Below are 56,432 nucleotides of genomic sequence, written 5' to 3' on the forward strand. Positions count from 1 at the left end.
GCCGGCGGCCTCCTGCTCGCCGGCAGCGGCCGCTCCACCCTGCGCGTCCTGCTCGGCACCGGCTTCCTGATGAGCGCCCTGCAATTCTGCTCCGGCCTGGCCCCGAACATCCTCGGCTTCGCCGCCCTGATCCTGCCCATCGCCGCCGGCGCCGTCGTCTTCGACACCGTCGTCTCCACCCGCATCCAGCTCGACACCCGCGAGGAGATGCGCGGCCGCGTCCTGGCCACGGTCGGCATCGTCTCGTCCCTGTCCGGCATCGTCGGCGCCCCCGCCATCGGCTGGCTCTGCGACTCGATGGGCGCGCGCGGCGCCCTCCTCCTGGCCGGCGCGGTCACCACGGTCGCGGCGGTGGCCGGCGGGATCGCCCTGATCCGCTTGAAGGGGCGGACCCTCAACCTGGCGTTCCTGCTGGGCCGCCCCGCCGAACAGCCCGCCTGACCTCCCCGACGATGCCGCCCAGCCGATCCCGGCCGGGCGGCATCGCCGTATCCGGACGGTGTGACCGTGAACTGTGACCTGTGGCCGCCCTTCCCAGCAGGCGCGGTCGTGGCCGGCCCGATTCGATAGCGTGAAAGCGCACCTCACCCACCACCCACCGAGGGGAACAAGTGGAGCTCCTGCACTCCGGCAAGGTCCGGGACGTCTACGCCGACGGCGACGACCTGATCCTGGTCACCTCCGACCGGATCTCGATCTACGACGTCATCCTGCCCACGCCGATCCCGGACAAGGGCAAGATCCTCACCCAGCTCTCCCTCTGGTGGTTCGACCAGCTCTCCGATGTCATCCCGAACCACGTCATCTCGGCCACCGACGTGCCGGCGGAGTGGAGTGGGCGGGCCATCCGGTGCGAGCGCCTGGAAATGGTCATGGTCGAGTGCATCGCGCGCGGCTACCTGGCCGGGTCGGGGCTCAGGGACTACGAGCGCGACCGGACGATCTCCGGCAACGTGCTGCCGGAGGGGCTGGTCGAGTCGTCCCGGCTGCCGGAGCCGATCTTCACGCCGAGCACGAAGGAGCCGGTCGGCGGCGGCCACGACGAGCCGCTCACGTTCGAGCAGACGGTCGACCGGGTGGGCAAGGAGCTGGCCGAGGAGCTGCGCCGCGTCACGCTCGAGGTGTACCGCCGCGGGTCGGAGATCGCCGCCGCCAAGGGCATCGTCATCGCCGACACCAAGATCGAGGTCGGGTACGCGAACGGGACGCTGAAACTCGGCGACGAGGTGCTCACGCCGGACTCATCCCGGTTCTGGGGCGCCGACGAGTGGAAACCGGGCAGCGTGCCGCGTTACCTGGACAAGCAGTTCCTGCGGGACTGGTCGGGGCAGCTCACCGACTGGAACCGGACGGCGCCGGGCCCGGAGATCCCGGACGAGGTGGTCGAGGCCACCCGCAACCGGTACGTCGAGGTCTACGAGCGCCTCACCGGCGACCGCTGGCGCTGACGAGAACGGCCCGGTGGCGAACCGGGCCGCTTCTCACCGATTCACGCCCACTGGACCGTGGTCTCGTGGGGCAGGCGGGGCAGCCGGTCGCGCCACGCGTTCTCGCCCGGGTGACCCAGGTTGACGACGACCAGCGACCGGTAGCGCCCGCCGGGGAAGAACTCGGCGTCCACGCCCGCCTTGTCGAAGCCGGTCATCGGGCCGGCGGCCAGGCCGACCGCCCGCGCCGCGAGGATGAAGTAGCCGATCTGGAGCCCGGCGCTCAGGTTGCCGGCCGCCAGACGCAGAGCCTCGTTCGCCTCGTAGACGTCCTTCAGCCCCGGGTTGTGCGGAAACACCTCTGGCACGAACTCGTGGAACGACGTGTCCAGCGCCAGCACGGCCACCGCGGGGGCGCTCAGCGACTTGGGCCGGTTGCCCTCGGCGAGATGCGGGACGAGGCGTGCCTTGCCTTCCGCGCTGCGCACGAACAGCACCCGCAGCGGTTGCGTGTTCGCCGCGGTCGGCGGCCATTTGGCGAGATCCCAGAGGTTCGACAGTTCCTCGTCAGTCACCGGCGTCGCCGCGAACGCGCTCGCCGTCCGCGCCTCACTGAACAGCAGCGCCCGCGCGTCAGCGGTCAGGCCAGCTCTCGAAAAAGTATCCACTTCTGAAAAACTAGTGACTTGCGATCAGAAAGTCGCAGTGAAGATCATCACCAAGAACCGAAAATCCGGGTCGCAGCGGGGTGGTGGGTACAGACCGCTGCTCCCGCCGAGGGCCCGGCGCGTCTCGCTGGCCGCTGGCGCGTCCAGAACGCGAGCCCCAAGGACCTTTTGCTGGCCGGTGGCGCGTGCCAGGCGGGAGCTCTACCGCGCGGGGTGCGTGAGCGGCTACGCCCGAAAAGCCGGAATCCCGGGCGGGTGGCGCTGGCTGGTGGGGTGTCTGAAACGTGAGCCTGCCGGGGGTGCGTGAGTGGTTGTGCCCGGGAAGCTGGCGGGTCCGGATCACGACGTCTACGGGGCGACGTGCGTGAGCGGCTGCGCCCGAAAATGAAGATCCCAGTCTTGTGGCGTGCCTACGTAGGCGATTCACCGAGACAGGGGCGCTCTACGGCAGGTGCTCGTTCGCCCAGAGGGCGATCTGATCCAGGGCCGGCATCAGGGCGCGCCCGGCCTCGGTGAGGGTGTAGGAGACGGAGACCGGTGGCCCCTCGTCGACGGCCCGGATGATCAGGCCGGCCGACACCAGGCTGGACAGGCGGTTCGAGAGGACCGAGTCGCTGATGCCGTCGATGGCCCGGGACAGCTCCCGGAAACCGACCGGGCCGTCGTGGAGTTTGCCCAGCACCGCGGCATTCCACCGGCGGCCGAGGAACTCGAAGGCCCGGGACAGCGCGGCATCGCGAACGCGGCACGACAGCTGCTGTTCCTCGTTCACCGCTGTCATGCGGGTAAAGCTACACGGGCGAGCGTTGCGCGGTGCTCTGTTGCTGCTCCGGCCAGTTGATCGGCATCTTGCAGGCGCCGCAGGAGAGCTGCTCGCCGCATGTCGGGCACCAGTCGTTGGTGCGACGGAGATACCACCCGAGGGCGACCCCGGCGAAGAGGCTGAGCAGCCCGACCACCGCCGAGACCGTGACGGCGCCGGTCATCGCAGCGGGTTCCGGCGCACCAGGCGTAGAGCGCGCTGGTCGAGGGCCGGGTCGGCATCGGCCCGCGACGTGACGTAGGGCGCCGTGAAGGTGTCGACCCCGGTGCCCCGATGGTTCTCCGGACGGTACGTGACCGTGACCGCGCGGGGAGAGGCCGCCTCGATGACACCGGCGCGCCAGCCGTCCCGATAGACCCACACCGGATCCGCTGGCCGATAGCTCTCGGCCGGGGCCACCTCTGCCGGGTCACGGTAGGGCGGAGTCACGGTGGGCGTGGACGCCGTCAGGTTCGGCATGGGGATTGCCTCCAAGGTGTCGAGGCGGTGCTCCGGTGTTCATGAGCAACACTGCAACCGGCTGAGCAGGCGAAGTTTTCGGCACGCTCCGTCAGCGGTTGGTACGTGTCTGTCAGCTATCATGCTCGTCATCAAGTGCGTTCGCAAGGCCGGATGCACGTGCATCCGCAATGAACGGATGATCGTGAGGGCGCGATCCCACCGGTTCCGCGAGAAGGATCTCCGCTCTAGGATGCGTAGGGCTGCGCCGGCAGTCACAGAGCAGCGACAAGGAGTCAGGTGAGCGCGGGTTCGCAGGAGGAGGCGCCGGGAGGCGGCCCGACCGTGCTGCGCATCCTGCTCGGCTCCCAGCTTCGTAAGCTGCGGGAGTCGAGGGGGATCACCCGGGAGGCCGCGGGTTACGAGATCCGTGCGTCCGGGTCGAAGATCAGCCGGATGGAGCTGGGCCGCGTCAGTTTCAAGGAACGTGACGTCGCGGACCTGCTGACCATGTACGGCGTGAGCGACTCGGCCGAGCGGGACGCGTTGATCAATCTCGCCCGCCAGGCCAACAATCCCGGCTGGTGGCAGCATTTCAGCGACGTCCTTCCCGGCTGGTTCCAGGCGTACCTCGGTCTCGAGGCCGCGGCGTCGCTGATCCGGACGTACGAGATCCAGTTCGTTCCCGGTCTGCTCCAGACGCCCGACTACGCCCGTGCCGTGATCATGTTGGGTCATGCCGGCGCCAGCGCCGACGAGATCAACCGGCGGGTCGACGTTCGTCTCCAGCGGCAGCAGATCCTCACCCGTTCGGGTGGCCCGCAACTGTGGGCGGTGATCGACGAGGCGGTGCTGCGGCGCCCGATCGGTGGCGTCGAGGTGATGCGCGCCCAGATCGAGGCGCTCATCGAGGCGTCGAAACTGCCCGGCGTCCGGTTGCAGATCATCCCGTTCCAGGCGGGCGGCCACGCGGCGGCCGGCGGCCCGTTCGCGATCCTGCGGTTCCCCGAGCCGGAGCTGCCCGACGTGGTCTATGTCGAACAGCTGACCAGCGCCATCTACCTGGACAAGCGCGAGGACGTGGACCACTACGCCATGGCGATGGAGCGCGTCTGCATCGACGCGGAACCGCCGAACCACACGCCGGACATCCTCGGCAAGCTGCTGAACGAGGTCGGCCGCCCGGCCTGATCAGCGCGAAGGGGCCGGCCGCGACGTCGCGCGGCCGGACCCGTGACGACTGCCTGAGGGTCAGGCGATGAGGTTGTCGAAGTCTCCGTCGCGGACGCCGCCGAGGAACGCCTCGATCTCGGCCCGGGTGTAGATCAGTGCCGCACCCTCGGGATCGCGGGAGTTACGCACGGCAACATCGCCACCCGGCAGGACGGCGCACTCCACGCAGTTGCCACTTGGGTTGCTGCGCCGGCTCTTCTGCCAGGTCACGCCCTGCAGCTCGCCGGCAGGCATGCCGTTGACCACATAGGTCATTCCAAGCTCCCTAGATTTGCCCCGGATCGCCCATCGATCCGGGAATCGGTGGTCTCTGCGTGCCTAAACTGGGCGCTGATGCAAATGCACGTGCATCTGGCCTTGCGTAGTCACGAGATTCTGAGCATGATAACGCACGTACTGGTTCCTAGGGGTGTCACTCAGGGTGACATCTTTAGGTGACGGGTCGGCTGCGGAGCGACGTCTGCGGCCTCGACGCGAGGCTCCCTGGCGGGGGCGTCCGAGCGAGAGGTGACGAGTATGTCGATACCCAACATCGGCCCGGAGCACCCCGATTCGAGTGAGCCCGGCGCGGCCGACAGCACGCGCCGGGCGAACCCGTTGGTCTACCGGGACGAACCGTTCGCGGACGATGTGTTCGCGGCGTCGACCCGGGCCAGCGCGGTCACCCACCGTTTCGGATTGAGCCGGCCCGGCGGGACCATCCTGCGGCGGCCGCCAGCTGAGGAGGATGAGTCCGACGCGCGTGACTGACCTCGTCCGTTGCCACCGCCGGCAGCGATCCGCCGGGCTGCCACGGCCCCGGGCGCCGCGCGTCCGCGACCACCGGCTGCGGCCCAGTGGCCCAGCCTGGCCGGTGTACGAGTTCGCCGAATCGGACTACTGCTACGGCATCGGCCCCATCCGGATCCGCCTGCTCAGAGTCAACTGGGCCCAGCCCATCCCGCACGAAGGAGACGTCTGGCTCGGCGTCCACGCCATCGTCGTCGACCGCGCCGGCCACGAAGGTCCCATCCGGGAACTACTCGTCCGCGCCGACAGCGTGCCGGTCCCACCGGCGTGCAAGCGCCCCCGCCTGAGGGCGTTGCGCAGCACGCCCGTTTGACACCGGGTGGGCGGCGCGGTTCCCCGTGCTGGGCCGCCCACCCGGCTGTGTTTGATTGCTTCGCTTCGCTCCGCGGCAAAACGCCTTGTAACCGGTGTCGAGGCAGGTGATTTCCCGCCGCCAGCACACCCCGCTGACGTCGGCAAATCACTTGCCTCGACACCGGCGGCGTTTTGCGGGGGACGTTTAGTGCACCGCCGTCCTGCTCGGCGTGACTGCTCCGTGGCCAGGGCGAGTCCTGTGGAAGTGGATCTTCCCAGCGGCTCCCAGCGCTGTTTCGAGGCTGTTGGAACAGCCCGCAGAGCCAGCTGGATCTTTGCGGCTGGCTCTCAGTGCTGTTTGGGGGCTGTTGGAGCAGCTCCCAGGGCCAGTTGGTCTCGTGCCTTCGGAGACAGCCCCACGGCCAGTTGGATCTTTGCGGCTGGCGGTCAGTGCCTGTTTCAAAGGCCTTGAAACAGCAGCTGGAGCTTTGTGACCGGCTGGGCTGCGGGACAGGCCTGAGTGGGCCCGGGATGAGGGGGCCTGGGTGGTGGGGCGGTCCGCTTCGCGCCGGGAGGGCTCGCGCCGGAGGGCTCGTGCCGGAGGGCGGCAGGGCGTGAGGCGGTGAGGGGCGGGAAGGAGTGCGGACGGGAGGCGGTGAGGGGCGGGAAGGAGTGCGGGCGTGAGGCGGTGAAGGGTGGGAAGGAGTGCGGGTGGGAAGGGTGCGGGTGGGAGGGTCAGGGCTTGCGGGCCACGCCTGACCAGTAGTAGGCCGCCTCCGGGTTGTCGACCTTGCCGTCCGGGCGCCAAGCCGAGACCGGGACCAGGCCGGGTTCGAGGAGTTCCCAGTCGCCGAAGAAGCGTTCGACCGCCTCGCGGTTGCGGGCCACCAGGGTCATGCCGGCGCCGGTGGCGGCGGCGACCGCGGCGTCGACCTCGGCCGGGTTGAAGTCGGCGGTCGGGTGGGTGATGGCGAGGCAGCTGCCGGAGGGCAGGGCGTCGCGCAGCTCGGCGACCGTGGTCCACGGGTCGTCGGTGTCGGCGAGCAGCATCAGGATGGCGATCAGGGTGAGGCCGACCGGCTGGGTCAGGTCGAGGGTGTCGCGCAGGGCCGGGTCGTCGAGGATGGAGCGCGGCTTGCGGATGTCGGCGGCGATGTACTCACTGCGGCCGGCGGGGTTGCTGATCATCAGGGCGCGGGCGTGGACCAGCACGATCGGGTCGTTGTCGACGTAGACGACGCGGGTCGACGGGGCGATCTCCTGGGCGATCTCGTGCAGGTTGGGCCGGGTCGGGATGCCGGTGCCGATGTCCAGGAACTGGCGGATGCCCTCCTTGGAGACCAGGTCGCGAGCCACCCGGTGGACGAATCTCCGGTTTTCGCCGGCCATGTACTTCATGCCGGGGATGGCCTGGATCATCGCCTCGCCGACGGCGCGGTCGACGGCGAAGTTGTCCTTGCCGCCGAGCCAGTAGTCGTAGATGCGGGCGGAGTGCGGCACGTTGATGTTGACCCCGGGCGGAGCCACCTCGGTGGGTGCGGAACTGTCCTCTGTCACGACCGCCTCCTTGCGACACGACCCGTCTAGCCCGAGCGCCATCAGCCTAGCCCGAACGATCGACCGGCTTCACCCCCGTGACGGCGGATTTCAGGCGGCCGAGGCGTACCCCCGGGAGGCGGCCGAGACGACGCGATCACGCCCGGCGTGCTTGGCAGAATACAGATGACCGTCCGCAGTGGACAGCAGGGTCGGCTGGGTGGGCGCCGGGACGTCGGTGGCGGCGGCGACACCGATGCTGACGGTGACCGGAAGGCCGTGTGTGAGGTCGCGCCAGTCGTGCTCCCGGATCGCCCGGCGGATGCCGTCGAGCAGGGCGAACGCCGGGGCCGGGAGGGTGGCGGGGAGCACGACGAGGAATTCCTCGCCACCGATGCGTGCGGTGAAACCCTCCGGGCAGGCGGCCGCCACCCCGTCCGCGATCAGGGCGGCCACCTTGGTCAGCACCTGGTCGCCGACGCTGTGCGAGAGCCGGTCGTTGACCTGTTTGAAATGGTCGAGGTCGACCAGCGCGATGGTGAGTGCGGGGTCCGACTCGATCAGAGCGGGCAGCACCTCGTCGACGTGGCGGCGGTTGTGCAGCCCGGTGAGCGGGTCGCGGCGGGCCTGCTCGCGGAACCGTTCGGCCTCCTGCCGGGCCTCGATCGTCTCGAACATCGCCTGCCGGGTACGGGTGCGCGCTTCCCGCTGGAGGGAGTGCAGATTCTGGTACGCCGTGAAGAACGTCTTGTGCACCGCGAACGCCTCGGCGAACTCGCCCCGGGCGGCGTGCAGCTCGGCCTGCTCCTGGTGCACCCGGACGAGGACTTCGACGAGGTCGCGGTCGGTGCAGAGCTTGCGGCTCTCGTCGAGGCTCGCTTGGGCTCGGTGGTACGCCCGCAGGCCGCGCTGTGCCTGGGCGAGGGTCAGCAGGTACTCCGGGAGGGCGTCGGCGTCCTCGTGCCGGCCCTCGGCGTGCCGTTCGATGCACAGCCGCATGGTGGCCTCGGCTTCGGCGAACCGCCCGTTGCCGATCTGGATGGCGCCGATCGTGTCGAGGAACGCCGGTTCGAGGGGGGTGCCGCGTTCGTCGGCCAGCCGCTGGAGGCGGGCCGCGACCTCTTCGGCGCGCTGCTGGTGGCCGGTGTCGTACTCCGCGTAGGCGTGGTTGTTGAGCAGGCAGAGCAGGGCCGGTGACCCGCTGAGGACGGCGAGCTCCTCGGCCTGTGCGTAGCGGATCCGGGCGGCGTCCATCGAGCCGGCCGCCCACAGCGCGTCGGCGAGTTTGGTGCGGTGCCAGATGTGCATGTGGGTGGTGGACTCGTCGTCGAGCAGCTCGACCGAGAGCAGCGCGTGCTCCAGGGCCTGTTCGAAGTCGCCGAGGTGCTGGTGGATGGAGGCCCAGATCAGGTGGGTGCGGGCGAGCAGGACCCGGGCGTCGTTGCCGACTGCCCACTCGTGGACCTGCCAGATCTGTTCGGCGGCCGCGGCGACGTCGCCCGAGCGCATCCGCATGTTGGCCTGGCAGAGCCGGGCCCGGGCGATCAGGAGTGGATCGCCGAGAACCCGGGCGGCCTCCTCGATGGAGACCGCCCGGGTCAATTCGGCCTGTGCGTCCCAGGAACGCTCGTCCTCGATGGTGAGCAGGGCGGCCGAGAGCACCTCGGCGTCGACCGACTGCACCATCCGGAGCCTCCTCTGTTCTGCCGACGTGAACCATCGGCCGGGGAACGTTACTACTGAGGAAACCCGAGATTAGCGCTGTGTGAGCGGATCATTCCAAGGAGTGCGGAGTGATCTGCCCTACTTCGTGGCGGCGGGGACCTTCGCCGGGGTGCCGACATCGACCGTCGAGCGCAGCTTGGCCGGTTTCATGGCGACCGCGGCCACCACGCCGATCACCGCGACGCCCATGGAGATCAGGAAGATGTGCCCGGTGGCGTCCCCGTACGCGGACCGGACCACGTGCTGGATCGACTCCGGCAGGCTGCTCAGGTTGAGCGAGCTGGTGCCCGAGCCGCCGCCCGCCGGTACGCCCATCGCGGTGAGCTGCTCGTTGATCGAGTCGGTGACCCGCCGGGCGAGGACCGCGCCGAGCACCGAGACGCCGATCGTGCCGCCCAGTGACCGGAAGAACGCGACGGTCGAGCTGGCCGCGCCGATGTCCTTGAGCGAGACGGTGTTCTGTACGGCCAGGACCAGGTTCTGCATGGACATGCCGACGCCGACGCCGACCAGGGCCATGGCCGAGCCGATGTACCACAGCGGGGTGTCGTGGTCGAGCACGGAGAGCCCGGCGAACCCGATGACCAGGATGATCGTGCCGGCCACCACGTACGGCTTGATCTTGCCGCTCTTGGTCATGGCCTTGCCGGCGATGGTCGAGGAGACCAGGATGCCGAACATCATCGGGATCATCAGCAGGCCGGCCTCGGTCGGGCTGTAGCCGCGGCCGATCTGGAAGTACTGGCCGAGGAAGACGGCGCCGCCGAACATCGCCATGCCGACCGCGAGGCTGCCGAGGATGGCCAGGGCCGTGGTGCGCTGGCGGACGATCGGCAGTGGCACCACCGGCTCGGCGACGCGCGACTCGACCCAGGTGGCGATGCCGAGCAGGGCCAGGCCGCCGCCGACCATGGCGAAGGTCTGCCAGGAGAGCCAGGCGAACGAGTCGTCGACGAAGGACACCCAGATCAGGATGATGCTGACGCCGGCGGCGATCAGGCCGGCGCCGGCGTAGTCGACCTTCACGTTCTCCCGCCGGATGACCGGCAGATGCAGGGTCTTCTGGAGGACCAGCAGGGCGATCACGGCGAACGGCGCGCCGATGAAGAAGCACCAGCGCCAGCCGAGCGCGTCGGTGTCCACGATCAGGCCACCGAGCAGCGGGCCGGCGACGGTGGAGAGGGCCATCACGCCGCCCAGGTAGCCGTTGTAGCGGCCGCGCTCCCGCGGCGGGATCATCGTGGCGATGGCGACCTGGACCAGGGCCTGCACGCCGCCCATGCCGAGGCCCTGGAAGGCCCGGGCGGCGATCAGCTGTTCCGTGGTCTGGGTGAAGCCGGCCGCCACCGAGCCGATCACGAACAACACGATGGAGAGCTGGACCAGCAGCTTCTTGCTGTAGAGGTCGGAGAGCTTGCCCCAGATCGGGGTGGATGCCGTGGCGGTCAGCAGGGTGGCGGTGACCACCCAGGTGTACTGGGTCTGGCTGCCGTTCAGGTCGCCGATGATCTTCGGTAGGGCGGTGGAGACGATGGTGGAACTGGCCATCGCGACGAAGAGCACGAGCAGGAGGCCGGACAGGGCTTCCATGATCTCGCGGTGCGTCATCGGGCTCTGCTCCACCCGGTCGAGAGTGGGTGCGCTCAAAAGACGGCCTCCAGAATCAAGTCAAGCAAGCGGCCTCCCCGGAATGCTTGTTGCATACAACTGTCGGCCGAAGATTGCCTAGTGTGCAAGTTTGCTCGTTGGGAACTGAATCACACGCCGGTACGCTCAGGCCATGAGTGAGGCGGGTCTTCGGGAGCGGAAGAAGGAGGCCACCCGGCAGGCCCTGTACGAGGCGGCCCTGCGGCTGGCGCTGGAGCACGGGCCGGAGCGGATCACGGTCGAGGCGATCGCCGACGAGGCGGGTGTCTCCCGGCGGACCTTCTCCAACTACTTCGCCAACAAGGAGGAGGCGCTCTTCTACGGCGATCTGCGGCGGATGCGGAACCTGGCCGGGCTGGTCCGGGCCCGTCCGGCCGGCGAGCCGCCGTGGGCCGCGCTGACCGCCGCCGCCGGCGAGTTCTACGGCGACCGGGGCGATCCCGATCCCGAGTGGATCTCCCGGAGCCGTCTGGTCCGCAGGCACCCGTCGCTGGCGGCCGCCCAGGTGCGGACCTTCGCCGAGCTGGAGCGCGAGCTGGCCGCCGAGGTCGCGGTCCGGATCAAGGACCCGGACCCCTCAGGGGTACGGGCGACGCTGCTCGCCGCCACCTTCCTGGCCGCCCTGCGCATCTCCATGAACGTGTGGCTGGAGGACCCCGCGGCGACGTCGTTCTGGGCGCTGGCCCGGGAGGCGCTGGCCGACGCGGGCCGGGGATTCGCCGCTCAGCGGTAGACGGCGCTCCGTTCGTACCGTCGAAGGGGTCCTCAGGCCGAACGCGTGCCGAGGCCGCCGATGACGAGGGTGAGTTGCCGCCGCCAGGCGTGCGGATCGGCCGAGTGCTGTGCCACCCCGGCGTTCGCCATCATCAGCAGGCCCAGGTCGTCCCGGGTGAAATCGGACCGCAGCCGGCCCGCCCGCTGGGCCCGGAGCAGCACGTCGACGGCCCGCCGCTGGGCCGCGATCCGCAACCCGGCCAGCCGCTCGTCGTCGTCGAAGGCCGTGGTGACCAGCAACTCGGCGAGCCCCCGGTCGGTGGCCTGCAACTCGCAGACCCGGGTCAGGTAGCCGACGAACGCCGCCCACGGGTCCGGATGCTCGAGCGCCTGCTCGGCCAGGTGGACCGCGGCGGTCATGTGGCTGGCGAAGACCTCGGCGATCAGGTGGCGGCGGCTCGGGAACCGCCGGTAGAGGGTGGCGTTGCCGACGCCGGCCCGCCGGGCGATCTCGTCGAGCGACGCGTCTAGGCCCTGCTCGGCGAAGACCTCGCGCGCCGCGGCGAGCAGGGCTGCACGGTTACGGCGGGCGTCCGCACGCAGCCGGGTGGCCATGGGCCACAGGATACGACGTACGGCGTGAATCACGGAGATCCGATGTTACGGTGCCGCTATGTCACCCAGTGAGATCGATGTCCCGGCTGCTGACGGCGTCGCCGAGGCGTATTTCGTGACGCCGGACGGCACCGGGCCGTACCCAGCGGTGCTGATGTTCATGGATGCCTTCGGTCTGCGGCCGCGGCTGCTGGAGATGGCGCGGCGGATCGCCGGCCGGGGGTACGCGGTCCTCGTCCCCAACCTCTTCTACCGCGACGCGAGCGGGCCCCTGGTCACCCCGGACGAACTGACCGACGGCGCGAAGCGGGGCGCCGCGTTCGGCCGCCTGATGCCGATGATCCGTGCCCTCACCCCGGAGCGGATCACCGCCGACGCCACCGCCTACCTGGACTTCCTCGCTCGCCAGGAGAGAGTGGCGGACGGGCCGGCCGGGCTGGTCGGCTACTGCATGGGCGGGCGCAACGCGGTGCTCGTGGCGGCGGCGCTTCCGGACCGGATCGCGGCGCTGGGCAGCTTCCACGCCGGCGGGGTGGTGACCGACGGGCCGGACAGCCCGCACACGGGTGTCGCCGCGATCACCGCCGAGGTCTACTTCGCACACGCCGACAACGACGGTTCGATGACGCCCGAGCAGATCAAGACGCTGGAGGGCGCGCTCGACGCGGCGGGCGTCACCTACACCTCGGAGCTGTACGAGGGCGCGCCGCACGGCTTCACCATGTCGGACACCTCGATGCACCACCCGGAGGGCGAACGGCGGCATTGGGAGGCGCTCTTCGCCCTGCTGGACCGCGCCCTGCCGGTCAGGTGACGCAGAACTCGTTGGCCTCCGGGTCGGCCATCGTCAGCCACGAGTGCGGGCCCTGCCGGCCGGCCCAGAGGAAGGTGGCACCGCGCTCGACCAGCCGGTCGCGGACCGCGTCCCGCTGCTCGGCGCCGACGAAGACGTCCAGGTGCACCCGGTTCTTCACGGTCTTGGCGGCGGCGTCGAACTGGAAGAGGACCCGCTGATCGGTCTTCGGGTGGCGGATCGCGGCGCCGGTCCGCCAGACCAGCCTCCCGCGGTGGTGGGTGGTCTCCTCGTCGGTGGCGAAGCCCTTGGCGACCATCTCCTTGATGAACGCCTCGTCCTGGGGCTCCACGTTCCAGCCGAGGGTCTCGGCCCACCAATCGGCGAGCGTGTGGGGTTCGGTGCAGTCCACGACGATCTGGAAGTCGTATGCCATGGACCGCACGCTACCCACGGTTCAGGACAGAAAACGGCCTAATTGGCGTACAGGCCGGGGAAGAAACGATCGATCGCGGTCACGTCGTACACGTGCCGGACCTCGTTGATGCTCTGGTCCGCGACGCCGAGGAACTCGACCAGGCGGGCGGTGCCGAACGGCGCCGCGAGGTCGTAGATCAGCGCCGACCCGTCCACCGCGTCGGTCCGGCCCACCAGCGAGACGCCGTCCGCGAAGGCGGCGATCCGGTGCAGGACCTGGAGCATCTCCTCGTCGTCGACCGGGGCGTCGAGATTCCACTCCGCCTCGACGTCGGGGGCGAGCAGCTTCCTCGCCCCGGGCACGTCGCCACTGGTCCACGAACGGACCCAGACATCCACTACGTCCATCGTGTTCAGCCGTTCAGGATCGCGTCGGCGGTGTGCGGGGTGACGGGCAGGGCCTCGGGGGCGGGTGCGAGACCCAGCAGGGCGGCGGTGGCCTGCGCGGTGCGCCCGGCGGCGAGACCGTCACCGTACGGGCGCCCGCCGGCCGTCAGGGTGTCGCCGGTGACCAGCACGTCGCCGGCGGGGATCCCCTCGTCCAGCAGGTTCATGGCGGCCAGCGGGGTCGCCGTCAGGTGCAGGGCGGCGACCTGGGCAAGCAGGCGGTGGTCGCTCTCCCCCGGGAACGGCGACTCCAGGTCACCCGAGCGCAGGCCGGCCCCCAGGTGGACGACCGGGACACGGCGCCAGAACGCGGCCAGCGCGCCGGCCAGGCTGGTGACGGTGTCGCCCTGCACGATCACGGCGGCCGGGGTGCGTACCGACCACAGCTCGTCCAGTTCGCGGATCATCGCGGTGAGCTGCTCGGCCCGGCCGTCGGTGGACGGTTCGGCCGGGAGCGTGATGTCCGGCTCGAGACCGAACTCGGCGAGCGCGCCGGTGACCGTCGTGGCGTGTGGGCCGCCGGTCAGCAGGACCGGCTCGAGCAGGCCGGCCTCGCGCATGGCGAGAGCGACCGGGGCGAGCCGGACGGCCTCCGACCGGGTGCCGCCGACCAGGTGGGCTTCACGACGAGACATGCGGAGCCTTTTCTCGAGGGGGTCCCGGACTCCTCCGCGATGATCACCATGGAGCCGCGTTCTCGGAGGCAATAGGACGTTATGTCGCTACGCAGCGTGACTCAAGGGTGGTGAGCGGAACGGAGGAGAAGACCGGCCAAACAGTCGAACTCAGACATCTCAGACCGCACTGATCAGCGGAAACGGGGTGTTTTCCGGCGGATGGGCAGAGTGATCAAGCGACTTCGGAGAGTAGTGGCAATGCCGCGTTCAGTCGAGGAGGCTCGGGTTGTCGCGCAGCATGGCCGCCAGGCGCCGGGCCGCCAGCTCGGTCTCCTCGGGACGCTCCACCTGCAGCGGGATCGGCTCGGGCAGCGGCTCCGGGAAACCCGGCTGTGGCTCGGCGTGCGGGGCGGAGAAGGCCGTGGGGTGCGGCGGCTCCGGGTAGGCGTGTGCGGCCGGCGCCGCGTACGCGTGCGGGGTCGCCTGGGATGGCACATGCGGAGGTGGCGTCGGGGCGAAGGGATGCGGCGTGGTGTTGCCCAGGTCGGCGTAGCCGGCCGGATCCTGGCCGAAGATCTGCTCGTGGCGGCTGGTGACGAAGGGCTGCTCGGCCGTGGTCGGCTCGTCGTAGGCGGCCGGCTCCTGGTAGGCGGGTTCCGGGTACTCGAAGTCGGTGGGGCCGAAGCGGTCCTGGTCGTCGCGGCTGGCCCGGGGAACGGGCGGCGGCTGCTCGGCCGGCTCCTCGACCTCGATCTCGAAATCGGCGTGCCGCGGTGCGGACTCGGTGGCCCGGGCCGCGACCCGATTGTCGGCGTTCACCTGGACCGTGCCGTCGGCGAACGAGAATTGGAGCAGCATCGGGTCGCCCGCGCCCTCGACGCCGACCGTGACGCCGAGCTGAGGGTTCCGGGCCACCACGGCCGCGATCGCCTCGACCAGCTCGGTCACCGCCGGCGGAGTGCCGGTCTCGCCGGCGGCGCGGCGCCTCAGCTCGTCCCGCCGGGCGAGCTTGTCGAGCGCGTCGTCCAGTCCGCCTCGCACGTCACCGTCCTCTTTCGCTGCGCGGTCGCCCGGTTTCCACTCTGCTCCTTGCCGGGCCGGTTTGGGAACCGTCCCGCTCGGGGATCGATGCGGAATCCGTGACCGGGCGACCGGTCACACCCTACGACTTCATCCGGATCGCCTTGTCGAGTGCCTGGTCCAGCACGACGAGAAGGGCATCCCGCACGGATGCGCGGAACCGTGCGTCGAAGGATATGACCGGCACGTCCTCGCGAACCGCGAGGGCCCACCGAACCTCGTCGATGCTGTAGGACATCTGCCCGTTGAAGGTGTTGATGCCGACAACGAACGGGAGGCCCTGGCGCTCGAAGTAGTCGACTGCCGGATAACAGTCGTCTATTCGGTTGGTATCTACCACAACCAGTGCGCCAAGGGCACCCCGGACCAGGTCGTCCCACATGAAGGCGAAACGGGTCTGCCCCGGCGTACCGAAGATGTAGAGCTTGAGCGTCTGGTCGATGGTGAGGACGCCGAAGTCCATCGCGACCGTGGTGCCGGTCTTCATGGTCGCCTGGCCGGGGTCGTCGATGCCGACGGACTCCGACGTCATCTCGGCCTCGGTGGTGAGCGGCGAGATCTCGGAGATGGCGCCGACGGTGGTCGTCTTGCCGACCCCGAAGCCGCCGGCCACGATGATCTTGACCGGAACCGGCGCCTTCTTGGGCGCCGGCGCGCCGGGTATGCGCGCGGTACCGACGACGCGGTTAGCTGATGGATCGAAGTCCACGGATCACTCGCATGATGGTCTCGGGGTCGGGTGTGTCGTTGTCCAGCACGTGGACGTCGAGCTGGCCGGTGGCACGCAGGTCGCCGACCAGGATTCGGGTCACGCCCAGGTGCAGGTGGAGTCGAGCGGAGATCTCGGCCACCGAGATCGGGCTCTCCTCGCAGAGAGCCACGATCGCCCTGGTTTCCGGAGAGAGCCGGGACGCCGGCGCACCCGGCACCAGCGTCACCTGGGTCTCCATACCGATGTCGGGATCGCCTCCATCGGTCCGCCCGGACGTGATGACGAACGGGCGCAGCGTATTGGTCGACGCCTCGACCGGCGGGTGCTCCCCGGTGGGGGTGTAGCCGCCGGTCGAGTGCTGGGAACCGGATTGCAGGAAGGGCCGGACTCCGGGTCGCGCCGGAGGTACCGGGTCGTCGGAATCCGGGGGGATCACTGCTGGACTGCGTTCTTCAACTCGGCGATGAGACGCGGGCTCAGCGCGCCACCGGCACGGGTCGCGAAGAGCGTCATCTCGTACGCCAGGGTGCCGAGGTTCGCGGAACGGTCGGCGATGACACCCAGCACCGAACCGGCGCTGATCGCGGTCACCAGCAGGTACCCGTCGGCCATGTCGATGATGACCCGGTTCAGGGCGCCCAGACGGTACCAACTGGCCGCACCGCCGGCGAGGCTGGTGAGCCCGGAGACCACGGCCGCGAGGCGCTCGGCGTTGGGCCGGTCCTTGATCGCGGACATGGCCATCAGGAGGCCGTCCGAGGAGACCGCGATGGCCTCGATCACGCCCGCGGTACCGGAGGTGAACGAGTCCAGCAGCCAGTTGAAGGTTTTGGCTTCGGCGCTGAGCTGACTTTGCGCGGTGGAGTAGGGGGAAGTCATCGCGGTTGTCCCTCGTGTTGTGGCTGACTTTCATTCAGTGCGAGTGCGACCCCGTACTCGAACTGATCCATCAGGGCTCGGGCGGCCTCGGGGTCGAGCGTGGCCGGGGCCGGCGGGGTGATCGGTTGACGCATCTCGTCGAGCGGCAGGGTGGCGCCCGGCACACGACGGGTCAGCTGCGGGCCACCGTTGGAGGACGGCGGCGCCGGCGGAACGATCGGCGCGGGCGGCGGCTCCCACGCGGGAGCGGGCTCCTCCCAGGCCGGAGCGGGGGTCTCCCACGCCGGAGTGCCGAGGTCGGGAGCCGGCATCGAGACGCCGGTGTCGCTGATGTCACCGTGGGCCCGGCTGACGCCCGCCTCGAAGGCGTCGAACATGGCCCGGGCGGCCAGCGCGTCGTCCTGCGTGGTGGGTACGGCCATCCGCTGCACGGTGGTGTCCTCCGGCGCCGGGAGCTGGCTGCCGGGAACCCGGCGGCGCAGCGGGGCGGCGGCGGTCTCCTCGCGCTGCACCGGCGGAGCGGCGACCGGCTCCGGGGTGTACGGCGCGGGGCTGATCGGGGCGGGGCTGACCGGCGCCGGCACGGGCGGTGCCGGGATGGCCGCCGCCGGGGCCCAGGCGGTCTCCTGCGGCATCGGGGTGTGCCAGCCACCCTGTCCGGCGGGCAGTTCCGGCCGCGAGTGCGGGACGCGGCCGGCCACCGGGGTGCCCATGTCGTAGGCGGGCGCCGGCTCCTGGTACGCCGGGCGCGGCGAGTACACCGGCTCGGCGTCGTAGACCGGCTGGTCCGCGTACGGGTCGGCGGCCGGGGCCGATTCGAGGGCCGGCGCGGACTGCCCGCCGAAGGCGTTCCAGGACTGGCCGGCCTCGACGATCTGCGTGGCCCGGCCCAGCACCACCGGGTCGAACGGCTGCTGGCTGCCCGGCACCGAACGGACCGCGCCACCGGCGATCGCGACCTCGGTGGTGTTGCCCCGCAGGGCGGGCGAGTAGGCGGGCGCCGCGGCGGCCGGCTCGGGGGCCCGGATCTGCGGCGGCACCGGGGCCGCCGGGATGGCCGACGGGAAGCTCGGCGCCGGGATCGCGCTGAGGTTCTCCACCCGGGTGACCAGGTGCGACGGGTTCAGGTCGATCCAGGCGGTCAGGCCGCCGTCCGGGGTGTCGGTGAGGGTCACCTCGATGCCGTGCCGGCGGGCGAGCCGGCCGACCACGAACAGACCGAGCACCTCGGTGGGGGCCAGGTCGAGACGCTCACGGCGGGTCAGTCGCGCGTTCTCCTCGGCCAGACGCTCGGGCGCGAGGCCCAGGCCGTGGTCGATGATCGCGAGGCGGGCGCCGCCGCGCAGCTCGTCGGCGGTGACCGTGACGTTGGTGTGCGGCGGGGAGAACGCGGTGGCGTTCTCCAGCAGCTCGGCCAGCAGCAGCGTCAGGTCGGCCAGGATGGCCGGGACCACCACGATGTCCTCGGGGATGTCCACCTCGACACGGGTGTAGTCCTCGATCTCACCGAGGGCGAGACGGACCACGTCGGAGAGGGACAGCGGGGCCATGTGCTCGTTCGCGCCGGCGCCACCGGAGAGCACGACCAGCGCGGACGCGTTCCGGCGCAGACGGCTGGACATGTGGTCCAGGCGGTACAGCTCGCGGAGCCGGTCGCTGTCGGTCTCCTTGCGCTCCAGGGAGTCGATCAGGCTCAGCTGACGGCCGACCAGGTTCTGGGTACGACGGCCGACGTGGCCGAACATCTGGGCGACGTTACGGCGACCGAGAACCTGGCGCTCCACCAGCCGGGCGGCGGTGGTCTGTACGCGGTCGAACGCGCGGGCCAGGTCACCGATCTCGTCCTGGGCCTCGACGTCGACCGGGTCGAGTCGAATCGGCCGGACCTGGGCCTCGGCCTCGTCGTCGGCCACGCGCTCCAGTTCGGACTCGGCGGCGCGGGCGATCCGGTCGGCCGAGACGGTCAGACGGCGCAGCGGCCGGGCGACCGCGCGGGCCATGATGATCGACAGTGTGGCGACCAGGATCAGCAGCAGGAAGGTGCCGCCACCGAGGAGCACCGACTGGCGGATGGCGCTGTCCCGGTTGTCGGTCGCCGTGGTGTCCACGTCCTGGGCCACGCGCTTCTCGACGAAGCTACCCAGAACGACGACCGTCTGGAGGGACGGGAAGACCATCCTGATGTTCAGCTTCTGCAGCGCGCCCGTCGGGTTCGTCTGCAGGCCCTTGACGAAGCTGGAGCCCATACGGGCGGCGAACGCCTGCTGGTTGGCGAGGTAGAGCTTGTACTGCGGGTCGGTGAAGTAGATCCGCGACGAGCGGATGATCGATTCCACCTGGGCGAAGGTCGCGTTGAACTGGCTCAGCAGGAACGCGGCGTCCCGCGGGTTGCTGGTGGCCGCGACCGCCGCCGAGGCCATCCAGCAGGCCGCTTGGTTGATCAGGTCGTCGGAGCGCATGGAGCGGTCCAGCGCGAAGATCTGCCGGCCGAGACCGGTGGTCAGGTCAGCCTTGTCGGACAGGCCCAGACCGTCGATCAGCGGGTCGACCGCGCTGGTGAAATCCGCGACGACCTTGGAGACGTCGATCGCTTGGTTCAGCACGTTCTGCCGGGTGTTGCTGAGCCGGGTGGCGGCGGTGACGGCGCGGCGCAGGGCCGCCGGGGCGTCGTCGTCGGCGAGCCCGGCCACCGCGTCGGCGGCCTCCGCGCTCTGCACCACCAGGGTCCGGCGGTCGACCAGACCGAGTAGGTAGCCGACCGAGAGCAGGCGTTCTTCCTGGATCTCGATGAGCGCCGAACTGACCTGGGTGGCCCGCTGGATGGTGTCCGAGATCTCACCGGCGACGCGAGCCGCGTCGATGCGCTCGTAGATCACCGGAACACTCAGGCCGAGGACGCCGAGTAGGGGTACGAGGATCAGCAGGGCGAGTTTGCCCAGGATGCGGAACTTACCGAAGAGCACCGGAACGCTCCCGCCCAGTAGCACTGCCGCCGTAGCCGGGGGCCTGGTCGTACGGGCTGACCGCGGACGACCCGGGGCCGTCGCTGTCGGCACGCACCGAGAAGTCCCGGCTGCTGTCGAGGGAGTCGCGGACCTGGGCGGCCCGGCTCCGGGTCCAGAAGGTGGCGACCACCAGCAGCGCGATGGAGACGCCGAGCAGCGCCCACGCCTCGATCTGACGGATCTGGAGGTCGTCGTCGCGCTCCTCGAGCAGCGTCGACAGCTCCTTGAGGGTCACCGTGGTCAGCGCGTTCAGCGCGGTGGCGAGCGTGCTCTGCGCGGTCACCAGGGTCGACACGTTCGGGTCGCCACCGTAGTTGGTGCCACGGTTGGCGGCCTCGACGCCACGACGGAACGAGTCGAGGTTGCTCACCAGGTTGCCGGCGAGCGTGGAGCTCTCGGTGTCCTCGGCGGCGGCCTGGAGGTGGTCGGTCAGCTCCTCGACGCTCTCCTCGACGGCCTCGACGGCGACGCCGAGCTGCACCTGGAGGGCGGCCCGCTGCCGCTGGTTGGAGGCGGCGGCCAGCATGTTGGCCGAGTCGCTCATCCGGCTCACGTTGGTGACCGCCTCGGGCATGTCCACCGTGATGGTCTCCTGGATGAACCAGATGTCGGACTGCTGGTCCATGTTGAGCTTGGAGTTCTCGCGGACCTCGCTGTACAGCTCGAGGGCCAGCTCGCCGACCTCGACGTGGGCGTCGTAGATGGTCTGCGCGCTGCCGGCGATGCCGGGCAGGCGGCCGATCTTCTCCTTCAGGCCGGCCCAGCGGCTGGCGGTGTCCAGCTCCTCGCCGAGACGCGCGTCCGCCTCCTGCACGCGGGCGACGGCGGCGGTCAGCGACTGGGGCTCGGTGGAGACGCCCTGCAGAGCCTGCGACTGCGACTCGGCGAGGGCGCTGACCAGCGGCGCCAGGGTCGCGAGGTACTCGACGCCGTGCTGCTTGAGCTGCGTCTCGTCCCGCTGAGTGTTTACCTCGTCCAGGACACGCAGGAACAGGGCTGCGGTCGGCAACACGACGAGAACCGTCAGCACCACCGCGAGGGCGGAGCGTAAACGCGTTCGCCGGCTGTTCACCGAGACTGACATTGCTTTAGTCCTCCGCCATGCACACGCGATGGGCCGATGGGGGGCTACGGAGAGTAGCCATGCGGGCGCACCGATCCGGGTCAATCTATCCGAGAAATCCTCAGAAAACCCCTTTCCAAGGGTCAGAGTTCGCTCGGCTGATCGGGGGATACGCGGCACTGCCGACTTGGCTGTACGAACGCCCGGGCCGGGGCCGGATCGAGAAAGGCCCAGTCCACGCTGCTTCCGGAACAAGTGCGAAGCGCCGCCGGAGATCGTATCCGCACCTCAGGCGGGACGTGAATATGAGTTCTACTTCGGATTTGTTACATCTGGGTAGCGACTCATTCACGGAGCGTGGCTGAACGATCGCTCAGCGGAGAAATGGTGCGCAGAGTGACGGATCAGATACTGCGCGGCGGGCCTCTCCGTCCCGTTTTCGGCACGGAGAGACCCGAATGACTCAAATCCTGGCCAGTGCTTTACGGAGCGGGTCGAGCCCCAGCGAACCGAGGTTCAGAGCGTCCCGGTGGAACGTCTTGAGGTCGAAATCACTACCTTTGCGGCGCTTCGCCTCGTCGCGGGCCTCGAACCAGATCCGTTCGCCGACCTTGTACGACGGCGCCTGCCCCGGCCACCCCAGATAGCGCTTCCACTCGAACCGGAGGACCTCCTCCGGCATCCGGGTGTGCGCCCGCAGGAACTCCCAGCCGAGTTCCGGCGTCCACCGGTCACCCGGGTGGAAGCCGAACGGGTTGTCCCGGGGGATCGGAAGCTCCAGGTGCATGCCGATGTCGACGATCACCCGGGCGGCACGCAGCGCCTGCCCGTCGAGCATGCCGAGCCGGTCGCCCGGATCGGTGAGGTAGCCCAGCTCGTCCATCAGGCGCTCGGCGTACAGGGCCCAGCCCTCGCCGTGGCCGGAACACCAGCAGAGCAGCCGCTGGTACCGGTTGAGCTGGTCGGCGCGCAGCAGCGTCTGGCTGACCTGGAGGTGATGGCCGGGCACACCCTCGTGGAAGACGGTGGTGACCTCGCGCCAGGTGGAGAAGACCTCCTGGCCCTCCGGCACCGCCCACCACATCCGGCCGGGCCGGGAGAAGTCCTCGCTCGGGCCGGTGTAGTAGATGCCGCCGTCGCTGGTCGGCGTGAGACAGCACTCCAGCTTCTGGGCGGGCCCCTCGATGTCGAAGTGCACACCGTTCAGCTCGGTGATCGCCCGGTCGGAGAGGGCCTGCATCCAGTCCCGGAAGGCCTCCTTGCCCCGGATGTTGCGGGCCGGGTCGGCGTCGAGCACGGCGACCGCCTCGTCCACCGTCGCCCCGGCGCCGGCGATCGCCGCCGACACGGCGCGCATCTCCCGCTCCAGCCGGTCCAGCTCGGCGAAACCCCAGTGGTACGTCTCCAGCTGGTCCACCTTGGCGCCGAGGAAGTACTGCGAGGCCAGCGCGTACCGCTCGGGGCCGGCCGCCTCCTTCTCCCGGCCGTGCGGGGCCAGCTCGTCGCGGAGGAAGTCACCGAAGGCGGCGGTCGCCGCGGTCGCCGTGGACGCGCCCCGCTCCAGCTCCTTGGCGAGCGCGCCGGACGCGCCCAGCCGCCGGGCCAGCCCGTGGAAGAAGTCGTCGCGGGCCGGATCGGTCCACGCCTCGCACTGCTCGGCCACCGCCAGCAGCTGCGCCCGGGCGCTGACCCGGCCGGCGTCGGCGCCCTCGAGCAGGGTCCGGCGGTACTGCTCCAGGGCGTGCGGGAAGGCGTTGAGCCGGGCCGTGATGGCGGCGACCGCCTGCTCGCCCTCGGTGGGCATCACGTCGAGGACCATCCGCAGCTCGTGCAGCGAGCTGGTGATGACACTGATGTCGGTGCTCACGTAGCCCGCGTCGTACTGCGCCAGCTGCAGGCCCAGCCGCTCCAGCATGGCGTCCTTGGCGACCTGCTCGGATTCGTGTTCCGGTTGGGTCACGTCGAGATCGTTGATGGTCCGGCGGAGCAGCTCGGCCTGGGCCTCGAAGCCCTCCGGGGAGAGGTCGTCGGTCTTGTCCTCGTAACCGGTTATGCCGGTGGCGGTGGCGCCGGTCGGGTTGAGCGCGGCCCATTCGTCGACGTATCGGTTCGCGAGTTCGTCAATTCGTCCCACGCGCCGACCCTACGGGATCTCAACCGTGTGATCCGGTCCACTCCAGCAGGCGTTCGGCCGTCCAGGTGTTCACCACCCGGTCGGCCGGCACCCCGCACAGCGCCGCCCGCTCGCAGCCGAAGTCCAGCCAGTCCAGCTGGCCGGGCGCGTGCGCGTCGGTGTCGATGCTGAACACGCAGCCCGCCTCCACCGCGACGGTGAGCATCCGCTTCGGCGGGTCGAGCCGGTCCGGCCGGGAGTTGATCTCGATGGCCTTGCCGTGGTCGAGGCAGGCGGCCAGCACCTTCTCCAGGTCGAAGTCGCTGGGCGGCCGGGTCCGGGCCCGGCGGTGCGCGGCGTCGCCCTCGCCGGCGGCCGACACCTTGCGCCCGGTCATGTGCCCGAGGACGTCGAGATGCGGGTTGCCGATCGCGGTCACCATCCGCCGTGTCATCCGGGACGCGTCGTCCCGCAGTTTGCTGTGCACCGAGCCGACCACCACGTCGAGCCGGGCCAGCAGCTCCTCCTCCTGGTCCAGGCCGCCGTCCTCGAGGATGTCCACCTCGATGCCGGTGAGGATGCGGAACCCCTCGGGCAGCGCCTCGTTCAGCATCGCCACGTGGTCGAGCTGACGCCGCAGCCGGTCCGCGGTCAGCCCCCGGGCCACGGTGAGCCGCGGCGAGTGGTCGGTCAGGACGAAGTACTCGTGGCCGAGGTCGGCGGCGGCCAGCGCCATCTCCTCGATCGGTGAGCCGCCGTCCGACCAGTCCGAGTGCACGTGACAGTCACCGCGCAGCGCGGCCCGCAGCGCGGCGGCCGCGGCCGGTGTCTCGACGCCCTCGGTGGCGGTCAGCCGGCGCAGGTAGACCGGCTCCTCCCCGGCCAGGGACTCGGCCACGCAGCGCGCGGTCACGTCGCCGATGCCGGGCAGCTTCGCCAGGGTGCCCGCCTCGACCCGGGCGGCCAGGTCGTCCGGCGGGGTCTTGGACACGGTCGCGGCCGCCGACCGGAAGGCGCGCACCCGGTACGTCGCCTCGTTCGCCCGCTCCAGCAGGAACGCGATGCGCCGCAGATCGGCGACCGGATCACGAGAAGCCATAACCGCAGCCTAGGACCTCTTGCGGATCTTGCCGGACGGATATCGAGGTCGGTATCTTCCGACGGCCGCCCGGACGGGCGCATCACGGGGAGGGAACCACCGTCATGTCCACTACGCTGCGCGCCGCCGTCTCGGTCGCGATGCTCGTCGGCTTCTACGTGCTGGGCCTGCTCCAGCTGGCCCTGGTCGGCTGGCTGCTCTACGAGATCTGGACCCACATGCACGGCGCCGGCGCCGCCAAGCTCAGCTGGCTGCTGCTCGCGGCGGTCGGCGCGGTGGTCGCCGGTCTGTGGCGGGCGATCCGGGCCAAGCCGGACGAGCCGACCGGCATGCTGATCACCCCGGAGCAGGCGCCCGAGCTGTGGGCGACGGTCCGCGAGCTGGCCGCCGCGGCCGGCACCCGCGCCCCCGACGAGATCCGCCTCGAGCCGATGGTCAACGCGGCGGTCAGCGAGGACGCCCGGCTGCTTGGCCTGATCGGCGGCACCCGGCGCCTCTACCTGGGCATGCCGCTGTTGCAGACCTTCACCGTCGACCAGCTGCGCGCGGTCCTCGGGCACGAGCTCGGCCACTACTCCGGCTCGCACACCCGGCTCGGCGAGATCGCGTACCGGGGCCGGCTCGCCATGTACGAGACGCTCAGCCGGGTCGGCCGGTACAACGTGTTCGGCTGGGTCTTCAAGGGCTACGGCCGGCTCTACCGCCTGGTCAGCAACGCGGTCGGCCGCCGGCAGGAGTTCGAGGCCGACGAGGTGGCGGTCCGGGTGGCCGGCGCCGACGCGGCCGTCGGCGTGATGCGCGAGCTGCCGGTGGCCACCTTCGCGTGGAACTTCTACTTCGGACAGTACGTCGCCCACGGTGTGGAGCTGGGCTACGCGCCGGACGACATCTTCGGCGGCTTCGGGCGGATGCACGCGGCCCGTACCGACGCCCTGGCCAACCTGCGTGACCTCGAGCCGGACGACGAGACCTCGGTGTGGGACACCCACCCGGCCCTCGGCGAGCGGATCACCGCGATCCGGGCCCTGCCCCCGGTCCAGCACGCCGCCGACCAGCGCCCGGCCACGATCCTGCTGCCCCACGTCGACCAGCTCGGCCGGGCCCTGCAGGCCGAGGCCTTCGACTTCGGCGACCGGCCGGTGCTGCCCTGGCCCGAGTTCACCGCCGCCTCGATCACCGCGGCCCGGCAGCGCGGCGCCGACCGGATCTTCCGGTCCACGGCCCGGCTGCTCGGCGTCCCGGAGGCCGGCCTGGCCGAGATCCTCGACCTGGCCGCCGACGGCAAGCTGGGCAAACTGGCCGCCGAGTTCTTCCCGGACGCCACCCGCAAGGAGGCCGCCCTCGCCTTCGCCGACCCGATGGACGACCTGATCACCCTCGCCGCGGTGCGCTCCGGCGTGGCCGGCTACCTGCACTCCTGGTCCGGCCCGGCGCAGCTGGTCGGCCGGGACGGGCAGCCCGTCGACTTCGCCGAGATCGCCAAGCTGGCGGTCGTGCCGGAGACCGTGGCGGAGGCCCGCTCCCGGCTCGGCGCGCTCGGCATCCGGATCGAGGCGGCCCGGGTCGTCGAGTCCCGCGCCACGGCCGGCGGCTCGGACGTGATCGGGGCGATGGCCAACGTCCGGGTCGACGACCAGGAGACCGACCTGATCATGCTGGACCGCGGCCTCGTCCTGGTGCCCGCGCCCAAGGGCACCGACGACGGCGAGAAGCGGCTCAAGGAGATGCTGTCCAACAACGACCCGGCGACGCTGGCCCAGATCTACCGCTACCTGCCGTACGAGGAGGTCACCGCCGCCCGGATCGTCAAGCCGGTGCCGATCAGCGCCGAGATGGACCTGCACGACGGCTCCACCGTCACCATCAAGGCCCGGTGGACCGGTGAGGAACTGGGCAAGAGCGCGGACACCCTGGAGAAGATCCTGAACCGGCTGAACGAGCGGGCCGAACGCTGATGCGGACCATCGACTGGGTCAACGGCGCCGTCGAGATCATCGACCAGACCGCGCTGCCGAACGAGGAGCGGGTGCTGCGGCTGCACACCGTGGGCGAGCTGATCGCGGCGATCCAGTCGCTGGCGGTCCGCGGCGCGCCGGCGCTCGGTGTCGCCGGGGCCTTCGGAGTGGCGCTGGCGGCCCGGGTCCACTCCGACGATCCGGCGGCGCTGTCGGTGGCCGTACGGAAGATCGAGAGTGCGCGCCCGACGGCGGTGAACCTGGCCCGTGGAGCCCGTCGTGCCGCCGCGCTGCTCCCGCACGGGCCGGAGGCCGTGCTGGCCGAGGCCTGCCGGGTCCGCGACGAGGAGATCGAGGCGTCGGCGGCGATGGCGCGGCTCGGCGCCGACCTGGTCGCCGAGCTGTGCGGGAACCGGCCCCGGCTGCTCACCCACTGCAACACCGGCGGGCTGGCCGCGGTGACCATCGGCACCGCCCTCGGCGTGGTCGGTGAGCTGCACCAGCGCGGCCTGCTCGCCGGCGTGATCGCCAGCGAGACGCGGCCGCTGTTGCAGGGCGCCCGGCTCACCTCCTGGGAGCTGACCCGGTGGGGCATCGAGCACCGGGTGGCGGTCGACTCGGCCGGGCCCTTCCTGATGGCCCGGGGCGAGGTGGACGCGGTGATCCTCGGCGCGGACCGGATCTGCGCCAACGGCGACGTGATCAACAAGATCGGGACGTACGCGCACGCGCTCGGCGCACGCCGGGCCGGCATCCCGTTCCTGGTGGTGGCGCCGGAGTCCACGGTCGACGTCGGCACGCCCTCCGGCGCGCAGGTGGAGATCGAGGACCGGGGTTCGGCCGAGGTCACCGCCTGGAGCGAGGCGGTGAACCCGGCCTTCGACATCACCCCGTACGACCTGGTGACGGCGATCGTCACGGACCGTCGCGTGATCCGGGTGGACCGGGGCGAGAGGCCCTAGTCCTTCTTCCAGGGCTTCATCCACGGCGACTCCGGCCAGCCCTCGGCGGCCGCCATCAGCGGGTACGCGGTGGCGCCGTCGACGGTCTGCCGGATCACGTCGGCGTGCCCGGTGTGCCGTGCCGTCTCCTGGATGAGGTGCAGCAGCACCCACCGCAGCGACCAGGCGTCGTACTCCTTGGGGTTCCACGGCACCGAGTGGTCGATCGGCACCGGGTGGTCGAGGTCGGCGATGTCCCGGACCGTCTTCTCGGTCGCCTCGGCCACCCGGTCGTAGTACGCGAACAGCTCCTCGACGCTCTCCCCGTCGGCCATCGTGAAGTTGCGCTCGTAGGCCTGGTAGTCGATCGGCTTCGTCTCACCCCGGACGGTGGACATCCAGCCCTCCTCGGTCGAGGCGCAGTGCTTGATCAGCCCGCCGACGCTGAGCTCGCTGGCACTCGGCGTGGCCCGCAACTGTTCCGGGGTGAGCCCGTAGGCGGTCAGCTTGATCACGTACCGCATCTGGGTGAGGTAGGCGAGCAGACCGTCCTGCTCATCGGTGACGGGGCGAACCTGACCGGGCATCGAAACTCCTCAGCGGTGGCTTTCTGGCGTCACCCACCACGCTAGGAGATGAAGAGGTCAGATCCTGGCCGCATGGCGACAACCTCGGCGCCGGTCACCGATGTCACCCATCCGCCGGCCCGGCCCAGCGCCAGAAGCGCCTGCACGTCGGCCGTCACCGTCCGGATCGAACCAGGCGCCGGCGGCCAGGCGCGCCGGGCCTGGGAGGCGTGCTCCAGATATCGCGCCAGCTCGGACACCGGATCCCGGAGCAGCAGGTCCTTCTCCAGCTGCTGGAGCTCGCCGATCAGCAGGTGCAGCTCCCGCTGCACGGCGCTCCAGTTGCCCCCGCACATCGCCGCGGTCAGTTCGGGACGGGTCGCGGCCACCCGGGTGCCGTCCCGGAACGATCCGGCCGCCAGCGTCCCGGCCAGCGGGTTCCCCAGCAGCTGCTGCGCCAGCACGGCCGCGAACAGATGCGGCACATGACTGATCTGGGCGACCGCGGTGTCGTGCTCGGTCGCGGTCACCGGCACCACGCGCGCGCCCATCGAGGTGAACAACGCCGCCAGCGACAGCCAGTCGGTCAGGTCGGTGTCGTGCGGCTCCAGGCAGAGCACCCAGGCACAGCCGTCGAACAGGCCCGCCTCCGACGCCGCGAACCCCGAGGTCTCCTTGCCGGCCATCGGATGCCCGCCGACGAACCGGAAACCCTTCATCAGGTCCCTCACGGGACCCTTCACCGAGGTCACGTCGGTCACCAGGCCGTCGTGACCGGCCATCTCGGCGATCACCTCGGGCAACACCGTCAGGGGTACGGCCAGAGCGGTCAGTTCCGTGCCCCGGACCGCCTCGCCGACCGTGCCGGCGACCCGGAACCCGGCAGCGCGAGCCGCCTCCCGGGTGGCCGGGTCGGCGTCGTAGCCCACCACGTCGTGCCCGGCCGCGGCGAGCGCCCGCAGCAGGGAGCCACCGATCAGCCCGAGTCCGATCACCGCTGTGCTCACGACGCAGAGCCTAGGCCTGGCAGTTGTTCTTGCGCTTCCAGGTGGCGACCGACGCGACCGGGCTCTTCTGGCCGTCCTTACGCCACGACGCCAGGTAGGTGTAGGGCCAGACCACGCCGCGCCGCACCTTCCAGTCGCCGGTCTTCGCGCACGGCGGCGAGATGCCGTAGTGCAGGTGGCAGACGTCGTTGGCGTTGCCGGTCTTGCCGGTCAGGCCGAGCAGCTGCCCCGCCTTCACCCGCACACCGGCCCGGATGCCGGACTGCACCTTGCTGAGATGCGAGCCGTAGTAGCGCACCCCGTCGTCGCCCAGGATCGACACCGACAGCCCACCGTTGGCCGGGCCGTCCGGCTTCCCCTCGACGTAGGTGTCGGTGAGGCTCACCTCCAGCACCCGTCCGCTCGTGGTGGCGACGAACGGGGAGCCGCAGTTCACGAAGATGTCGGTCGCCGGGTACTTCGAGTGGGTGTCGTGCCAGTCGACGTTCGACGCGTCGACCGGGAAGACGTACTCGACGTCGGCCGCGGCCGTCGCGCTCGCCGACGGCTTCACCGGCGACGCGGGCGCGCTGGGGGAGGCGCTCGGGGCGGGAGCGGCGCCGGCCGGGGCCGAGGGGGCCGCCGCCGGATCGGCCGAGGACGCCTGTGCCGCCGGGTCGACGAACTGCGGGGTCGAGGCCGGCGTGGCCGACCCGTTGGTGGACCCGCAGCCGGCCAGGCAGACCGCCGCGATCGTCAAACCAGTGAGGGTACGGAGTGAACGCACCGCGACATCCTGGCAGATGACCGGAAATCGTGCAGACCGCGTACCGGTGGAGGGGTTGGCTAGGCTTCATCGGGAGCGTGGCGTGATCGGGAGGAGGCGGGCGACAGATGGCGGACCGGCAAGGTTCCTGGCCCGCGGCCCTGCCGCCACCACCGGGCTACCTTCCGCCGCGCAACGTTCCACCACCGTCCCCGCCGTTCACCGCGATGCCGCAGCGGCCCACCTACCGCGAGCCCCACCCGGTCACCGCGGGCCCGGTCCTCATCGGGCTGTCCGCCACCACGGCCTGGTTCGTGCTGTTCGGCAGTCTCGGGAGCAGCCTGACGTCGTACGCGTGGTGGACCATCGGCGCGGCGCTCGCCGCCTGGGCGGTCGCCGTGTTGCTGGCCCTGTTCGGCGACCGTGGCGTGGCCGTCGGCGTGGCCGTCGCGAGCGGTCTGGCCCTGTCGATCGCGCTGCTGTTCGTCACGTTGCGATGGGTGGCCACCTACGACTTCCCGCTCTGGTGAGACGACCACCACACGTGCCCTCTCGGTAGCCCTGAGCAGTGGTTCTGCCGATGTGGCCATCGACCCTTGACGAACGTCGTACGGCTCGGCACTCTCGGCTTCATGGCCCCCTCGCCAGAACGGCTCGACCCCGATCGCTGCCGTCGACGTCTCGAACTTCTGGCGGCTCTCGCCCAGGCGAAGTCGTCCCGTGAGTCGATGCCCTCGCAACGTCTCCGTGGCATACGGCTCCGCGAGCTGATCGCCACGAGACGTCGCCTGGTGAGCTGACTTCGAGTCCGTCAAGGCGTGGCGCGATGCGCCCGCCGTCGTACCCGCTACCGTCAGGCGCTGAGAGATTAGAGTCGCGTTGGGGGAATCGTGTCGATTTTCGCTGCCGCTGTCGCCCGTGCCAAGAGCGGATGGACGGCGTCGGAGCTGGACCTTTCTGGCCTGGCCGACATCGACGAGGTGGTGGACGCGCTCCGGGATGCCGAGCCGGACGCCGACCTCGCGGTGTTGTTCGTCGAGAGCGACGACGAGTACCTCGCCATCCTGCGCCTGGACGAGGGCGAGGACCTGCGGGTCTTCGGGTCCGACTCGGCCTTCGCCGAGGAGTCGCGGATCGGATCGGTGCTGCTCGGTGAGGTGGAGACACCGGCCCTCGGGCTGGACGACCTGGGGTCGGGTGACGAGGACGACAAGCCGGCCGAACCGGACGCCGACCCGGTCGGTGACGCCGAACTGCTCGGCGATCTCGGGTTGAGCGCGCAGCGCCTGCTCGCCCTGTGCGGCATGGAGGGGATGCTGCCCTCCGACGTCACCGCCGAGATCTGCCAGCGGATCGGCTGCGGGGACGAGATGGAGGAGCTGCGCGAGGCGTGATACGCCGCAGACAGCACGAGGAGTGGATGCGGCGCGCGCTGGCCGTCGCGTCCACCTCGCCCGACGACGTCCCGGTCGGGGCGGTCATCCTCGGCCCGGACGGCGCCGAGCTGGCGTCCGCCGGCAACGAGCGGGAACTCACCGGTGATCCCACCGGGCACGCCGAGATCCTCGCCATCCGCCGGGCCGCCGCGCGGCTGGGCGAGTGGCGGCTCGAGGGCTGCACCCTGGTGGTCACCCTGGAGCCGTGCACCATGTGCGCCGGCGCCCTGGTCCTGGCCCGGGTGTCGACGCTGGTCTTCGGCGCGTGGGAGCCCAAGACCGGGGCGGTCGGGTCGCTCTGGGACGTGGTCCGGGACCGCCGCCTCAACCACCGTCCGGAGGTCTACGGCGGCGTCCTGGAACCCGAGTGCGCGCGGCTGATGCGCGACTTCTTCCGCTGAGCGATCCAAGCTGCTGCCAGCGTTGTCCGAACGGAGTTCGAACAACGCTCACAGCCAGCCGGTCACGCGTCCGCGATCGCTGTCGCGAGACCGATCTTCACCATGTTGCTGAAGCCCTGCTCGCGCTGGGCCGACTCCATCGCCTCGCCGCGCTTGATGTGGTCGCTGACGGTGAGGATCGTCAGCGCCTTGGCGCCGTAGCGGGCGGCGATCGTGTAGATCGCGGCGGACTCCATCTCGACCGCGAGCACCCCGTAGTCGGCGAGGGCGTCGTACAGGTCGGGGCGGTCGGTGTAGAAGGCGTCGGCGGCCAGGATCGGGCCCACCCGGATCGGGACGCCCTGCGCCTCGGCCACGTCCACCGCGGTGCGCAGCAGACCGAAGTCGGCGACCGGCGCGTAGTCGATCAGACCGTCGAACCGGGCCCGGTTCATGTTGGAGTCGGTGGCCGAGCCGATCGCCGCGACCACGTCACCCAGGTTGAGGTCCATGGCGAGGGCGCCGCAGGAGCCGATCCGGATGACCGACTGCACGCCGTACTCGTTGATCAGTTCGTGGGTGTAGATGGAGGCCGACGGCATGCCCATGCCGGAACCCTGCACCGAGACCCGGACACCCTGCCAGGTGCCGGTGAAGCCGAGCATCCCCCGGACCTGGGTGTAGCAGACCGGGTCCTCCAGGAAGGTCTCGGCGATCCACTTCGCCCGCATCGGGTCGCCGGGCAGCAGCACCCGTTCGGCGATGTCCCCGGGCTTGCCACCGATGTGCACGCTCATGCGATTTCTCCGTCTTCCGTGTCGATAAGGACGATCTTGCCAGGTCAGCCGGGTCGCGGCGGGTTATGGGTGACCCGGCGGCAAGCACGCTTGGGCGTCGGGTAACGTACTTCCCGGTGGTGTGTCCGAGTGGCCTAAGGAGCACGCCTCGAAAGCGTGTGAGGGTTTACGCCCTCCGCGGGTTCAAATCCCGCCGCCACCGCCACGAGAGAGCCCGGTCCGATGGACCGGGCTCTCTGTCTTTAAGACCGCGATCCTGTTACGCTCCGTCGCCGGTTGGCGGGTCGGCCGAGCGCCGGAGGCGCGGCTCATCCGTTCGGACGTTCTCCATGATCAGCCCGCATGTTGTAACGGCTGTGTTACGTCGCAGTTCAGAGCATGGAGTCACGGTGCGTAGCCGGACATGCGCGGCCCTAATGCATAGGGTGTCGCGCAAGTCACGCTGGCAAAATATACCGGATCAGACAATGTGGTTCCGACCTGGCGGCGAGAAGAATTCACAGAATCACTCGACCCAGGTTCGTCGATGTCTGTCCTAGATTTGACACGTGAGAGTTGAGCATCACTGGTGGAATGGCGACGTCCGGCTCGCGCGCCGGGACGTCTACGTCCGCACGGACGGCGCGCTCTGGGAGGTCGAGGCCCAGATGGGCGGCCCCGAGGGCAAGTCGAAGGTGCAGCAGTGTCCCGGCAAGGCGTCAGCGATGATCCTGGCCGACGCGTGGCGTGGTCCACGCTGGCGGTGGCGCGAGCTCTAGGAGCCGCGCCAGGAGCCCCCCAAAGGCTGCGCCGCAAATGCTTGACTTTGAACCGGCCAGCCTCGAAACGGGCCGGATCCCACATGGGGTCCGGCCCGTTCGTGTTTGTCTGACGCACGCTCTGTCCGGTGTGTGGCGAAGTTCTGGATCTAGCCTGAAATTCCCATCACACGGGTAGGAAGCCGATCATCATGCACGCCACTGTCACCGATCACCGCTCCGATGTCGCCGTGCTGCACCTGCGCGGCGAACTGGACGCCGACACCGCCGGTCAGTTGTCCGCGGCCCTGGCCGGCCTGCTGGAGCGCCCGGTGCCGCGGATCGTGGTCGACCTGACCGGGCTGAAGTTCTGCGACTCGGTGGGATTGAGCGCGTTCATCACGAGTAAACAGGTGATCTCCGCGCGCGGCGGGTGGCTGAGTTTCGCCGGCGCCAATCCGTTCCTCGCGCAGCTCATGGAAACGGTCGGTCTGAGCCGATATTTTGCGATCTTTCCCGAAGTCGACGACGCGATTGCGGCCGCTCAGATCTAGGCCGGGACGGTTTCGTCGCCACGAATGACCTGGCGTTTCCCGAATGGTGGGAGCTAGGCATCGGGCAATGTGCGCGGCTGCCAAGATCCGCACATGCGCATGAGGCGTTGGAGCGCCGCCCTGCTGGGCAGCTTGTTGATCGCGACCGGACTGCCGGGAGCCGCCCATGCGGCCACCCCGGCGCCGTCGGCATCCCCGTCCCCCTCGATCTCTCCCACGCCGTCGGAGCCGGCGCCCACACCCACACCCACGCTCTCGCCCGAATCCGGCTCGACGAGCTCGACGGGCTCGACGGCCACTCCGGAACCGACGCGGACGGTCTCCTGCGGTGGGGAGATCGCCCTCGGCACGCCGGTCACCTGCGACGCGATCGCCGGCACCGAGCACCACACCTGGACCTTCCGGACCACGGTGGCGAACGAGCGGATCCACACCCAGTTCCACGTCGAAGGTGACACGGCACAGGCCCGGGTGACGGGTGACTCCTGCTTCCCCGGCCCCTACTTCGGGGAATGCGTGATCGCCACCCCCGGCGTGCACACCATCGACGTCTACCTCTACCACGGGCGGGGCACGGCGTCGTACGCCCTGGGCCTGGACTCCCACGACCGGCCGTCCCGCTGCACCACGCTGGACGCCGCCGACTTCACCGTCGACGGCCCGGCACGGACCGGCACACTGCCGCGCGGCTCGGCCGGCGACTGCTACCGGTTCACCGGCACGGCCGGCATGCGCCTGGAGGCCCAGCTCACCGGAACGGCCGCGACCGAGGGCGGGACCGTCGACGTCCGCGGCCGGATCGAGAACCCGGACGGCGAGCCGATCTGCCCGATCCAGTTCGGCGACGGCACCTGCACGGTGGCCGTCGACGGCGTGCACACCGTCTTCGTGGCCGACGAGTACGGCGGCGCGGTCGGCTACCGGTTCCGGCTGGTCCGCACGGACACCCCGGTCGGCTGCGGCACCCTGCGTGAAGCCGGCTTCGGGGACCTCGCCGACGACCAGGTGGCCACCGGCGAGGTCGAGCCGGACATGTTCGACTGCCTCGTGGTACGCGCGTCGGCCGGCCTCAAACGGATCCGCACCGAGGGCCAGCTCGACTGGCAGCTCAGCAACGCCGGCGGGGTGGTGTGCTCCGAATGGGGCGGCGCCTGCGACCTGGCCGAGGCCGGGACGTACACGCTGTGGCTGCGCAACGACGAGTGGGAGACCCACGCGTACCGGGTGGCGTTCCTGAACCTGAACACCGACCAGGGCTGTGCGGCCGCGACCGGCACCGCCTGGGACCAACCGGCCGTCCGGATCACCCCCACGTCACCGTTGCAGGCGTTCTGCCTCCCGTTCACCGCGACGCCCGGCGAGCGGATCCTCTCGTACGTGTCCGGCTCCGGCCAGGCCTGGATCTCCGACCGGACCGGCGCGAGGATCTGCGCCGACCAGGAGTACGACGAGGTGGACGGCTGTGCGCTGCCCGGCTCCGGCCCGTACCGTCTGGTGGTCCTGAACGACGGCGACCGCGAGCTGAGTCACCAGATCCGGCGCCTCTCCGCGCCCACCGGATGCGTGGTCGTGACGCCCGGCTCGTTCGGGACCGGCCCGGCCGGTGCGCCGGACACCAACCGCTGCCGCCTGCTGGACGTCCCGGCCGCCGGCCGCCACCTGGTGCGGGTCGTCGACGCCCGCGGCTACGAGACGTCGGCGCAGGTGTACGACGCCCAGGGACGGGACGTGTGTACCGCCGGGGGCCTCTGCAACTTCCCGGCCGCCGGGCGCTACACGCTGATCGCCGGTTCCGGTGTGACCGAGACCGCGTACGCCACGGTGTTCGCCCGGCCCACCGCCACCGGCTGTGTCCAGGTCTCCGACCAGGGCATCTCCGGCGGCGCGGTGCGGGGCTCGGGCACCGTCGCGGGCGAGACCGACTGCCTGGAGCTGACCGCTTCGGCCGGCGCCTCGATCGGGCTGCTGTACCCGGCGAAGGTGACCGGCGCCGCCCGTCCGGACTGGACGCTGATCAACGCCGACGGCGTCGACCTGTGCGCCACCAACGATTGCGTGCTGACCGGCCGGGCCCCGTACCGGATCCTGCTGAACGCTCCGGACGGCGCGGCCACCGGCGACTACGCCGTGGTCGTGCAGCGGACCGACCGGGTGAGCGGGTGCGCCGTCCTGCCGCAGGGCGCGATCGGCGCCACCGTCGGCGTGGACACCGCCTTCTCGGCGACCCGGTTCGCCACCTGCTGGACCATCCCGGCGGACCGGCACTCGACCGCCGAGATCATCGGGTACGCCCCGGTCACCGGCCACGACGGCTGGGCCTCGATCTCGGTCCGGGACGACACCGGCAAGCAGGTCTGCGGCAGCGCCCGGTACGCCTCCGCCCAGCTCCTGCGCTGCAAGTTCGCGACCGGTAAGGCGTACAGCGTGGTGCTGACCGCCGCGGCCACCGGCTTCCAGTACCGGATCCACCGGGAGGACTACAGCCCGGCCGGAGCGCGGTGCGAGAAGGCGTCGAACACGGTGCTCGGCGGTCCGGCGCTGGCCGGCACCCTGCGGACCGACGACGAGGTGCGCTGCTACCGGGTCACCGCGTCGGCGGCCGACAAATACTGGCTCGGCGTGCGCAGCACCGGGTACGCCGCCCGCTACTGGATCACCGACGCGTCCGGCGCCGACCGCTGCGCGGGGTACGTCGTGCCGTGCCGGGCCGGCGGCTCGACCGCCTACCAGATCTTCGTCTGGCCGGCGGTGGACGGGCAGCAGGTGCCGTACCGGGTGGACACCTGGCGGCTGACCAGCGCTGGGCAGCCGGTCGCCCAGTGCCCGGTGACGGGTGTCGGCCCGCTCGCCGCAACCCTCTCCGACCAGCGGACCGCCGTCTGCGTGTCGGTGCCGGTGAAGAACCGGAGCAGCTTCACGGTGGCGCTGAGCAACACCGGTGGCGGAACCGAGACGCCGGAGCCGTACTACTTCACCACCCTGACCGACGACGGGATCACCTCCTGCTCGATCGCCGAGGGCGGCCGCGGCTGCCAGGTGAACCTGCCGTACGAGCAGCCGTCCGCGATCGCGCTGTTCGTGCTGGCGCCGAAGACCCCGAACGCGAACCTGCCGTTCCGGGCCGAGACCACCTGCGACGACGGGCCCTGCGTCCCCGTCACGCTCGAGCCGTTCCGGAGCCTGCGGGCGCCCGCGGTCACCGGGTCGGTGCGGGTGGGCTCGACGGTGCGGGCCGCGGTGGGTTCCTGGGATCCGGCGCCGGCGTCGTACTCGTACCAGTGGACGGCGAACGGGGTGGTGATCGCGGGGGCGACCGCTTCGTCGTACCAGATCCCGGCCTCTCTGCGCGGGAAACGCCTCGGGGTGACCGTGACCGCGAAGCGTGCCGACCGGATCTCCACCCGGGCGTCCTCGAGCGCGGCGGTGGTGGGTTACGGCGCCGCGCCGAAGGCGTCGGCCAAGCCGAAGATCAACGGCACGGTGAAGGCGGGCCGGACGGTCAAGGCCACGGTGGGCGCCTGGTCACCCAAGCCGACCTCATACCGGTACGAGTGGCGCGTGAACGGCAAGCTGGTCGCGGTGACGTCGTCCTTGAAGATCAAGAAGTCGTGGGCCGGGAAGAGGCTGACCCTGACCGTGATCGCCAAGCGGACCGGTCACTACGACGGTCGCGCCGTCTCCGCCACCTACAAGATCAAGAAGTGAAGGAGGCGAGGGCCGGCGCCGATCGGGAGCCGGCCCACGCCCGCACTGTTTTCGTCACCGACAATAGACCCGCTCCACCGGCCGGCCGACGCCGGGTCCGCAACGACCGAAGGCCGGGCCGGCCGGCCCGGCCTTCAACGTCTGCCCTGGTGAGGCCTGGCTGGATTCGAACTCCGTTCCGAGTCCGCGGCATCCACCGCGTCGAGTGGACGCCACCTTCGATCATCAAGGGATGTCGATGAAACCCCGCGTTCGCGCAGTAGGCGCCGTGCTGGCATGGAGCATGCTCGCGTCCTGTGACGCCGGCGATGCCCAGCCTCCGTCCAGTCTTCCCTCGGCGGCGCCGCCCGCGTCGTCGAGTGCCGTCGCATCCGGGCAGCCATCGCCGGCGCCGTGTGCTGTCGAGACTCGGCCGCGCTGGTTGCTCACCGTCGGCGACACGTGGTCGACGGCCGAGCTCGACGGGACGTACAAGAAGGCGTTCCAGCTCGGCGAAGCATGCGACGGCGGGCCGGCATGGCCGGAGAGCTGCGAGCTGCTCGATGACTTCCTGCTGGACGAGGCGTGGCCCGGCTACCGCACCGAGGGCGCCTACTACATCGCCGGCATCACTCTCCTCAACCAGTCCGGCAAGAGCATCGAGGAGCACATGCTGCTCTTCACCTCACCCGCCAGCGGAGGTCTTCGCATCCTCGCCGATCAGGCGGAGAAGTGCGGAGCGACGCGGAAGAGTTCGGCGGGGGAGACGGTGATCTATCGGTTCCCGGCGGAGAAGGCCTGGCAGAAATACCTGATCCTCCAGCGCACGGTCGCCATCCAACTCACCGTGCCGGACGACGCCATGGCACCCGAGATGATCAAGAAGGCGCTCCGCCGCGCGGCGGAGGCCGGATAGCGAGAAGGCCGGACCCGCTGGGTCCGGCCTTGCATGTTTCCGCTGGTGAAGCTGGCGGAGGATACGAGATTCGAACTCGTGAGGGTGTTAACCCAACACGCTTTCCAAGCGTGCGCCCTAGGCCTCTAGGCGAATCCTCCGTGCGCCAGAATACAGAGGCTCTCCGGTCCGGCACGCGCGGGGAGGGGGTCTGTGTGGCACGCGGCGTACCGGGTAGGCTTGTGATCAGCCCCTCGTGCGGCGTGTATCTCGTGAACCTCCCCAGGGCCGGAAGGCAGCAAGGATAAGCGGGCTCTGGCGGGTGCACGGGGGGTCCTTTCGTTTCCGGTCCTCTTCCGGGGCGCGCCGTTTGTTCTTGTCAGACCCTCGACGGAGAATGACGCGGTCTTCAGGAGGTGGCAGGAGTGGCTCTCGCCCTCTATCGCAAGTACCGTCCGCGCACCTTCGCCGAGGTCATCGGCCAGGAGCACGTCACGGAGCCGCTGTCGCAGGCGTTGCGCAGCGGGCGGCTCAACCACGCCTATCTCTTCTCCGGCCCACGGGGCTGCGGCAAGACCTCCAGCGCCCGCATCCTGGCCCGCTCGCTCAACTGTGAGCAGGGTCCCACCCCCGAGCCGTGCGGAGTCTGCACCTCCTGCCGGTCGCTGGCCAACGACGGCACCGGCTCGATCGACGTCATCGAGATCGACGCGGCCAGCCACGGTGGTGTCGACGACGCCCGTGAGCTGCGGGAGAAGGCGTTCTTCGCGCCCGCCAACAGCCGCTACAAGATCTACGTGATCGACGAGGCGCACATGGTCTCGTCGGCCGGATTCAACGCGCTGCTCAAGCTCGTCGAGGAGCCCCCGGAGTATGTGAAGTTCATCTTCGCCACCACCGAGCCGGACAAGGTCCTCGGCACCATCCGCTCACGGACCCACCACTACCCGTTCCGGCTCATCCCGCCGCCGGTGCTCCGGCCGTACCTGCAACAGCTCACCGACGCCGAGGGCGTCACCGTCGAGCCGTCGGTGTTCCCGCTGGTCGTGCGGGCCGGCGGCGGCAGCGCCCGGGACAGCCTGTCGATCCTCGACCAGCTGATCGCCGGCTCCGGCCCGGAGGGCGTCACCTATCACCGGGCCGTCGCGCTCCTCGGCGTCACCGACGTCACCCTGATCGACGAGATGTGCGACGCGCTGGCCACCGGCGACGGCGCCGCCGCCTACGCCACCATCGACCGGGTCGCCGAGGCCGGCCACGAACCCCGGCGGTTCGCCTCCGACCTGCTCGAACGCCTCCGTGACCTGATCATCCTCCAGCAGGTTCCGGACGCGGTGGCCAAGGGCCTGATCGACGGCCCGGCCGACCAGCTGGAGGCGATGGCCAGGCAGGCCGACCGGCTGGGCGCGGCCACGCTCTCCCGCTGCGCCGACATCCTGCACGACGGCCTGGTCGACATGCGCGGCACGACCGCGCCCCGGCTCCTGCTGGAGCTGCTCACGGCGCGCATGCTGCTGCCGGGGGCGGAGGCGTCGTCGGCGGCCCTGCTCCAGCGTCTGGAGCGCCTCGAGCGGGGCGTCACCCTCACGCCGTCCGCGCCCGTCGCGGCCTCGGGTCCGGCTTCCGCTCCGATCGGCGCCGCCGGGCCGTCCGCTTCCGATGAGGTACGCGGTGAGCACCCGCCCGCGAGCGACGCGTCCCGGGGCGCCGCGGCCGGTGGCGGTGCCGGTGGTGGCGCGAAGGCGGCCGCGATGGCCGCTGCCCGAGCCGCCTCGTCCCGGCCGGGCCCGGCTGTCGTCCGCCCGGTCTCCCCGGCGGCCCCCGCTTCGTCCGCAGCGGAGGCCGTTCCCGCTCCGTCCGCCGCGCAGGGCGTTCCAACTTCTCCCGCCGCGCAGGGCGTTCCCGCTTCTCCCGCCGCGCAAGCGGTACCCGCGCCAGCCGTTCCCGCTCCGGCCGCGCAAGCGGTTCCCGCTCAGGCGGCCGGCGGTCAGGCGGACTCTCCGGCGCCGTCCGGTGTCCAGCAGGCCGATGTGGCCGGTTCAGAGCCGGACTGGAACGGTGTCGCGGACGGGCGACCGCACCCCGGAGCCGCCGGTCCGGTGGAGGACGACTACGACGAAGAGCCCCCGTGGGAGGACGAGCCGCCCGCGCCCCAGGTCTCCGGCTTCGATCGCGTGCGGGCCGTCTGGGAGCGACTCGGGCAGAACAACCAGCGGGTCAGCGCCGCACAGTCGCACGGAGTGGCACTCGGCCGTGTCGACGGCCAGGATGTGATCATCACGGCGCCGACCGCGGGCCTGGTCGCCCGGATGCGGAACCTGAACGAGCTGCTCGCCGACGAGTTCGCCAGCGCACTCGGCGGTCGCTGGCAGGTCCGCTGCGAGGTCGGCGACCCGCCGGGTTCCGGTCCGGCGCGCGGCACGTCCGGCAACAACCGGTCCGGCGGCGCCAACCGCGCCCACACGGCGGCTCCGGAACGCAACGCGGGCCCGGAACGCAACACCGGCCGCTCCGAGCCCCGACCGTCCCGTCCGGCGCAGCGCGGCCCGTCCGCCGACGCCGACGACGACTGGCCGGCGGCCCGCCCACCTGCCCCGGGCGACCCGGCACGCGTCGCGGACGGTCAGGGCCCCGCAACCGCCGGCCGGCCCTCCACAGGCCCGTCCGGCGGCGACGACTGGCCGGCGGCCCGCCCGCCTGCCTCGGGTGACCCGGCACGCGTCGCGGACGGTCAGGGGCCCGCAACCGCCGGCCGGCCCTCCACGGGCCCGTCCGGCGGAGACGACGGTTGGCCGGATCCCGCCCGGCCTCCACAGGGCGGCGGCGAGGCCTGGCGAGCCCCGTCTCCGGATTCGGGCCGGCCCGAGCCCGCCCGCCCGAGCGCGACGGACCGTCCCGCGCAATCAGCTCATCAGCACCCGGACTCCTCGGCAGCGGGTGGCGACGGCTGGCCTGAGCCGGCTCGCCCGCCTGCCCCGGTTTCGGGCGGGGCGGGTGCCGGTGAGAGTGGATGGCCTGAGCCGGTCCGCCCGCCTGCCTCGGCTTTGGGCGCGTCAGGGGCCGGTGAGGGCGGCTGGCCGGAGACCGCGCGTCCGCCCGCCTCGGCGGACCGCTCCGGAGGGTCGCGTCCGGGTGATCCGGTGCGAGCCGGGTCCGCGGCGGGCGACGATTCCTGGCCCGAGCCGGTCAGGCCGGGTGGCGGACGATCCGGCTCGCCGGCCCCGGCGAGCGCGTCAAACGAATGGCCGGAACCCGCCCGGCCAGGGAATCCGGCGGCAAGTGCCGGGTCCGGGGCATCAGCGGGTGGTGTCACGACGGGGCCTTTCGTGGGGTCGGTAGGACCTTCCGTCGTGCCGGGGGCTTCCCCGGCGTCTACCGGGCATCCTTCGGCATCTGCGGGGGACCCGGGAGTCTCCGGTGGGCATCCTGCGGCGACTGCGGGATCTCCCGGGACCTCCGGCGGGCACGCCGCGGCGGCTGCCGGGGCCGCCGGGGCGCCGGCCGGGATCGCCGGGGCGCGGGCGGCGGTGGGAGCAGGGCCTTCCACGACGGGGGCGACGGCGCGACCGGTGGGAGGTGCGGTCGGGGGCGGCTCGGCGTTCGGCGGGGCGGCGGTCCCGGCGACCCCCGCGTCGGCACGTTCGGTGGCTCCGGCGGTGCCCGCACGTCCGGCGGCTCCTGGGGCGCCTGCCCGGTCGGCTGCCATGGAGGCGGCGCGCGCGGCCGCGCGTACCGGAAAGGATGCCTCTGGGGGTGGCGCCGCGGCTGCGCGTGCGGTTCTGGCCGGGGCGCGTGGCGCGGGGCCGGCGCGGCCCGCGGCCGGTGGATCGTCCTGGTCCGACGGGTCGCCGACGGAGGAGGCGCCCTACGACCCGGAGTACGACGGCCCGCCACCGTCGGGCGCGGGCTTCGACGGGTTCGATCCCGGCGATGAGCCGCTCGACGACGTGATCGACGAGAAGACGGCCCGGCAGAGCAGCGAGGAACAGGCGATGCAGCTGCTCCGCGCGGCCTTCGGCGCGGAGAAGATCGGCGAGCTCTGAGGCGGCCAGCCCACGACGAGAAGGGCCTCTGCGCGGCGGCTGGTCGCGGGGCCGGTCTGGTCACGGTGTGGCGGGCGACCGCTGTCCTGTCCGGTCCGGGCGGTGGCACGGGGTGTCCGGCGGCATCGTCCCGGGCATGGAGAGGGTGGCGGTTACGCTGACGGCGGTAACGTCGACCGCCGTGCGGTATTGACGGTTGACTACGGAATCACTAGTTGAGGAGCGGTGCCATGCGCCCCGGTGCACAGCCGAACATGCAGCAGATCATGAAGCAGGCGCAGAAGATGCAGCAGCAGGTCGCGCAGGCGCAGGCCGAGCTGGCGGCGGCGGAGCTGACCGGCACCGCGGGCGGCGGCCTGGTCACCGTGGTGGTCACCGGTCTCGGTGAGTTCAAGTCGGTGAAGATCGATGCGAAGGCCGTGGACCCGGAGGACGTGGAGACGCTGGAGGATCTGGTGCTCGCGGCGATCCACAACGCGGCCGAGGCGCAGCGCGAGCTGGCCGAGTCGAAGATGGGCCCGGCCACCGGCGGCTTCTCCCTGCCGGGGTTCTGATCCGTGTACGAAGGCGCCATCCAGGACCTGATCGATGAGCTGGGCCGGCTGCCGGGCGTGGGCCCGAAGTCGGCGCAGCGCATCGCGTTCCATGTCCTCTCCGCGGATCCGGCCGATGTGAACCGGCTGGCCACCGCGCTGCGCAAGGTGAAGGAGCTGGTCCGCTTCTGCACCACCTGCTTCAACGTGGCCGAGTCGGAGCAGTGCCGGGTCTGCCGGGACACCCGCCGTACCAATGAGGTGCTGTGTGTGGTGGAGGAGCCGAAGGACGTCGTGGCGATCGAGCGGACCGGGGAGTTCCGGGGCCGCTATCACGTGCTCGGTGGGGCGATCAATCCGCTCGAGGGCATCGGGCCGGACAATCTGCGCATCCGCGAGCTGCTTCTCCGTCTCGGGACGGGGGAGGTGCGGGAGCTGATCCTGGCCACTGATCCGAATACGGAGGGTGAAGCGACTGCGACCTATCTGGCTCTGTTGGTGAAGCCGATGGGGATCGCCGTGACCCGCCTGGCGAGTGGGCTGCCGGTCGGCGGCGATCTGGAGTACGCCGATGAGATCACTCTCGGTCGCGCATTTGAAGGGCGACGCGCGGTCTGAATTAACCTCTTGTAACGGTGCAGTAACGCAATGCCCCGGTATGGCCGGTATCGACGCCTTATAGGAATACTTTCCGTTTGTTCGGAATCTAGGTCACAGCAATATCACGGAGGAGACACGGAACCGTCCGTGTGCGGTCCGTGAGCTTGACCCGAGGTACCGCGCTAGGTGAATGTTCCTCTCGATGGCGGCCACACCCGCCGTCGAGTGCCTTCGTGGCGTCGGTCTGATCTGGGCCGGTGCGACGGGGGTCGGCACTCGAGGCATGCGTTAACCGATCGGTTGCCGTTCGCTGCGTGGGCCATCGTCATCGGTCAGGGCCCCGTGTGCCCGTGCCCGGTGGCCGTGGACTCCTGCCGTTCGGTCGGCCGGGAGAGGACCGGACACTTCACATGGTCGTTGGACCCGGCACGGTCTCGGACCAGCTTCCGGTGGTCCCGGACCCCGCTGAGGGGACGGCTTCCGGCAAGGCCATCGAAGGCCGCTCTCTCGGGCGCATCGCGTGGACCCGCCTCAAGCGGGACCGCGTCGCGATGGCCGGCGGATCGGTCGTCGTCTTCCTGATCCTGGTGGCCGTCTTCGCGCCGTGGATCGTGGACGCCTTCGGCCACCCGCCGAACGAATTCCACCAGAACCTGATCGACACCAGCACCCTCGTCCCGAAGGGTGGCACCGGCATCAGCGGTGAGCACCTCTTCGGCGTGGAGCCGCAGAACGGCCGGGACATTTTCAGCCGGGTCGTCTACGGTGCACGGATCTCGCTGCTGATCGCCTTCCTGGCGACGCTGCTGTCGGTGGTCATCGGTGCCACCCTGGGTGTGGTGGCCGGCTACTTCGGTGGCTGGGTGGACTCGCTGATCAGCCGTGCGATGGACGTGTTCCTGGCGTTCCCGCTGCTGGTCTTCTCGATCGCGCTGGCCGGTGTCATCCCGGACGAGGCGTTCGGGCTCTCCGGCGACGCGCTGCGGATCTCCCTGCTGATCTTCATCATCGGGTTCTTCAGCTGGCCGTACATCGGCCGGATCGTTCGCGGTCAGACGCTGTCGCTGCGGGAGCGGGAGTTCATCGACGCGGCCCGGAGCCTCGGCGCCCGTGGCCCGTACGTGATCTTCAAGGAGATGCTGCCGAACCTGGTGGCGCCCATCCTGATCTACGCGACGCTGCTGATCCCGACGAACATCCTGTTCGAGGCGGCGCTCTCGTTCCTCGGTGTCGGTATCCGGCCGCCCACGGCGAGCTGGGGCGGGATGCTCTCGGAGGCCGCCCGGTTCTACACGGTCTGGCACTTCATGTTCTTCCCGGGTATGGCGATCTTCATCACCGTGCTCGCGTTCAACCTCTTCGGCGACGGCCTGCGTGACGCGCTCGATCCCAAGGGGCGGCGCTGACATGGCGCCGATCGCATTCCCACCAGCCGTGCGGTTCGGACCCGAACCGTTCCACCAGGGAGGTTGCTGAAAAGTGATGCGCAAATCGAGAGCGCTGGTGGCCGGTACGGCCGCGCTGGCGCTTACTCTCTCCGCCGCCGCGTGCGGCGGGAGTGATGACAAGGGGTCGGACAGCTCCGGGGGCGCCAAGCCGGAGTTCAACGCGGCTCTGACCCAGGTCTACAACCCGTCGGACAAGAAGGGCGGCACCATCCGCCTGGCGAACTCCGGCGACTGGGACACCCTCGACCCGGGTGAGACCTACTACGGCTACTCGTGGAACTTCCTCCGCCTGTACGGCCGTGGCCTGCTCATGTTCAAGCCGGTTCCGGGCGCCGAGGGCAACACGGTCACCCCCGACCTGGCCGAGGGCCTGGGCACGCCGAGCGACGGCGGCAAGACCTGGACGTACAAGATCCGTAAGGGCGTCAAGTTCGAGGACGGCACCGAGGTCACGTCGAAGGACGTGAAGTACGCGGTGCTGCGCTCCATCGACAAGGAGACGTTCCCGAACGGTCCGGCGTACTTCGAGGGCTTCCTCAACCTGCCGGCGGGCTACAAGGGCCCGTACAAGTCCAAGGGCGTCAACACCGACTCGGCGATCACCACGCCGGACGACCAGACGATCGTCTTCCACCTGAAGCAGGCCTTCGGTGGTTTCGACTACTTCGCCGCGCTGCCGCAGACGGTTCCGGTTCCGGAGGCCAAGGACACCGGCGCCAAGTACAAGGAGCACGTGGTCTCCACGGGCCCGTACAAGTTCGAGACCAACGAGCTCGGCAAGAGCTTCAAGCTGGTCCGTAACGACAAGTGGGACGCGGCGACCGACCCGAACCGCAAGGCGCTTCCGGACGCGTACGAGGTTCAGCTGAACGTCAACGCGGACGACATCGACAACCGGCTGCTCTCGGGCGACCTGGACGTCGACGTGGTGGGCACCGGCGTGCAGCCGGCGACCCTCGGCCGCGTGGTCGGCGACCCGACCCTGAAGGCCAGCACCGACAACCCCACCCTGGCCCGGCTCTGGTACACCTCGATCAACCCGACGGTGGCCCCGCTGGACAACATCGACTGCCGTAAGGCCATCGAGTACGCCGCGGACAAGGTCGGCTACCAGACCGCGTACGGCGGCCCGCTCGCCGGCGGCGAGATCACCGGGACGATCCTGCCCCCGATGATCCCGGGTTACGAGAAGTTCGACCTGTACCCCTCGGCCGACGGCACCGGTGACGTGGCCAAGGCCAAGGAGCACCTGGCCGCCTGTGGCCAGCCGAACGGCTTCGAGACCAACATCGCGTACCGGGCCGAGCGCCCGAAGGAGAAGGCGACCGCCGAGGCGCTGCAGCAGTCGCTCGCCCGGGTCGGCATCAAGCTCACGCTGAAGCCGTTCCCGCAGGGTGACTACTTCTCCCAGTACGCCGGCAACCCGCCGTACGTGAAGAACAACAAGCTGGGCATGAACCTGAACGGCTGGGGCGCGGACTGGAACGACGGCTTCGGCTTCCTGTCGCAGATCGTGGACAGCCGGGTCATCCGGGAGACCGGTGGCTCGTCCAACACCAGCGTCCGGATCCCCGAGGTCGACCAGCTTCTCGACAAGGCCTCCGCGGAGACCGACGCCGCGAAGCGTGACGCCTACTGGGCCCAGATCGACAAGCGCGTCATGGAAGAGGCTGTCATTCTTCCCGGCGTCACCGCGAAGAGCCTGCTCATCCGCCCGAAGACGCTGACCAACGTCTTCGTCAGCGACGCGTACAACATGTACGACTACCTGTCGCTGGGTGTCGCGTAACCCGTTCCCGACTCGCACTACACCTCGATAGGTAGGTGAAGGCAGCAGGCGGCCGGCCCGGAGACCCCGGGCCGGCCGTCCTCAGCCGGACTCTGTGATCACATACATCATCAGGCGTCTCTTCGCGGCAGTCGTGCTGCTCTTCATCATCAGCGCCGCCACTTTCGGGATCTTCTATCTGATCCCGCGCCTCGTCGGGGCGACTCCGGAAACGCTCGCGACCCGCTACGTGGGCCGTGCCGCGACACCGGAGACGGTTCATCTGATCGCCGAGAAGCTGGGCTTCTACGACCCGCTCTGGCTGCAGTACGGACGCTGGGTGAAGGCCATCTTCGTCGGCGCCGACTACAACCTGGGCGCGACGGTCGAGCACTGCCCGGCCCCGTGTTTCGGCTACTCGTTCATCACCAAGCAGCCGGTCTGGCCCGAGCTGGTCGACCGCCTCCCGGTGACCCTGTCGCTGGCCATCGGCGCCGCGATCCTCTGGCTGCTCCTCGGACTCTCCATCGGCACGCTGTCGGCGCTGCGCCGGGGCTCCTTCCTGGACCGGTCCGCGATGACCTTCTCGCTGGCCGGCGTCTCGATGCCGATCTTCTTCACCGGCATGGTGTCGCTGCTGGTGTTCAGCTACACGCTGGACTGGACGGCGCCCGGCGGTAGCTACACGCCGTTCACCGAGAGCCCCAGCGAATGGGCGTACGCCCTGCTGTTGCCGTGGCTGGTGCTCGCGTTGCAGTTCTCCGCCCAGTACGCCCGGCTCACCCGTGCGGGGATGCTGGAGACGATGGGTGAGGACTACATCCGTACCGCGCGGGCCAAGGGCCTGCGGGAGCGGGACGTCAACGTCAAGCACGGCCTGCGCGCCGCGCTCACCCCGATCCTGACCATCTTCGGTCTCGACTTCGGTCTGCTCCTGGGCGGCGCCGTGCTCACCGAGCAGGTGTTCTCGCTGCCCGGCCTGGGCAAGTACGCGGTCGACGCGATCACCAACAACGACCTGCCGAAGGTACTCGGCGTGACCCTGATGGCCGCGTTCTTCGTGGTCGTCGCGAACCTGATCGTGGACCTGCTCTATGCGGTCGTCGACCCGAGAGTGAGGCTGGGCTGATGCCGGACGGGCAGGCTTTCCTCGAGGTCAAGGACCTCAAGATTCACTTCCCCACCGACGACGGCGTGGTCCGTAGCGTCGACGGGCTGAACTTCAAGCTGGAGCGCGGCAAGACCCTCGGCATCGTGGGCGAGTCGGGCTCCGGCAAGTCGGTGACCAGCCTGGGCATCCTGGGGATCTACAACCACCGTAACTCGAAGATCTCCGGTGAGATCTGGCTGGACGGCAAGGAGATCGTCTCCGCCTCCCAGGACGACGTGCGCAAGCTCCGCGGGAACCAGATGGCGATGATCTTCCAGGATCCGCTGTCCGCGATGCACCCGTACTACACGGTCGGTCACCAGATCGTGGAGGCGTACCGGGTCCACCACAACGTCTCCAAGAAGGTGGCCCGCAAGCACGCGGTCGACATGCTGGGCCGGGTCGGCATCCCGCAGCCGGACCGCCGGGTGGACGACTACCCGCACCAGTTCTCCGGTGGTATGCGGCAGCGCGCCATGATCGCGATGGCGCTGGTCAACGACCCGCACCTGCTGATCGCCGACGAGCCCACCACGGCCCTGGACGTGACCGTCCAGGCCCAGATCATGGACCTGATGCACGATCTCCAGGCGGAGTTCAACTCGGCCCTCATCGTGATCACCCACGATCTCGGCGTGGTGGCCGAGCTCGCCGACGACGTGCTGGTCATGTACGGCGGCCGCTGCATCGAGTACGCCTCCGCCGCCACCATCTTCGAGCAGCCGGAACACCCGTACACCTGGGGTCTTCTCGGTTCGATGCCGCGGATGGACCGTCCGGTCCAGGAGCGGCTGGTGCCGATCGCCGGCTCCCCGCCCTCGCTGATCAACCTGCCGAAGGGCTGCGCCTTCAGCCCGCGCTGCGTGTACGAGGAGCGGACCGGCGGCCTGGGCACCACCGTGGTGCCGGAGCTCACCCGGGCCGGCGGCACCAACCACCTGGTCCGTTGCCACCTCCCCACCGAGGAGCGGCAGCGACTCTGGGTGGAAGAAGTGAAACCGAAGCTGGAGGCCTAGTCATGACCCAGGAACCACTGCTGGCGGTCAAAGGGCTGGAGAAGCACTTCCCGATCGTCAAGGGCCTGATGCGCCGCCAGGTCGGCGCGGTCCGCGCGGTCGACGGCATCGACTTCGAGGTCTTCAAGGGCGAGACGCTGGGTCTGGTCGGCGAGTCCGGCTGCGGCAAGTCGACCACCGGCCGGCTGCTCACCCGGCTCCTCGAACCGACCGGCGGATCGGTCACCTTCGAGGGCAAGGACATCACCCACCTGGGTCAGGGCAAGCTGCGCCCGTTCCGGCGGGACATGCAGATGATCTTCCAGGACCCGTTCTCGTCGCTGAACCCGCGGCACACCGTGGGCGCGATCGTCGGGGCGCCGTTCCGGATCCAGAACGTCAAGACCGAGCACGGCATCAAGCGGGCCGTGCAGGACCTGCTCAAGCTGGTCGGTCTGAACCCGGAGCACTACAACCGGTACCCGCACGAGTTCTCCGGCGGGCAGCGGCAGCGCATCGGCATCGCCCGTACGCTGGCTCTGCGCCCGAAGATGATCGTCGCCGACGAGCCGGTCTCGGCCCTCGACGTGTCGATCCAGGCCCAGGTCGTGAACCTGCTCGAGGACCTGCAGAGCGAGTTCGACCTGACGTACGTGTTCATCGCGCACGACCTGTCGGTGGTCAAGCACATCTCCGACCGGGTCGCCGTGATGTACCTCGGCAAGATCGTCGAGATCGCCGACCGGGACGAGCTGTACAGCCGGGCGCGTCACCCGTACACCGTGGCTCTGATGTCCGCGGTCCCGGTGCCGGACCCGGTCCGCCGTGATCGCGCGCAGCGCGAGCGCGTGCTGCTCACCGGCGACGTGCCGAGCCCGATCAACCCGCCGTCCGGCTGCCGGTTCCGCACCCGCTGCTGGAAGGCGCAGGACATCTGCGCGACCGAGGAGCCGCCGCTGATCGAGCGGCTCGACGACCCGTCCGGCCACCTGACCGCGTGTCACTTCCCGGTGACCGACGACGAGGTGGTGGCGGGCCGCCGTCCGGCGGTCACCAAGGCCTGAGGTACGAGAAAGGGCCGCTCCCGGATCGGGAGCGGCCCTTCTTCGTACCCGGCGATCAGAGCTCGCCGTACTCCTTGAGCACCGGAACACTGAACGGCTTCGAGTATTCGCAGTTCACCACGGTACCGACGACGCAGTTGTCGCCGGTCGCGGTGGCGTTGTCGCCGCCGTCGAGGAGGTCGGCGCTGCCGTCCGTGGCATCCCCGCCGGACAGGGCGTCGTCGCCGGCCTCGCCGTAGACCTTGTCCAGACCGGCGCCGCCGACCGTGACGTCGTTGCCGCCGGCGCCGCGGATCATGTCGTCACCCGCGAGGCCCACGAGCAGGTTGCCGCCGCCGCTGCCGGTGAGCACGTCGTTGTAGGCGGAGCCGTAGATGTTCTCCACGTCCGCGCCGACGGTGTCCCGCTCGCCGGCCCGGCCGTCGTCGGCGGCGCCGTCGAGGTCGACGATGACCGGTCCGGAGTGGTGGGTGTAGTTCACCGTGTCCGAGCCGGTGCCGCCCAGCATGAGGTCGGCGCCCGCGCCGGTGTCGAACCGGTCGTCGCCGGCGCCACCGTAGAGCTTGTCGTTGCCGCCGTAGGTGTCGCGGAACCAGTCGTTGCCGCCCCCGCCGACCAGAACGTCGTCGCCGTTCTGGCCTTGCAGCAGGTTGGGGCCGTTGCCGCCGGTCAGCCGGTCGTCGCCCCAGCCGCCGGTGAAATCATCGATGCGGGTGAGGGTGTCGCCCTCGCCCTTGCGGCCGTCGTCGCGCTTGCCGCTGTCGGAGTCGGCGGTGACCGCCTTCCGGCGGTGGAAGTAGGAGACCTCGTCGATACCGGCGCCGCCGTCGACCAGGTCCGCGTCGGCCGACTTGGTGTCCCTGCCCTGCGCGTGGACGTCGTTGCCGGCGCCGCCGTACTCGCGGTCGTTGCCCTTGCCGCCCTCGATGAAGTCGTTCCCGGTGCTGCCGTAGATCACGTCGTTGCCGTCGTGACCGTAGAGCCGGTCGTCGCCGCCCAGACCGTAGATCCGGTCCGCGCCGGTGTCGCCGTGCAGCTCGTCCTCGCGGGGGCCGCCGGTCAGCCGGTCGTTGCCGCTGCCGCCCCACGCGTGCAACCGCAGGCTGGACTTGTTGACGACGCTGTCGTTGCCGGAGCCGAGCCCGACCCGGACCTTGGCGATCGGCTTCGGGTCGGTGCAACGGACCCTCGTCTTGTCGCCCTTGACCGCATTACAGCCCTTGCCGGCCTTCACGGTCACCCGGTCGTCGATGGTGATCACACCGCTGTTGCCGCTGACCACGACCGCGTTGGTCTTACCGGAGCCGGCGGTGTAGATGACCTTGGGGCCGCTGGAGTCGAAGGCGATGTAGGCCAGGCCGGTGGAGGCCGCCTGTGCCGGGCCGGCGAACGCTCCGGCCGCGGCGGTGGTGCTGAGCAGCGCCACTCCGGCTCTGGTCAGCCAGGTGCGACGAGACATGTGCATGGTCCTTCCCCCGTACAAAATGCTTCAGTTCTCGCAGTTGATCGCGTTGTCCTCGTCCACGTTGTAGCTGCACGTGTCACCGGAGACGTGTGTGCCGCCATCGACGGTGTCCCGGTCACCGTCGGCAAAGTTGGTGTTGTAGCTGGAGGAGTGGAGTTGGTCGTCGCCCGCGCCACCCTGGATCGTGTCGGAGCCGTAGCCGCCGATGATGACGTTGTTCGCGGCGTTGCCGATCAGGGTGTCCGATCCCCAGCCGCCGTTCAGGTTCTCGACGTCGGCGCCGACCGAGTCGTGCTCGCCCTGGGCGCCGTCGTCGCGGGACTGGCCGTCCAGGTCGACGGTGATCGGCTCCTTGAAACCGGTGTAGTCGACCTCGTCCACGTCGGGGCCGCCGACCAGTACGTCGCCGTAGAGCTTCCCGGGCTTGTGCTCCCACGCGTTGTCGCCGGTCAGCCGGTCGTTGCCGGCGCCGCCGTTCAGCAGGTCGTGCCCGATGTCGCCATAGAGCGCGTCGTCGGCGCCCTGCCCGTAGAGGCGGTCGTTGCCGCCGCGACCCATCAGCAGGTTCCTGCCGGCGGTGCCGATGAGGGTGTCGTTACCGGCGCCGCCGAAGAGGTTCTCGACGTTGGTGGCGATGGTGTCCTTGTCGCCCTTGACGCCATCGTCGCCCTTGACCCCGTCGGCGTCCGCGGTGACCGCCTTCGTCACGTTGCGGTAGTCGACCGTATCCACGCCGGTGCCGCCGCTGAAGAAGTCGGCCTCGGTGCGGCCGCTTGGGAACAGGCTGTCGTAGCCGGACGAGCCGTAGAGCCTGTCCTTGCCGGCGCTTTCCACCAGTGAGTCGTTGTGGGCGCCGCCGTTGAGGATGTCGTCGCCGCTGCCGTCGTACAGCCGGTCGTCGCCGTCGCCGCCGTTGAGGGTGTCGTTGCCGCTCTCGCCGTACAGCCGGTCGTCGACGGCGCCGCCGTCGAGGACGTCGTTGCCCGAGCCGCCGTGCAGGTGGTCCTGGCCCCAGCCGCCTACGAGGTTATCGTCGCCGGTGGAGCCGAACGCGTACACGTGCAGGTCGACCTTGCTGACCAGGCTGTCGTTGCGGCTGCCGAGGTGGATGCTTGCGTACGTGGCGCCGGTGCAGGTCACCTTGGTCTTGTCGCCGGCGACCGCCGTGCAGCCCTTTCCGGCCTTGATCTTGTACTTATCGTTGATGGTCACGGTGCCAAAGATCCCGGTCAATACCACCCGGTTGGCGAGACCGTTGCCGGCCTGGAAGACGAGCTTGCCCCCGGATACCGAGGCCACGCTGGTGGAGGAAGCCTGGGCGGGACCGGCGCCCATCGCGATCGTGGCGGTGGTGCCGAGCAGGGCCACGCCGGCTCTGACCGCCCAGGTGAGTCGAGACATGTTTCTCCCCCGTACCGAGAAATTCATCGATTGATCAGGACCAGTTGATCTGTGGTGAGCGGTGGAATCCCACCCCGTCGCGGATCCAGCGTGGACCGTAGGCGCCCAACCTGGCACGAAAGGATGACCAGTCGTGCGCCGCCCGCGGTGACCAGCCAAGTTCGGCGATCGCCACGAGGCGCGGGAAGGCCAGGAAGTCGATGTCGCCGGAATCCCGGAGGGTCTCGGACCAGAGCGGGGCCTCGACCCCGAGAATCGCGCTTTCCGGTACGTCGGACAGCAGCCGGGCCGGGTCCCAGTCGTACGCGGTCCGGACCTCGATGTACCCGGCCCACGCCAGCCCGCCCGGCGTGAGCATGTCGTATTTCATGTCGAGGTAGGAGCGGTTCGCCGGGGAGAGGACGACCCGGGAGCCGGCGGCCACGGCGGTCGCCACCGAGGGGCTGTTCCGTTCCCGGCCCCAGAACTGGATCACCGCGCCGGCCGCGGACGGGGACTGGGCGATCTCGTGCCAGCCGTACGGGATCTTCCCGTATTTCCGGACCAGCGGCAGCACCCGCTTCTGGAAGGTCAGGTAGCTGCCGTGCGGCGTGGACATCGCCTCGTCCCCGCCGACGTGCAGGTACGGCCCGGGCGTCATCTCGGCCAGCTCACGGATGACGTCCTCGGCGAACCGGTAGGTGACGTCGGCGGAGACGCAGAGGGAGCTGTACCCGACCCGCATGTCGGTCCTTGGTCGCGGCGCCACCCCGTCGCAGGTGAGTTCGGGGTAGGCGACCTGTGCGGCGTTCACGTGGCCCGGCATGTCGATCTCGGGGACGATCGTGATGAACCGGTCGGCGGCGTACCGGACCAGCTCCCGGTAGTCGTCCTTGGTGAGGAAACCGCCGCCGGCGCCGCCCACTCCGGTGCCGGGCGCCCCGCCCACCTCGGTGAGCTTCGGCCAGCTGTCGATCCGGATGCGCCAGCCCTGGTCGTCGCTCAGGTGCAGGTGCAGGTGATTGATCTTGAAACGGCTGAGCTGGTCGAGGTAGCGGCGGATCTCGGCCGGCTCGTGGAAGTGGCGGGCCAGGTCGAGCATGGCGCCCCGGTACGCGTACCGGGGCGCGTCCACGATCGTGCCGGCGGGAAGGACCCAGCGGCGCCGCTGCGGTGCATCCGACTCGATCTCCGGCGGCAGCAGCTGGCGGAGGGTCTGCACCCCGGCGAACAGCCCCGCCGGCCGGGTCGCCCGCAAGGTGACGCCGGCCGGGCCGATGTCGAGGCGGTAGCCCTCGTCCGGATGGCCCGGCTCCAGCACCAGGGCGATCGCCCGCGCCCCACTGTCCGCCACCACCGGTAGTGGGAATCCGGTGCCCGGCCGGAGAGCCTCCGCGAGCCGCCCGGCCACCGGCGCCGCGGCACCGGACGCGGTGATCACGGTGCCGGAGGTGAGCCGGAAGCCGTCACCGGGGGCCGGGCTCGCCTCGGCGACCGCGGGAAGCACGTCGGTCAGGGCGATCACCGGGCGCTCCGGCGGCCGGCTCGCCGAGGCGGTGACCGTGATCAGGGAAAGTGCCGTCACCAGGGCGACGGCCGGGCGGATGAGACGCACCCGCCCGACCGTACCCATGGATCACCAGCCCCGTCTCAGCGCTCGCATCCGGAGAGCACGTCCGACGGGAAGGCGCGGCACAGGTCGCCGGCGGAGTACTGCGAGCCGCCGTCGAGCTGGTCGGCGGCCTGGACACCGGACGGGTCCTCGCCGCTCAGGTCGTCGTCGCCGGCCTCGCCCCAGAGCCGGTCCGCGCCGTCCAGCCCGAGCAGGACGTCGTTGCCCGCACCGCCGCGGAGATCGTTCGCCGACGCGTTGCCGGTCAGCCGGTCGCCGTAGATCGTGCCGAGCACGTTCTCGACGTCGGCGCCGACCGTGTCGCCCTCACCGGACCGGCCGTCGTCGCCGGGCGCGCCGTCGAGGTCGACGATCACCGGGTTGCGCTGACGGTCCGAGTAGTCGACGGTGTCGACACCGCTGCCGCCGCGCACCACATCGGCGGCGATCGGGTCGATGACGTCCGGGCCGTCGTCGCCGCTCTCGGTCTCGGTGAAGTCCGGCTTCACGTGGTCGTCGCCGGCGCCGCCGTCGATCACGTCCCGGCCACCGCCACCGCTGAGCCGGTCGTTGCCGCCGCCACCGGTGATCCGGTCCGCGCCCGAGCCGCCGTTGACGGTGTTGGGTCCGTTGTTGCCGGTCAGGACGTCGTTGCCGAGTCCACCGACGAGACCCTCCACGTCACCGGCGATGGTGTCCCGCTCACCCTTGGCGCCGTCGTCGCCGCGGGCGCCGTCCAGGTCCGCGAAGACGGCGTCCCGGCGGCTCCCGTAGTTCGCGTGGTCGGTTCCCGAGTCGCCGCGCAGCAGGTCGGCGCCGGTGCCGCCGTCGAGGTCGTCGCCATCGGCGCCGCCGTACAGGGCGTCGGTACCGGAACCGCCGGTGAGGCGGTCGATGCCGGAGCCGCCCCACAGGGTGTCGTTGCCCGTGCCGCCGCTGATCAGGTCATGGTCGCCGCCGCCGGAGAGCCGGTCGGCGCCGCTGTTCCCCTCGAGGTGGTCGCGGCCGCCGTTGCCCCAGACGCGGTCGTTGCCGGTGCCGCCGAACAGGTCGTCGGAGAACGTCCCGCCCCGCAGGGTGTCGTTGCCGGTGCCGCCGTGGGCGCGCATCCGGAGGCCGGTGTCGTTCACCAGCGAGTCGGACCGGTCGCCCAGGTCGACCAGAAGGCTCCACTGGTCGATCGTGCCGCTGAACGTACAGCGGATCCGGGTCGCGTCGCCCTTGACCGCCTTGCAGCCCTTGCCGGCCTTGAGCCGGACCCGGTCGTCGACGGTGACCGTCCGGCCGGAACGGGTGACGACCACCTTGTTGGCGGCCTTCCCGGCGGCGGTGTATCTGACCTGGTAGGTGCCGGACGGCAAGCTCACCACGCCGGTCGCGGCGGCCTGCGCCGGTGCCGCCGCCAGGCCGGCCCCGATCGCGGTGGTGAACAGGACGGCGCCGGCGCGTAACGGCAGTGCCCTACGTCCCATGGTGTTTCCTCCCCGTGATCCGAAGTGTCAGCTCTCGCAGTTGACCGCGGTGTCCTCGTCCGCGTTGTAGCTGCACGCGTCACCGGAGACGTGCGTGCCGCCGTCGAGTGCGTCCCGGCCACCGTCGGCCGTGGCGCCCGGTTCGCTGCCGGCGATGAGCCGGTCGTCGCCCGCGCCGCCCTGGATCTTGTCGGCACCCTCGTCGCCGCCGATGATGACGTTGTTCGAGGCGTTGCCGGTCAGCGTGTCCGAGCCGTAGCCGCCGGTCAGGTTCTCGACGTCGGCGCCGACCGAGTCGTGCTCGCCCTTGACGCCGTCGTCGCCGGACCGGCCGTCCAGATCGACGGTGATCGGCTCCCAGTAGCCGTGGTAGTTGGCCAGGTCCACGCCGGGGCCGCCGACCAGCACGTCGCCGTAGAGCTTCTCGGTGTCGTGGTGCACCGAGCCGTCGCCGGTGAGGGTGTCGTTGCCGGTGCCGCCGTTCAGCAGGTCGTGCCCGGTGTCGCCGAAGAGCGCGTCGTCGCCGCCCTGCCCGTAGAGGCGGTCGTTGCCGCCGCCACCGTGCAGGACGTTCCCGCCGGCGGAGCCGATGAGGGTGTCGTTGCCGGAGCCGCCGGAGAGGTTCTCGACGTCGCCGGCGATGGTGTCCTTGCCGCCCTTGATGCCGTCGTCGCCCCGGACCCCGTCGGCGTCCGCGGTGACCGGCTTCTTCGCGCCGAAGTAGTCGACCACGTCGGTGCCGTCGCCGCCGCTGAAGTAGTCGGCTTCGGTGCGGCCGCTCGCGAGCAGGTAGTCGTTGCCGGCCGAGCCGTAGAGCTTGTCCTTGCCGGCGCTCTCCACCAGCGTGTCGTTGTCGGCACCGCCGTTGGACCGGTCGTTGCCGCTGCCGTCGTCCAGCCGGTCGGCGCCGTAACCGCCGTTGAGGTTGTCGTTGCCGCTCTCGCCGTACAGCCAGTCGTTGCCGTCCGCACCGAAGATCGTGTCGTTGCCCGAGCCGCCGTGCAGGTAGTCCTTGCCCTGGCCGCCGGAGAGGTAGTCGTCGCCGGTGGAGCCGAACGCGTACACGATCAG

53 protein-coding genes, 2 tRNA genes and 1 other RNA gene (2 of these 56 cut by a window edge) are annotated in these 56,432 nt (G+C 70.4%); 26 read left to right on the forward strand and 30 right to left on the reverse strand.

The window, feature by feature from the left end:
* Both J5X75_RS18795 and J5X75_RS18800 read left to right on the forward strand, forming a co-directional pair.
* On the forward strand, positions 1–441 hold the 3' portion of the coding sequence (locus J5X75_RS18795; RefSeq protein ID WP_208468697.1) for an MFS transporter. The gene continues 807 nt to the left of window position 1, outside the view; the window shows 441 of its 1,248 coding nt (coding positions 808–1,248); the start codon falls outside the window, past its left edge; its stop codon occupies positions 439–441.
* 170 nt (positions 442–611) lie between these two features.
* Positions 612–1,448: a phosphoribosylaminoimidazolesuccinocarboxamide synthase gene (locus J5X75_RS18800; RefSeq protein ID WP_208468698.1), complete on the forward strand. Its 837-nt coding sequence runs from the start codon at positions 612–614 to the stop codon at positions 1,446–1,448.
* A gap of 41 nt (positions 1,449–1,489) precedes the next feature.
* Here the strand turns inward: J5X75_RS18800 and J5X75_RS18805 are convergent, their stop codons facing one another.
* From J5X75_RS18805 to J5X75_RS18820, 4 genes are all read right to left on the reverse strand, one after another.
* Entirely contained in the window at positions 1,490–2,095 is a 606-nt protein-coding gene (locus tag J5X75_RS18805) for a malonic semialdehyde reductase (RefSeq protein ID WP_208468699.1), read from the reverse strand.
* 442 nt (positions 2,096–2,537) lie between these two features.
* Positions 2,538–2,876, reverse strand: coding sequence for a winged helix-turn-helix transcriptional regulator (locus J5X75_RS18810; protein WP_208468700.1), 339 nt, complete (start codon positions 2,874–2,876; stop codon positions 2,538–2,540).
* A 10-nt stretch (positions 2,877–2,886) separates the two neighbouring features.
* Entirely contained in the window at positions 2,887–3,081 is a 195-nt protein-coding gene (locus J5X75_RS18815; protein WP_208468701.1) for a hypothetical protein, read from the reverse strand.
* A complete protein-coding gene (locus J5X75_RS18820; RefSeq protein ID WP_208468702.1) occupies positions 3,078–3,377 on the reverse strand; it encodes a hypothetical protein in 300 nt (99 codons plus the stop codon). The genes J5X75_RS18815 and J5X75_RS18820 overlap by 4 nt, the downstream gene beginning before the upstream one ends.
* 279 nt (positions 3,378–3,656) lie before the next feature.
* Here J5X75_RS18820 and J5X75_RS18825 point away from each other — a divergent pair, with 279 nt between their 5' ends.
* Positions 3,657–4,547, forward strand: coding sequence for a Sco1979 family transcriptional regulator (locus J5X75_RS18825; RefSeq protein WP_183224194.1), 891 nt, complete (start codon positions 3,657–3,659; stop codon positions 4,545–4,547).
* Positions 4,548–4,607: 60 nt separating this feature from the next.
* On the opposite strand, the gene J5X75_RS18830 is transcribed toward J5X75_RS18825, so the two are convergent.
* Positions 4,608–4,844: a DUF397 domain-containing protein gene (locus J5X75_RS18830; RefSeq protein WP_043533013.1), complete on the reverse strand. Its 237-nt coding sequence runs from the start codon at positions 4,842–4,844 to the stop codon at positions 4,608–4,610.
* 261 nt (positions 4,845–5,105) lie between these two features.
* Between J5X75_RS18830 and J5X75_RS18835 the strand changes: the two genes are divergently transcribed.
* Together J5X75_RS18835 and J5X75_RS18840 are read left to right on the forward strand one after the other, a co-directional pair.
* Positions 5,106–5,339: a hypothetical protein gene (locus J5X75_RS18835; RefSeq protein ID WP_208468703.1), complete on the forward strand. Its 234-nt coding sequence runs from the start codon at positions 5,106–5,108 to the stop codon at positions 5,337–5,339.
* Positions 5,332–5,691 carry a hypothetical protein gene (locus tag J5X75_RS18840; RefSeq protein ID WP_307798147.1) on the forward strand — a complete coding sequence of 120 codons (360 nt, stop codon included), beginning with the start codon at positions 5,332–5,334 and terminating at the stop codon, positions 5,689–5,691. The genes J5X75_RS18835 and J5X75_RS18840 overlap by 8 nt, the downstream gene beginning before the upstream one ends.
* A gap of 716 nt (positions 5,692–6,407) precedes the next feature.
* Here J5X75_RS18840 and J5X75_RS18845 read toward each other — a convergent pair.
* From J5X75_RS18845 to J5X75_RS18855, 3 genes are all read right to left on the reverse strand, one after another.
* Entirely contained in the window at positions 6,408–7,271 is an 864-nt protein-coding gene (locus tag J5X75_RS18845) for an SAM-dependent methyltransferase (protein WP_208468704.1), read from the reverse strand.
* Positions 7,272–7,319: 48 nt separating this feature from the next.
* On the reverse strand, positions 7,320–8,894 hold the full coding sequence (locus J5X75_RS18850; protein WP_208468705.1) for a GGDEF domain-containing protein: 1,575 nt from the start codon (positions 8,892–8,894) through the stop codon (positions 7,320–7,322).
* 117 nt (positions 8,895–9,011) lie between these two features.
* Positions 9,012–10,580, reverse strand: coding sequence for an MDR family MFS transporter (locus J5X75_RS18855; protein WP_372450904.1), 1,569 nt, complete (start codon positions 10,578–10,580; stop codon positions 9,012–9,014).
* A gap of 133 nt (positions 10,581–10,713) precedes the next feature.
* Between J5X75_RS18855 and J5X75_RS18860 the strand changes: the two genes are divergently transcribed.
* Positions 10,714–11,313, forward strand: coding sequence for a TetR/AcrR family transcriptional regulator (locus J5X75_RS18860; protein ID WP_208468706.1), 600 nt, complete (start codon positions 10,714–10,716; stop codon positions 11,311–11,313).
* Between the two features lie 32 nt (positions 11,314–11,345).
* On the opposite strand, the gene J5X75_RS18865 is transcribed toward J5X75_RS18860, so the two are convergent.
* Positions 11,346–11,909: a TetR/AcrR family transcriptional regulator gene (locus J5X75_RS18865; protein ID WP_208468707.1), complete on the reverse strand. Its 564-nt coding sequence runs from the start codon at positions 11,907–11,909 to the stop codon at positions 11,346–11,348.
* Positions 11,910–11,967: 58 nt separating this feature from the next.
* Here J5X75_RS18865 and J5X75_RS18870 point away from each other — a divergent pair, with 58 nt between their 5' ends.
* On the forward strand, positions 11,968–12,723 hold the full coding sequence (locus tag J5X75_RS18870) for a dienelactone hydrolase family protein (RefSeq protein WP_208468708.1): 756 nt from the start codon (positions 11,968–11,970) through the stop codon (positions 12,721–12,723).
* Here J5X75_RS18870 and J5X75_RS18875 read toward each other — a convergent pair.
* From J5X75_RS18875 to J5X75_RS18925, 11 genes are all read right to left on the reverse strand, one after another.
* Positions 12,716–13,138, reverse strand: coding sequence for a VOC family protein (locus J5X75_RS18875; protein WP_208468709.1), 423 nt, complete (start codon positions 13,136–13,138; stop codon positions 12,716–12,718). The genes J5X75_RS18870 and J5X75_RS18875 overlap by 8 nt on opposite strands.
* 38 nt (positions 13,139–13,176) lie before the next feature.
* Complete coding sequence (locus tag J5X75_RS18880) at positions 13,177–13,527, reverse strand: hypothetical protein (protein ID WP_208468710.1); 351 nt, start codon at positions 13,525–13,527, stop codon at positions 13,177–13,179.
* Positions 13,528–13,532: 5 nt separating this feature from the next.
* Positions 13,533–14,201 (reverse strand): UDP-N-acetylglucosamine 2-epimerase, encoded by a 669-nt coding sequence (locus J5X75_RS18885; protein WP_208468711.1) that lies wholly within the window; start codon positions 14,199–14,201, stop codon positions 13,533–13,535.
* 249 nt (positions 14,202–14,450) lie between these two features.
* The gene (locus J5X75_RS18890; RefSeq protein ID WP_208468712.1) at positions 14,451–15,224 is read right to left on the reverse strand and encodes a hypothetical protein; all 774 of its coding nucleotides are present in this window, start codon (positions 15,222–15,224) and stop codon (positions 14,451–14,453) included.
* A gap of 121 nt (positions 15,225–15,345) precedes the next feature.
* Entirely contained in the window at positions 15,346–15,972 is a 627-nt protein-coding gene (locus J5X75_RS18895; protein ID WP_307798148.1) for a GTP-binding protein, read from the reverse strand.
* The gene (locus J5X75_RS18900) at positions 15,950–16,411 is read right to left on the reverse strand and encodes a DUF742 domain-containing protein (protein ID WP_208468713.1); all 462 of its coding nucleotides are present in this window, start codon (positions 16,409–16,411) and stop codon (positions 15,950–15,952) included. The genes J5X75_RS18895 and J5X75_RS18900 overlap by 23 nt, the downstream gene beginning before the upstream one ends.
* Positions 16,408–16,854 carry a roadblock/LC7 domain-containing protein gene (locus J5X75_RS18905; protein WP_188120236.1) on the reverse strand — a complete coding sequence of 149 codons (447 nt, stop codon included), beginning with the start codon at positions 16,852–16,854 and terminating at the stop codon, positions 16,408–16,410. Before J5X75_RS18905 ends, J5X75_RS18900 begins: the two co-directional genes overlap by 4 nt.
* Positions 16,851–19,817: an ATP-binding protein gene (locus J5X75_RS18910; RefSeq protein ID WP_208468714.1), complete on the reverse strand. Its 2,967-nt coding sequence runs from the start codon at positions 19,815–19,817 to the stop codon at positions 16,851–16,853. Before J5X75_RS18910 ends, J5X75_RS18905 begins: the two co-directional genes overlap by 4 nt.
* Complete coding sequence (locus tag J5X75_RS18915; RefSeq protein ID WP_307798149.1) at positions 19,804–20,871, reverse strand: hypothetical protein; 1,068 nt, start codon at positions 20,869–20,871, stop codon at positions 19,804–19,806. The genes J5X75_RS18910 and J5X75_RS18915 overlap by 14 nt, the downstream gene beginning before the upstream one ends.
* A 514-nt stretch (positions 20,872–21,385) precedes the next feature.
* On the reverse strand, positions 21,386–23,056 hold the full coding sequence (locus J5X75_RS18920) for a DUF885 domain-containing protein (RefSeq protein WP_208468716.1): 1,671 nt from the start codon (positions 23,054–23,056) through the stop codon (positions 21,386–21,388).
* A 19-nt stretch (positions 23,057–23,075) separates the two neighbouring features.
* The gene (locus tag J5X75_RS18925; protein ID WP_208468717.1) at positions 23,076–24,134 is read right to left on the reverse strand and encodes a PHP domain-containing protein; all 1,059 of its coding nucleotides are present in this window, start codon (positions 24,132–24,134) and stop codon (positions 23,076–23,078) included.
* Between the two features lie 104 nt (positions 24,135–24,238).
* On the opposite strand from J5X75_RS18925, the gene J5X75_RS18930 reads away from it, so the two are divergent.
* Positions 24,239–26,089, forward strand: coding sequence for a M48 family metallopeptidase (locus J5X75_RS18930; protein WP_208468718.1), 1,851 nt, complete (start codon positions 24,239–24,241; stop codon positions 26,087–26,089).
* Entirely contained in the window at positions 26,089–27,051 is a 963-nt protein-coding gene (gene mtnA, locus J5X75_RS18935) for an S-methyl-5-thioribose-1-phosphate isomerase (RefSeq protein WP_208468719.1), read from the forward strand. The genes J5X75_RS18930 and mtnA overlap by 1 nt, the downstream gene beginning before the upstream one ends.
* On the opposite strand, the gene J5X75_RS18940 is transcribed toward mtnA, so the two are convergent.
* Genes J5X75_RS18940 through J5X75_RS18950 form a run of 3 tightly spaced genes read right to left on the reverse strand, consistent with a single transcriptional unit; the run spans position 27,048 to position 29,342 of the window.
* The gene (locus tag J5X75_RS18940) at positions 27,048–27,617 is read right to left on the reverse strand and encodes a DinB family protein (protein WP_208468720.1); all 570 of its coding nucleotides are present in this window, start codon (positions 27,615–27,617) and stop codon (positions 27,048–27,050) included. The genes mtnA and J5X75_RS18940 overlap by 4 nt on opposite strands.
* Positions 27,618–27,658: 41 nt before the next feature.
* Positions 27,659–28,603, reverse strand: coding sequence for a prephenate dehydrogenase (locus J5X75_RS18945; RefSeq protein WP_208468721.1), 945 nt, complete (start codon positions 28,601–28,603; stop codon positions 27,659–27,661).
* 10 nt (positions 28,604–28,613) lie between these two features.
* The gene (locus J5X75_RS18950; protein WP_238488417.1) at positions 28,614–29,342 is read right to left on the reverse strand and encodes a M23 family metallopeptidase; all 729 of its coding nucleotides are present in this window, start codon (positions 29,340–29,342) and stop codon (positions 28,614–28,616) included.
* 134 nt (positions 29,343–29,476) lie between these two features.
* Here J5X75_RS18950 and J5X75_RS18955 point away from each other — a divergent pair, with 134 nt between their 5' ends.
* The 3 genes from J5X75_RS18955 (at position 29,477) to J5X75_RS18965 (ending at position 31,185) form a co-directional block, all read left to right on the forward strand.
* Positions 29,477–29,878 carry a hypothetical protein gene (locus tag J5X75_RS18955; protein ID WP_208468723.1) on the forward strand — a complete coding sequence of 134 codons (402 nt, stop codon included), beginning with the start codon at positions 29,477–29,479 and terminating at the stop codon, positions 29,876–29,878.
* Positions 29,879–30,238: 360 nt separating this feature from the next.
* Positions 30,239–30,742 (forward strand): tRNA adenosine deaminase-associated protein, encoded by a 504-nt coding sequence (locus J5X75_RS18960; RefSeq protein WP_208468724.1) that lies wholly within the window; start codon positions 30,239–30,241, stop codon positions 30,740–30,742.
* Positions 30,739–31,185, forward strand: coding sequence for a nucleoside deaminase (locus J5X75_RS18965; protein ID WP_208468725.1), 447 nt, complete (start codon positions 30,739–30,741; stop codon positions 31,183–31,185). The genes J5X75_RS18960 and J5X75_RS18965 overlap by 4 nt, the downstream gene beginning before the upstream one ends.
* 62 nt (positions 31,186–31,247) lie before the next feature.
* On the opposite strand, the gene deoD is transcribed toward J5X75_RS18965, so the two are convergent.
* Positions 31,248–31,961, reverse strand: a complete 714-nt coding sequence (deoD, locus tag J5X75_RS18970; RefSeq protein WP_208468726.1) for a purine-nucleoside phosphorylase — start codon at positions 31,959–31,961, stop codon at positions 31,248–31,250.
* 115 nt (positions 31,962–32,076) lie between these two features.
* Between deoD and J5X75_RS18975 the strand changes: the two genes are divergently transcribed.
* The 5 genes from J5X75_RS18975 (at position 32,077) to J5X75_RS18995 (ending at position 37,852) form a co-directional block, all read left to right on the forward strand.
* A tRNA-Ser gene (locus J5X75_RS18975) sits at positions 32,077–32,166 on the forward strand.
* Between the two features lie 343 nt (positions 32,167–32,509).
* Positions 32,510–32,719 (forward strand): hypothetical protein, encoded by a 210-nt coding sequence (locus J5X75_RS18980; RefSeq protein ID WP_183224254.1) that lies wholly within the window; start codon positions 32,510–32,512, stop codon positions 32,717–32,719.
* Positions 32,720–32,910: 191 nt separating this feature from the next.
* Complete coding sequence (locus J5X75_RS18985; RefSeq protein WP_208468727.1) at positions 32,911–33,252, forward strand: STAS domain-containing protein; 342 nt, start codon at positions 32,911–32,913, stop codon at positions 33,250–33,252.
* Between the two features lie 93 nt (positions 33,253–33,345).
* Positions 33,346–36,957, forward strand: coding sequence for a hypothetical protein (locus J5X75_RS18990; protein WP_208468728.1), 3,612 nt, complete (start codon positions 33,346–33,348; stop codon positions 36,955–36,957).
* Between the two features lie 421 nt (positions 36,958–37,378).
* On the forward strand, positions 37,379–37,852 hold the full coding sequence (locus tag J5X75_RS18995; RefSeq protein WP_208468729.1) for a hypothetical protein: 474 nt from the start codon (positions 37,379–37,381) through the stop codon (positions 37,850–37,852).
* Positions 37,853–37,904: 52 nt separating this feature from the next.
* On the opposite strand, the gene J5X75_RS19000 is transcribed toward J5X75_RS18995, so the two are convergent.
* Positions 37,905–37,992 (reverse strand) — tRNA-Ser (locus J5X75_RS19000).
* An 84-nt stretch (positions 37,993–38,076) separates the two neighbouring features.
* Between J5X75_RS19000 and ffs the strand changes: the two genes are divergently transcribed.
* The 9 genes from ffs to J5X75_RS19045 all read left to right on the forward strand — a co-directional run bounded on the left by ffs (position 38,077) and on the right by J5X75_RS19045 (position 49,432).
* Positions 38,077–38,173, forward strand: an RNA gene (ffs, locus tag J5X75_RS19005) — signal recognition particle sRNA small type.
* An 83-nt stretch (positions 38,174–38,256) separates the two neighbouring features.
* Complete coding sequence (locus J5X75_RS46020; RefSeq protein ID WP_208468730.1) at positions 38,257–41,874, forward strand: DNA polymerase III subunit gamma and tau; 3,618 nt, start codon at positions 38,257–38,259, stop codon at positions 41,872–41,874.
* A gap of 254 nt (positions 41,875–42,128) precedes the next feature.
* On the forward strand, positions 42,129–42,428 hold the full coding sequence (locus J5X75_RS19015; protein WP_221245901.1) for a YbaB/EbfC family nucleoid-associated protein: 300 nt from the start codon (positions 42,129–42,131) through the stop codon (positions 42,426–42,428).
* A 3-nt stretch (positions 42,429–42,431) separates the two neighbouring features.
* Positions 42,432–43,025 (forward strand): recombination mediator RecR, encoded by a 594-nt coding sequence (recR, locus tag J5X75_RS19020; protein ID WP_208468731.1) that lies wholly within the window; start codon positions 42,432–42,434, stop codon positions 43,023–43,025.
* A 392-nt stretch (positions 43,026–43,417) separates the two neighbouring features.
* Positions 43,418–44,413 carry an ABC transporter permease gene (locus J5X75_RS19025; protein ID WP_208468732.1) on the forward strand — a complete coding sequence of 332 codons (996 nt, stop codon included), beginning with the start codon at positions 43,418–43,420 and terminating at the stop codon, positions 44,411–44,413.
* A gap of 76 nt (positions 44,414–44,489) precedes the next feature.
* On the forward strand, positions 44,490–46,244 hold the full coding sequence (locus J5X75_RS19030; RefSeq protein ID WP_208468733.1) for an ABC transporter substrate-binding protein: 1,755 nt from the start codon (positions 44,490–44,492) through the stop codon (positions 46,242–46,244).
* 94 nt (positions 46,245–46,338) lie between these two features.
* The gene (locus J5X75_RS19035) at positions 46,339–47,352 is read left to right on the forward strand and encodes an ABC transporter permease (protein WP_208468734.1); all 1,014 of its coding nucleotides are present in this window, start codon (positions 46,339–46,341) and stop codon (positions 47,350–47,352) included.
* On the forward strand, positions 47,352–48,389 hold the full coding sequence (locus tag J5X75_RS19040; RefSeq protein WP_208468735.1) for an ABC transporter ATP-binding protein: 1,038 nt from the start codon (positions 47,352–47,354) through the stop codon (positions 48,387–48,389). Before J5X75_RS19035 ends, J5X75_RS19040 begins: the two co-directional genes overlap by 1 nt.
* A gap of 2 nt (positions 48,390–48,391) precedes the next feature.
* The gene (locus tag J5X75_RS19045) at positions 48,392–49,432 is read left to right on the forward strand and encodes an ABC transporter ATP-binding protein (RefSeq protein WP_208468736.1); all 1,041 of its coding nucleotides are present in this window, start codon (positions 48,392–48,394) and stop codon (positions 49,430–49,432) included.
* 55 nt (positions 49,433–49,487) lie between these two features.
* Here J5X75_RS19045 and J5X75_RS19050 read toward each other — a convergent pair whose 3' ends face one another.
* The 5 genes in view from J5X75_RS19050 to J5X75_RS19070 are tightly spaced (at most 35 nt apart) and all read right to left on the reverse strand, a layout consistent with a single transcriptional unit that may run on beyond the window.
* Positions 49,488–50,891: a calcium-binding protein gene (locus J5X75_RS19050; protein ID WP_208468737.1), complete on the reverse strand. Its 1,404-nt coding sequence runs from the start codon at positions 50,889–50,891 to the stop codon at positions 49,488–49,490.
* A gap of 30 nt (positions 50,892–50,921) precedes the next feature.
* Entirely contained in the window at positions 50,922–52,298 is a 1,377-nt protein-coding gene (locus tag J5X75_RS19055; RefSeq protein WP_208468738.1) for a calcium-binding protein, read from the reverse strand.
* A 34-nt stretch (positions 52,299–52,332) separates the two neighbouring features.
* Positions 52,333–53,892, reverse strand: coding sequence for a beta-N-acetylhexosaminidase (locus J5X75_RS19060; protein ID WP_307798150.1), 1,560 nt, complete (start codon positions 53,890–53,892; stop codon positions 52,333–52,335).
* Positions 53,893–53,927: 35 nt separating this feature from the next.
* Positions 53,928–55,361 carry a calcium-binding protein gene (locus tag J5X75_RS19065; RefSeq protein ID WP_208468740.1) on the reverse strand — a complete coding sequence of 478 codons (1,434 nt, stop codon included), beginning with the start codon at positions 55,359–55,361 and terminating at the stop codon, positions 53,928–53,930.
* A 27-nt stretch (positions 55,362–55,388) separates the two neighbouring features.
* Positions 55,389–56,432 carry the 3' portion of a calcium-binding protein gene (locus J5X75_RS19070; RefSeq protein WP_208468741.1) on the reverse strand. Its footprint extends 336 nt past the window's final position, so only the last 1,044 of its 1,380 coding nucleotides appear in the window; its start codon lies beyond the right edge, outside the window; the stop codon is at positions 55,389–55,391.

Source organism: Actinoplanes flavus (genome assembly GCF_017592555.1).
GTDB lineage: Bacteria > Actinomycetota > Actinomycetes > Mycobacteriales > Micromonosporaceae > Actinoplanes > Actinoplanes flavus.

Bases quoted from the DNA above. Each gene is read 5' to 3' on its own strand.
- J5X75_RS18860 (WP_208468706.1), top strand. From the start codon at position 10,714: ATGAGTGAGGCGGGTCTTCGGGAGCGGAAGAAGGAGGCCACCCGGCAG.
- deoD (WP_208468726.1), bottom strand. From the start codon at position 31,961: ATGAGCGTGCACATCGGTGGCAAGCCCGGGGACATCGCCGAACGGGTG.
- J5X75_RS18870 (WP_208468708.1), top strand. From the start codon at position 11,968: ATGTCACCCAGTGAGATCGATGTCCCGGCTGCTGACGGCGTCGCCGAG.
- J5X75_RS19015 (WP_221245901.1), top strand. From the start codon at position 42,129: ATGCAGCAGATCATGAAGCAGGCGCAGAAGATGCAGCAGCAGGTCGCG.
- J5X75_RS18835 (WP_208468703.1), top strand. From the start codon at position 5,106: ATGTCGATACCCAACATCGGCCCGGAGCACCCCGATTCGAGTGAGCCC.
- J5X75_RS19065 (WP_208468740.1), bottom strand. From the start codon at position 55,361: ATGGGACGTAGGGCACTGCCGTTACGCGCCGGCGCCGTCCTGTTCACC.
- J5X75_RS18880 (WP_208468710.1), bottom strand. From the start codon at position 13,527: ATGGACGTAGTGGATGTCTGGGTCCGTTCGTGGACCAGTGGCGACGTG.
- J5X75_RS18985 (WP_208468727.1), top strand. From the start codon at position 32,911: ATGCACGCCACTGTCACCGATCACCGCTCCGATGTCGCCGTGCTGCAC.
- J5X75_RS18905 (WP_188120236.1), bottom strand. From the start codon at position 16,854: ATGACTTCCCCCTACTCCACCGCGCAAAGTCAGCTCAGCGCCGAAGCC.
- J5X75_RS19025 (WP_208468732.1), top strand. From the start codon at position 43,418: ATGGTCGTTGGACCCGGCACGGTCTCGGACCAGCTTCCGGTGGTCCCG.
- J5X75_RS19050 (WP_208468737.1), bottom strand. From the start codon at position 50,891: ATGTCTCGTCGCACCTGGCTGACCAGAGCCGGAGTGGCGCTGCTCAGC.
- J5X75_RS18930 (WP_208468718.1), top strand. From the start codon at position 24,239: ATGTCCACTACGCTGCGCGCCGCCGTCTCGGTCGCGATGCTCGTCGGC.
- J5X75_RS18810 (WP_208468700.1), bottom strand. From the start codon at position 2,876: ATGACAGCGGTGAACGAGGAACAGCAGCTGTCGTGCCGCGTTCGCGAT.
- J5X75_RS19030 (WP_208468733.1), top strand. From the start codon at position 44,490: ATGCGCAAATCGAGAGCGCTGGTGGCCGGTACGGCCGCGCTGGCGCTT.
- J5X75_RS19045 (WP_208468736.1), top strand. From the start codon at position 48,392: ATGACCCAGGAACCACTGCTGGCGGTCAAAGGGCTGGAGAAGCACTTC.
- J5X75_RS18885 (WP_208468711.1), bottom strand. From the start codon at position 14,201: ATGTCTCGTCGTGAAGCCCACCTGGTCGGCGGCACCCGGTCGGAGGCC.
- J5X75_RS19040 (WP_208468735.1), top strand. From the start codon at position 47,352: ATGCCGGACGGGCAGGCTTTCCTCGAGGTCAAGGACCTCAAGATTCAC.
- J5X75_RS18925 (WP_208468717.1), bottom strand. From the start codon at position 24,134: ATGGCTTCTCGTGATCCGGTCGCCGATCTGCGGCGCATCGCGTTCCTG.
- J5X75_RS18940 (WP_208468720.1), bottom strand. From the start codon at position 27,617: ATGCCCGGTCAGGTTCGCCCCGTCACCGATGAGCAGGACGGTCTGCTC.
- J5X75_RS18875 (WP_208468709.1), bottom strand. From the start codon at position 13,138: ATGGCATACGACTTCCAGATCGTCGTGGACTGCACCGAACCCCACACG.
- J5X75_RS18990 (WP_208468728.1), top strand. From the start codon at position 33,346: ATGCGCATGAGGCGTTGGAGCGCCGCCCTGCTGGGCAGCTTGTTGATC.
- J5X75_RS18815 (WP_208468701.1), bottom strand. From the start codon at position 3,081: ATGACCGGCGCCGTCACGGTCTCGGCGGTGGTCGGGCTGCTCAGCCTC.
- mtnA (WP_208468719.1), top strand. From the start codon at position 26,089: ATGCGGACCATCGACTGGGTCAACGGCGCCGTCGAGATCATCGACCAG.
- J5X75_RS19055 (WP_208468738.1), bottom strand. From the start codon at position 52,298: ATGTCTCGACTCACCTGGGCGGTCAGAGCCGGCGTGGCCCTGCTCGGC.
- J5X75_RS18865 (WP_208468707.1), bottom strand. From the start codon at position 11,909: ATGGCCACCCGGCTGCGTGCGGACGCCCGCCGTAACCGTGCAGCCCTG.
- J5X75_RS18955 (WP_208468723.1), top strand. From the start codon at position 29,477: ATGGCGGACCGGCAAGGTTCCTGGCCCGCGGCCCTGCCGCCACCACCG.
- J5X75_RS18850 (WP_208468705.1), bottom strand. From the start codon at position 8,894: ATGGTGCAGTCGGTCGACGCCGAGGTGCTCTCGGCCGCCCTGCTCACC.
- J5X75_RS18820 (WP_208468702.1), bottom strand. From the start codon at position 3,377: ATGCCGAACCTGACGGCGTCCACGCCCACCGTGACTCCGCCCTACCGT.
- J5X75_RS18830 (WP_043533013.1), bottom strand. From the start codon at position 4,844: ATGACCTATGTGGTCAACGGCATGCCTGCCGGCGAGCTGCAGGGCGTG.
- J5X75_RS18845 (WP_208468704.1), bottom strand. From the start codon at position 7,271: ATGGCGCTCGGGCTAGACGGGTCGTGTCGCAAGGAGGCGGTCGTGACA.